The sequence below is a fragment of the Bradyrhizobium sp. MI1.4 genome, assembly GCF_055811315.1.
In genome coordinates this window covers 1-56,275 of record NZ_JBVVPP010000009.1, presented here as the reverse complement: position 1 = coordinate 56,275, position 56,275 = coordinate 1, and the positions used below count along the sequence as shown (strand labels likewise).

Below are 56,275 nucleotides of genomic sequence, written 5' to 3'. Positions count from 1 at the left end.
TCACGCCTGCGAGGAAGCCGGCCAGGATTGTCCGGCTTTGGCTGAGCGTCTCGATACGTTCGTCGATCAGGCCGACCTGCTGAGTGAGTATTTTTCGCAGCTCGTTGCACGGCGTGAAAGCTGGATCGTTGTTCCTCACGCATGGGAGCAACCGCTTGATGGTTTCGAGCGTCATTCCCGCGCCGCCGAGCATCTTGATGCGCCGTACGGTTTCCTCTTCGGCCAAGCCATAGTCGCGATAGCCGGAGTTCGTCCGCAGCGGCGTGAGCAGTCCTTCGCCTTCGTAGTAGCGCAGCATTCGGACGCTGACCCCCGTCCGCCGGGAGAGTTCGCCGATTTTCATCTGAAGCCCCTTGACCCTGACAGCACTGTCAGACCTTACAGACTTTGCTCGTCCAAGTGAACGCCACTCGTGAAGGGAGCAACGATGAAAGCCTACCATTTGAATGGCCATGCTGGTGCTGGCCGCCTTGCGTGCGTCGACGTCGGCAAACCCGAACCCTCCGATGGCGAGGTCCGCATTCGGGTCGAAGCGGCAAGTCTGAATTACCGCGACCTCCTGATCCTCGACCGTGCAGGCCAAGGCGAGATCAACGGCCGCGTGCCACTCTCCGACGGTGCGGGTGTCGTTGACGCCATCGGCGCCGGCGTCGCGCAATGGCGACTCGGAGACCGCGTCGCTGCGTCGTTCTTCCGCAATTGGATCTCGGGGCCGTTCAAGTCCAGCTATATTCCGTCATCCCTCGGTGGCAACACGATGGATGGAATGCTGGCTGAGTATGTCGTGCTGCCGGCGACCGCGCTGGTCTCAGTGCCGGCCCATCTGTCCGCGGTGGAGGCAGCGACCCTGCCCTGTGCCGGCGTCACGGCTTTCCATGGCCTCATCGCACGCGGCGGGATGCGCAAAGGCGACACGCTGCTGGTCCAGGGAACAGGCGGCGTCGCGCTGTTCGGGCTTCAATTCGCAGTGGCGCTGGGGGCGCGTGCGATCGTGATATCCTCCTCCGACGAAAAACTCGCCCGCGCCAAGGCGCTGGGCGGCTCGATTCTTATCAACTACCGCGACACGCCCGACTGGGATGTCGCGCTGATGAACGCAACGGATGGCAGAGGTGCCAGTCACATCCTCGAACTCGGCGGTCCCGGCACCTACGACCGATCGCTGCGATCGGTCGCTTCGGGTGGCAAGATCGTCCAGATCGGTGTCTTGACGGGGTTCGGTCCCAAGCCGGACCTCGCGCGCCTTCAGTGGGAGAATGCCGACATCATCGGTGTCACCGTCGGATCGGTCGAACACTTTGCCGCGATGAATCGCTTCCTGACCGAACACGCGATCCACCCGATCGTGGATCGGGTCTACGACTTCGACGACGTTCCCGAAGCGTATGCGCACCTGCGGACCGGCTCACACTTCGGCAAGATCGTGATCAGGCTTTAGAAGCGAGGGGCTCAGTTCGCGTTTCCGTGTTGGATCGATACCGCGGCGCCTTGTATAGTCCGTGGGACCGCAACGATCCCGGAGGACAGGTCAATTGAGTCTCAAAGCCGTTGTCTTCGATGCCTACGGAACGCTTTACGATATCCAGTCGGTCGCCGAGACCACCGAGGATGCGTTTCCGGGCTACGGTGAGATCATCACGCAGATCTGGCGAATCAAGCAGCTCGAATACACCTGGTTGCGCTCGCTGATGCGGCGCTACCAGGACTTTGCAGCCATCACGCGCGACTCGCTTGCCTATACGCTGCGCGTGCTCGGGCTCGCTTACGAGAATGAGGCATTCGAGCGCGTCGTCGAGAAGTACCTTCATCTCGATCTCTATCCGGATGCGACGGCGGCGCTCACGGCTCTGAAACCGCGAAAGCTCGCCATCCTCTCCAACGGCAGTCCGGACATGCTGAATGCGCTCGTGCGCAACTCCGGCCTCGACGCCCTGCTCGACGCCACGATCAGCGTCGACGCGAAGAAGATCTTCAAGCCGAGCCCGGAGGCCTATGAGCTGATCGGCGAGGTGCTCGGCACCGCGCCTGACGAGGTGCTGTTCGTCTCCTCCAATCCCTGGGATGTCGCGGGCGCGAAAGCATTCGGACTGAACGTTGCCTGGATCGAACGGGTGACGCCGGAAGCGATGGCGCTGGCTTGCGTCGAGAACGAACTCGTGGCACCGCTGACGATGTTCAAGGCGATCCGCACCCAGATGGACGAGCTCGGCTTTGCGCCGGATCATCGCGTCCGGGCGCTCTCGGAACTGCCAAGTTGTTCGCCCCCCAACGGTAAGTCTGGAATGAGCCGACCTGAATGAGCCTGGAATCCGTTCGCGCCTTCTTCGCCGAGAAAGCCCCCGACATATCAGTTATCGAATCCCCGATCAGCTCCGCGACAGTGCCGCTGGCCGCCGAGGCTTATGGCGTCGAGCCCGGACGGATTGCCAAGACGCTGTCGTTGCGGATCGGCGAGCGCGTGATCCTGATCGTCGCGGCCGGCACTTCGCGCATGGACAACAAGAAGGTGAAGGCGGCGTTCGGCGGCAAGCCGAAAATGCTGGGACTGGAAGAGGTCGCCGAGATCACCGGCCACGAGGTCGGCGGCGTCTGCCCGTTCGGATTAAAGGCGCCGCTGCCGGTCTATTGCGACGTCTCGCTGAAAGCGTTCGACGTGGTGGTGCCGGCCGCCGGCTCGACCCACAGCGCCGTGCGCATCACGCCGGAGCGGATGGCGGAGCTGACCCGGGCTGAATGGGTCGATGTCTGCGAAGTCAGGCCGTAAGGCAGCTGGGGGATGCCTGATGCATTTGCCGGTCAGGGAGGCTAATGTACGGACCATGCCCGACAAGGTCAAACGGCGGCTGACCACCGTGCTATGCGCTGATGTGCACGGCTATTCTCGTCTCATGGAAGCAGACGAGGCGGGAACGCTGGAGACACTCCGCCGCTATCGCACGGCCATCGCGCGATTGGTGGAGCGCCATGACGGCCGGATCGTGAATACCTGGGGCGATGCCGTCATCGCCGAATTCGCCAGCGTCGTCGAAGCCGTGCAGTGTGCGGTCGAGATTCAGCAGGAAATTTCCAACCAGGATTCGGGCCCACCTCCCCCGATGCGGTTTCGCATCGGCATCAATCTCGGCGATGTGATGGTGGATGGTTCCGACCTCTATGGAGACGGGGTCAATATCGCGGCGCGTCTGCAAGAACTTGCCGAACCCGGTGGTATCGTGATCTCCAGCTCCGCCTATGATCAGGTGCACAACAAATTATCTGTTGGCTTCGACTGCCTCGGCCAGCGTCCAATGAAAAACATTGCTCCCGTGACCAGCTATCGTGTGACCATGAGCGGCCAAACCGCTCAAGCACGGAGCTTTCCGCCTGGCGAACGCCTGACATCTCAGACCGCAAGTGCGGGCTCGCAAACTGACGCCGCGCACCGCGACAGATCCGAGTCATCCAATTGGATGGGCTTCGTTTCAGACGGACTGGCGAAGCTGCCCCGCCCGGTTGCGGCGGCCCTCACCGTGTCGGCCTTTCTGATTCTGATCAATATTTTCACCGGCATGCACAAGATCTGGTTCCATTGGCCGGTGGCAGCTTTGCTCTTCGGCGCCATCATGCGGACGGCGCTCCGGGATCGACCCGAGTCGGGCGGCAAGAGCGAGCGCTGAACGAGGCGGCACAACCGCGCTTCGCGCCCACTGCTGCGCGCGCGCGCCCCGATCATGCTTGGGCAGCACTAATCGTCGCTATCGTCATAAGGCCGCGGCTGCGCCTGCGGAGGTGGTGGCGGCACATTGTTGTATCGCGGCGCCGGCGCGGCGCGATTGCCCGGAACCTGCTGCTGCGGCGGCATCTGGTTGTTGGACTGGAACACCGCGCGACAGCCGCTGGAGAGCTGGGGCGTATTCTGCCGCAAGCAGGCCGTAATGCGGCTCACATCAGGGATCTGATCGCTACACAGCCGCCACACATCCGGCGTGCAGGCCATCTGCTGCTCCATGGTTCCGCGATACTCTTCAGCGGATGCAGCGCCTTGCGCGACGATGCCGCCGATTGCAAGCGCCACACCCAGCGCGATCCGCTCTGTTCGCATGTCCGATTCCTTCGCGAGTCTCTCGAATTCTGTTCAATCAATGAGACGCGGAGAGGTTCTGGACCAACAAAAAATTGTGAAAATGGGCCAGGAACCTATTCGACCTTGCCGATCTTCTTCACCGCAGCAATCAGCCGCGCGCTGTCGACCGCCACGAACTCGGCAAACGCCGGCGCGTCCTGATAGGCAACGAAACTGCCCGACGTTTCGAAGGCCTTGAGCACGTCGGGGCTCGTCATCACCTGCGCCATCGCCTCGCGCAGGCGAGTCGCGATCGGCGCGGGAAGAGCACTCTGTGCAAAGAGTCCGGCCCAGATGTACATCTCGACGTCCTTGTAACCGAGCTCCTGGAAGGTCGGCACATCGGGGAAGCTTGCGACGCGCTTGGCGCCGCAATTGCCGAGCACGCGCAGCTTGCCGTCCTCCACTTGCGGCTTCAGCGTTCCCGGTGCGGCGGCGATCGCCTGCACGGTGCCGCTGAGCAGCGCGGTGAGCGCCGGTCCGGCGCCGCGAAACGGCACATGCAGCAGCTTGATGTCGGCGCTGCTCGCAAACATCTCCATCGCCACGTGCAGCGTGCCGTAAGGCCCCGATGAGCCGTAGGTGATCTGGCCGGGACGCTTCCTGGCATCCTCGACGAAATCCTGCGCGGTCTTCCATGGCGCCGAGGCGGGCACCGCGAGCAGCGTGGGATCGGCCAGCACCCGCGCGATCGGCATGAACTGCGAGAGCTCGTAGGCGACCGGACGGTCGAACAGCCGGTCGGCCTCGGGCAGCACCGCGAGAGAGGACAGCGTCATCAGCAGCGTGTAGCCGTCGGGCTCGGCGCGCGCCGCCGCGGCATTGCCGACGGATCCACCGCCACCGCCGGCGCGGTTGTCGACGATGACCGCCTTGCCGAGGATTCGCTCCAGCGCCTGTGCGACGGGGCGCGCCGCAAGATCCGCCTGGCCGCCGGCCGGAAACGGCACGATCATGGTGACGTTGCGAGAGGGATAGGCTTGCGCGAAAGCCGCGCTCGACAACACAGGCAACAACGGCAATGCGGCAGCCGCGCGCAGGACATCGCGTCGATCCATGGCAGATTTCCCCCTGTTTTCTTATTTCGCTGCCAGCCTAGCGTGACCGTCCGCAAGAACAAGCCGCGCGGCGGGATTAACGAAGCATTATCCATGTTCCGCCCGGTCAGGAACGCCCCCCTGGGCTCACCGTTGCCTCCCAGGGAGTGGAGCGATGAATAGACTTCAGACCATTGACGTGGCGCTGGACGAGATGCTGGTGAATCTCGCCGCCATCGTCTTGCGGCTTTCAAAGCCGGACGTGACGCGAACGCCGGAAGCGCGACGCGCCTTGGCGCAATCCGTGCACCAATACGCGGTCTGCGCGAAGCGTTCGCGCGATCCGCGTGTTCATGATTTGAAGTCGCAACTGGAGGAGACGTTGAAGCCGAGCTTGCGAATTGTGGTGCGTAATGGTGAGAAGGTGTCTTAGTCCAACCCCTCATTGCGAGCGCAGCGAAGCAATCCAGAATACCTCCGCGGGACATTCTGGATTGCTTCGTCGCTTCACTCCTCGCAATGACGGAGGTCGATGAAGCCGCTCGCTCTAAGACGGCTTTGCCTTTCCGCGCACTCGCCGCTTGCACGTCCCCGGCAGCTTCGCCGCGAGAAAATCACCGAGCGCCTCGACGCGCGCGGGGCGCGGGCCGCCAGGTGGCGTCACCAGATGCACGGCGCCTTCGACCTGCTTCCAGTCCTTCAGGATCACTTCGACCTCGCCGGAGGAGATGGCGTCACCGACGATGAATTCCGGAAGGTCGGCGATGCCGAGGCCGGCGATCAGCGCCGGCATCACCGCTTCGCCGTTGTTGACGCGGAGCTGTCCGCCCGGACGTACGCTGGCCTGCTCGCCGGCCGAGTTGGTGTAGTGCCAGACGTTGGGCGTGGAGAGATAGGCGTAGCTGAAGCATTTGTGCTCGGCCAGATGCATCGGATGCGTCGGCCGCCCGTGTTGCTCGAGATATGACGGCGCGGCCACCGTGAAACGCGGCATGGTGAAGAGCCGGCGGGCGATCAGCGAGGAATCCGGCAGCCGCGCGATCCGCACCGCCATGTCAAAGCCCTCGCCAATCAAATCGATGGTCGCATCGCTCAAGTGCAGATCGACCGAGACCTCCGGATACGCCTCGAAGAACTCCGGCAGCAGCGGCGCCACCGCCTTGATCCCGAATGTCATGGGCACGGCGAGCCGCACGAGGCCGCGCGGTGCGACCGATTGCGCCAGCGCCTCGTTCTCCGCCGCCTCGCCGTCGGACAGCAGGCGCGTCGCACGCTCGGCGAGCTTATGCCCGGCATCGGTCAGCGCGAGCCGGCGTGAGGTGCGGTTGAACAGCCGGGCGCCGAGCCGCTCTTCGAGGCGCGTGACCGCCTTGGACACCGTCGCCTTGGACATCGCGAGCTCACCAGCGGCCCCCGCAAACGACCGTAATTCCACGACTTTTGCGAAAATCGCGAGCGCCTCGAAATCGGGGAGTTTGGCCATGAAAGCGGATCCAATTGGGATGTTTAAGGAAACAATGTGTTTCGACAGTTTCTATTTCTATACCACAAACAGAGGCTTATCCAAGGGTCATCAGAAATTCAGGAATGGAGAAATCCAATGACCAAGAAGCTCTCAGGCAAGGTTGCCCTCGTCACTGGTGGCTCGCGCGGTATCGGCGCGGCCTCTGCTCGCGCCCTCGCCGATGAAGGCGCGGATGTCGCGATCAGCTACGTTGCCTCTCCCGAAAAGGCGGAAGCCGTCGTCACCGAGTTGAAGGCCCGAGGCCTCAATGCCCGCGCCTTCAAGGCGGACCAGGCCTCGGCCAAGGACGTGACGCAGCTCGTCAACGACGTCGCGAAGGAGTTCGGCCATCTCGACATCCTCGTCAACAATGCCGGCGTCGCGAGCGGCGGTGCGATCGATAACGCCAATGCCGACACCGAAGCGCTCGCCCGCCAGGATGCCATCAACGTGCATGGCGTGATCGCTGCGATCCGCGCCGCTTCGCAATTGATGGGCGAAGGCGGCCGCATCGTCACCGTCGGCTCGATGCTCGCCGATCGCGCCTCGTTCCCGGGTCTTGCGGACTACGTCGCCACCAAGGCCGCCGTGGTCGGCTACACCAAGGGCGCAGCGCGCGACCTCGGCCCACGCGGCATCACCGTGAATGTGGTGCAGCCCGGCTCGATCGACACTGACATGAACCCGAAGGACGGCGGCGAGTTCGCCGAGACCCAGCGCAAGCAGCACGCGTTGCAGCGCTTCGGCCGCCCCGAGGAAGTCGCGGCTGGCGTCGTGTTCCTCGCAAGTCCGGAAGCCTCCTTCGTCACCGGCACGGTGCTCAACGTCGACGGCGGTTTTGGCGCCTGATCAAGGCGCCATCCGCCAAAACAAGGAATTACGCAGATGATCGAACTCAGACCCTTCGCAAAGCTCGGCGGCGCCGATCACGGTTGGCTCAACGCCAAGCATCATTTCTCCTTCGCAAGCCACTATGACCCCGACAACATGGGTCACGGCGCCTTGCGGGTGTGGAACGACGACGAGATCGCGCCGAACACCGGCTTTCCCGCCCATCCCCACGCCAACATGGAAATCATCACCTATGTGCGCGAGGGCGCGATCACCCATCAGGACAGCCTCGGCAACGAAGGCCGCACCGAAGCGGGCGACGTGCAGGTGATGAGCGCCGGCAGCGGCATCCGCCACTCCGAGTACAATCTCGAGTCGACCAGTACACGCATCTTCCAGATCTGGATCGAGCCGACGGCGCGCGGCGGGCAGCCGACCTGGGGCTCGAAGCCGTTTCCGAAAGGAGACCGCTCGGGCAAGCTCGTCACCATCGCGAGCGGCTTCGAGCATGACACGGACGCGCTGCCGATCCGCGCCGATGCGCGGGTGCTCGCCACCACGCTGAAGGCCGGTGAGAGCGCCGAGTACGTGCCGCACAAGTCGCGGCACCTTTATTTGGTGCCCGCGGCGGGGTCGGTCGAAATTAACGGCGTGCGCGTCAACGCCCGCGACGGCGCCGCGATCCGCGACGAGGACAGGCTGAAGATCACGGCACTGGAAGATTCCGAGATCGTGCTCGTCGACGCGGCGTAACGGCTCTCTCTGTCATGGCCGGGCTTGTCCCGGCCATCCACGCCCCGCGACGAGCGAACAAGAACGTGGATGCCAGAGACGAGCCCGGGCATGACGACCCAAAAAAAGCACTCACTCAATCCCAACGGAGACCATCATGACCAAAGTTCTCGTCCTGTATTATTCCGCCTATGGCCACATCGAAGCGATGGCCAATGCCGTTGCCGAAGGCGCGCGCGAAGCCGGTGCCACCGTCGACATCAAGCGCGTACCCGAGCTGGTGCCGGCCGAGGTCGCCAAGGCGTCCTATTACAAGCTCGACCAGGCCGCCCCCGTCGCGACGATCGAGGATCTCGCAAACTACGACGCGATCATCGTCGGCACCGGCACCCGCTTCGGCCGCATGGCCTCGCAGATGGCGAACTTCCTCGACCAGGCCGGCGGTCTCTGGGCCAAGGGCGCGCTGCACGGCAAGGTCGGCGGCGCCTTCACGGCGACCGCGACCCAGCATGGCGGCCAGGAGACGACGCTGTTCTCGATCATCACCAACCTGTTGCATTTCGGCATGGTCGTGGTCGGCCTGAACTACGGCTTTGCCGGCCAGATGAAGCTCGACGAGGTCACCGGCGGCGCACCTTACGGCGCCACCACGATCACCGGCGGCGACGGCAGCCGGCAGCCCAGCGCCAACGAGCTCGCCGGCGCACGCTATCAGGGCCGCCAGATCGCGGAGACAGCCAGGAAGCTGCACGGCTGAGCGCGGTTAAGCTTTACGTCCGAACCACTGCATGGCAGGTGCGATCTGGGCGGCATTCTCTTCTGGAGATGCCGCCCCATCTCTGTGGCCAGGATATTTCACCAAAAGCGATACGAATGGCTTTCGAACTCTTGTTGATCGCGCAGATGATCCGCAGGCCCGCTCAGGCGCTGGCGCGGCGCTGGTATTGCCGGAGCCTGTTCAAGGCCTCACGCGGCCGCTTTCACTGTGCCGGCTGCGCGAAGTCATGATGCTCTAGCCACTAGGCCTGCGTGATGTCCGCGTTGGGCTTAATGGGCGCAGTCGCGACAGGCGCCGGCGCTGTCGACAGCCACCAGCCCTCACCGGCGAACCAGCAGGTCTCGTCGGGAGCGCCCTCTCTCCGCAACGACTGCACGCCCTCCCACCCCCTTGCGAACGCCTCGGCCAGTCGCCGGGCGGCATCCGCGTTCTGCAATCCCGCGCAGCCGATGAATTGGGCACGCCCGAGGAATTTGGCGGGCCAGACCGCCCCCTCGTCGGGGCGCGTGATCATCAACATGCCGCCGATCATGCCTTCGGGCGCGAGTGGAAACACCAGCCGCCCACCGCGCAGCAAGGCATCGAGCCATTCGGTGGCCGGCTGCGCCGCACCCGCGCAGACATAGATCACGTCGGCTTTGGGAAGATCGGACGCGATGCCCGATCGATCCCGCACGTCCGTATGGGCGATGTCCTTCAGATTCTCGCGCGCGAGGCCTGCCAGACGTTCGTCGATCTCGTAGGCATGGACGCGGCCGCCGGGGCCGACGAGATGCGCGAGGATTGCGGTGTAATAGCCGCTCCCCGCGCCGATCTGGATCACAGTCTCGCCTTCCTTCACCGCGCAACCGCTGAGCCAATAGGCGTGCGCGCCGGGCATCCCGATATTGAGACCCCGCGCGCTGTCGAGCGCGAGCAGCGTGTTCTGATAGAGGAAAGCGGGATCATCATCGGGTGTGACAACATAGGGGTGGCCGCCAACCGAGATCGACCACGGCCCGGGTCCGGCGAACCTCTCGCGCCCGACGGTGCGAAACGCTTCTTCGATACGGGGGTCCGCGGCCCTCGCCGCGGCGCTGATCAACTGTGCATAGAATGCGCGATATTTTGCCGAACGATCTTCCATGTCGCCTCCGGGAAACAGGCGACGATAACACAACGATTGCGATAATCGAGTGACCCTACAATCCAGGGCGGCGCGTCAGCGCGTCCTCTTGCCCATCGCCTGCGCCGCAAAGGCGGCAAGCCTGGGGTGACGACGCAGGCCCTGCGCGGCGTGGTCGCGCCACGCGAAGGGCATGCCGCGCCAGGACAGCGCGACGCTGACATCCGTCAGCGGCACCGGCTCGGCGCCGAAGCGGCGCTTGTAATCCTGGTTGCCGATGCTGAGGTCGAAACGGCGCACGCCTTCCGCATGCAGCGCCGCCATAGTGCGCTCGGTCACGAGCAGCCCCGGCGAGCAGTTCGACCAGGAATCGCCGGTGTGGCTGATGCGCAGCAGGAAATAGGTCTCACCGAACCTGACGCCGAGCGCGGTGGCGACAATGGCCTCGTCGCAAACCAGCGCCGAGATGACGGCATAACCGTTCGCGACGCCCCGACGCGCGACCTCGCGATAAAACTGCGCATGGGTTTCGTCGTTGAGGACGAAGCGCGAGCCGAGCTTTCGCATGCGCGCCTGCTGCTGGGCATCCATCACGTCCAGCAGCTCGCGCGCACGCGCGACATCGGTGGCGATCTCGAATCGCGCGCCGGCGTGACGGTTGAAGACGCGCCAGCAGCGTGGCATCTGCATGCGCTTGATCGAGGCCTGGTAATCTTCATAGTCGTCGCCGGTCAGCACGAGGTTGCCGTTGAGCGAGCAGGACCCGATCCGGCCGAGCGACACCAGCGGGTTCGGGTTGCCGCCGATCTGGGCCGGCATCTTCTTCAGGCGCAGCAAATCGAAGCGGTCCGGCAATGCGCGCAATGCGTCGATCAGCGCCGTGCCGATCGCATCCGCCGCCGCCGCGTCCAACGCGGCATCGAGCGCCAGGATCGGCGCGTTGTTGTCGGAAACGCCGAGATCGGCGAATTCGACGATGCGGATGCCGCGCCTGAGGTGGCTGATCATCGGCACGATTGCGATGTCCCCGCCGGTCGTGGCATCGGAGATCAATGCAATCAGCGGCGAGAGATCGTGGAACGCCTCGTACCAGGCGCCGAGCCAGTAGCCATGCTGGAATGCAGTGCGATGGCCTGCGTTCAGGCGCGATGCGGCCCGCGGCCAATCACGCACGAAATCGACCGCGATTGCCGACGCGCTGGACACAAGACCATCTGGTCGCTCGACGCTGAGGATCGTCATCCGCGGGACATACGATTACTGGGCGTTTCCAGATAGATTATGTTTTGTCGCGGCCACAAGTGAGCTCACAGCTTATCGTTAAGCCGATGCCATTGCGGCGGCACCGGCTGCGACAAGTCGTCCGGTTCCATTTCCGCGACGCATTGGAACCTGGCCAGGAAGTGCAGGCCGGCCACGGCAACAGTGAACATGAACCAGATCGGATTTTGCCGTTCGAGCAAGAAGGTCTCGGTGGCCCCGTAATACAGGCCGAACAGCCATACGGTCAGGAACAGCTTTGCCAACGCACCGCTGCGGTTGTGAGTTCGGGCCGTCTGGAAATTGCCGAGCGGCGCGAGCACGAAGACGAGGATCACCAGCAACAGCCCCGGCAGGCCGATGGTGACCGCGAGGTCGAGATAGCTGTTGTGGCTGTGCGCCGCGCTCGTCGCCCATTCGGCGCCCTGGGCGGTCTGCCGCGCGGTCACGTCGTCCCAGAACGCGGCGTAGCCGTGACCGATGATCGGCTTCTCCGCGACAGCTGCGAGCGCGAACTCCCAGATGGCGGAACGGCCGGTGAAGGTGGGATCGAGCGGAAGCAGCCGCGTCATCGCTCCGAGCGCCGGGCTCATGACGCTACCGACCGTCAGCAGGTTCATCACGATCAGCGGCACGAAGCAGATGATCCGCTTCAGCCAAAGGCCCGGCGTCACGCAGACCAGCGAGGCGAGCGCATAAATCGCAAGGCACAGTACCGACGACGTCTTGCCGCCGGTGAAGATCAGGAAGATTCCAGCCAGCGCGGCGATGGCCGGCCCCATCAAGAACGAACCAATGGCAGACAGGTAAATGCCGACATAAATCAGGATGGTCATCACCGGCGAAGCGATGTTCTTGTGACCAAAGCTGCCGCGCCAGTCGCCGGCCAACTGCGGCTCGGTGACGTCGAGTGCGGTGTGGATCGAGTATTGCGGCGCCACGAAGACGCCGAGATAGCAGAGCGCAAGCAGTACGAGGGCGGCGCCGCCGAGGCACAGGTTGAAGCTGCGCTGCGTCGGCGGCAGCAACGGCAACAGCACCGCGAGCGACATCACGCTGGCTGCGAGCACGAAGCGCTGCATCGAGACTCCGCGATTCTCGGAGAAGACGATGCTGATCAACAGCCAGCCGACCAGGCAGAGATGCAGCGGCGTCACCAGCGTCTTCAGCGCGGGCGCATCCGTTGCGGCGACCAACAGGACTGCGAGCGCGGCCAGCAGGCCCCAGGCGACATAAGTGAGCGCCATTCGTCCGCCGATGACGGTGGTGACATCCTCGCTGCGCAGGTCGGGAAACGGATCGAGCGTCACCAGCACGAGGAGCAGCGCTGCGACTGCGACGAGGCAGCGCGCCGCCCGCACGGCGTCGACCCCTGCAAGCCCATCGCGCAGGACGCCGCCGAACGATCGGGCCTCGACGTCGGTCATGTCAGTGGCGCTGCGATCCATGGCTCAAGGCTGGTGGTGAAGCCCGGGGGAAGCTCGAAGTCTTAGCCGATCCCTGTTAAGCATCCGTCAACCAGTCCAGCGGGGCGCTGCGGCACCGCTTGCTGCCGCACGATGCTCCGCGCGATCTCGTAATATTGAAGCGCGCGCTGTTCCAGCGTCAGGTTGTCCAGCACGAAACCGCGGGGATCGAACGTATCGGCGGCGCACCCGGCCCAGAAATCATCCCAGCCCGCCTCAAACCCGGCGATGTCGACGAACTTGGCGCCGCAACGATCGTCCCAGTACGGCACCGACGACACCGGCGCGAACTGGACCCGATGCGGATAGTAGTCGGGGTCTCGCCACGGCCCGCCTGGATCCCAGGCCAGCACCGGCACGCCGCAAGACAATGCCTGCTGATAGGCGATGCCCTGGCTCTCGTTCTGGCAGAGGAAGATCATCGCACGCGATTGCGCGAGCGCGGCCCGATAGTCTTCTTCCTTGTAGCTGCCGTAACGCAGCTCGGCGAACGAGCGGCCTTCCCTCGTGAGCCGGGCGCGGACGGGCTCGATCAGCTCCGCCGCGTAGCGATCGCGGTCCCAGTGCACCTTGTCGTAGATCAGGACGTCGACGCTCTTCTGCGACGTCGCCAGCGGTGCCCAGAGATCCGTGTCGATGCCGATCGGCCAGGCCTCCGTGTCGGGCCAATGCGGCCGATACATGTCGGCGTACCACGGGCCGGGCACCACGACCTTCTTCACCGGCAGGCGCTTGAACAGGTCGGGATCGTCGAGCGGATGATTGTGGGCGGCGACGCCAAGCAGGATCGGATTTTTCCAGGCGAACTTGTCGAGCAAGAAGGTGCGGCCGATGATGCAGGCGAGTTCGCCCGGATGCCGCGCGATGTAGCCATAGTCGTTGACGCGATAGCGGATACCGAGCCGATCGAGCCCCGCACAGAGATTGAGGAACACGCGCAGCTGCCCGCTCATGCGCGGCTCGCCAAGCAGCATGCGACGCGCCATGCGCCGCAGATGCCGGTCGCCGGGAAACCAGCGATCGTCCTTGTCCTCGTAGAACAGGTTGAGGACCATATCGTCGGGATCGTAGTCGAATGTCTTTGCGGGCACTGGTGTCCATCCGCGGCGGCCTGATGCGCATTCTCGCATGGGACCGGCTGTCGCACTCTTCCTAATTTGCCACAGGCTTAATGCCGGCGGCTTAACGCTAATTGACGAAACCAACGCTGCGGCAGCCTTCGTGGCGACGCTTTTTTCCCGATGCGAGTATCATCGAGGGTGGCCAGGGTTGCGACGCGCAGATGCGCCCTGGTTAACAGACCGTTAAAGGCGAGCCGTATCTTGATCACCGCGGAAGACATTCTCGAATTGCCTGCCACATCGCGCGTCGTTCCAGCGGCGCGCGTCCCGCTGCAGGTCGGCTCAACCACGTCGGTGTCCGTCGTCATTCCGGCCAAGAATGTTGCGGCTTATGTCGGCGAAACCCTCGCCAGCGCACTGGCACAAACCGAGGTCACCGAAGTGATCGTCGTGGACGACGGCTCGACCGACGACACCCCCGCCATCGTCCGCGCCATTCGTGACCCTCGACTGCGCCTGATGACCAACGGCGCCGCCGGCGTATCGGCAGCGCGCAATCTCGGCGCGCAGCATGCGAGCGGCCAATGGCTGCTCTTCCTCGATGCCGACGATCGCCTGCGGCCCGGCGCGGTCGCGGCGCTGCTGGCGGCTGCGCGTGGCGCGCCGCGAGCGGTTCTGGTCTACGGCGACTACAATACGATCGACAGCGAGGGACGGCAGATCGGCCGTCGGGATCTGCTCAAGGGCCGCCGCAAACCGTCCGGCGACGTGCTGGCGCGGCTCGCCGCCGGCAACTTCATCGTCAATGGCGGCATTGCGCTCGCACGTGCAGAGGCCTTCCGCGCCATCGGCGGGTTCGACGTCTCGCTCAGATATTGCGAGGACTGGCACTGTTGGTGCCGCCTTGCCGCGATCGGCGAATTCGAATTTGCGCCGAACCTTCTGCTCGACTACCGCCTTCACACGGCCAACACCATGAACGCGGCGGTGCGGACGCCACAGGATTTCTTTCCGGCGATCGCGCGGGTGTTCGACGACGGGCTGATCATGGCGCGATTGCCCGCGGGCATGGCGGCCGGGCTGCGCCAGGCCGCCGAGGTTCATCTCGTCACGTATTCGGCAATGCAAGCGGTCCGCTTCGGTAGATATCGCCAAGCCTTCGCCTATCTCGGGATAGTCGGACGCCGCTCGCTCAAATCGCTGCCGCGTTCTGCGGTCAGGGTCGCCCTCGCCTGCTTTGGTATTTAGCCCGCCGCCTCGGCGTCAGGACACGATCTTCGAGGCCTCATAGGGCTTCGGCTCGATGCCGAACGCGGCGAGCGCCGAGCCGAGCGCGACCATCACGGGATGCATCGCGACGACGGCTTTCGACGATTTCAGCAGAGCGGCCGCGCGCAACAGCGACAGCGGCAACCTCCCGAGCATCTGCGCAAACACCCACACTCGCGCCGCGGCGCCCTGCGCGGCCTTGGACTGCACACGATAATTGATCGCGCCGATGCGCAGGCCTCGCTTCACGATCCAGCCGAAACTGGTGCGGCTTTGCGGCACGGTCTCGGTGATGACTGCTTCCGCCGTCCAGTGGAAGGTCATGCCGGCATCGCGGCAGCGCACGAAGAAATCGCAGTCGCCGCCCCCGAGGAAGTTGAAGCGGGGGTCGAAGGCGGGACGGGCGAAGCTCTCGAACGCCGCACGCGTGATCAGGCAATTGCCGCAGCCGTAGATCAGGGGCACAGCGCCGCTGTAATCATAGGCGGGACAGAAAACGGGGTGGCGGGAAAGCCAAAGCATGCTGTGGTCATCGAAGACCGGCAGCACCGGCCCGCCGACCACATCGGCGCCGGTCGCCTCCGCGGAGCGGACCATCAACTCGAGCCAATCCGGCGAGGCGATCTCGTCGTCGTCGATCATCAGGAACCGGGTCGCGGCGGGAAACAGCGCCAGCGCCGTCTCGAACGCAGCGTTGATCGCCTGGACGTTGCCTTGCCGTTTCTCGACCAGGCAGACACCCTGGAGCCTGCCATCGGCGAGATATTCCTCGGCCACCGGCGCGCTTTCGCGCCGGACCGCATCGTTCTCGACCATGACGACGGCGAAGGAGCGCGGGGTGCGCTGGCCGGCGAGCGAGTCCAGCGTCAGCCGCAGATGCTGCGGACGGCGGAAGCAGGGGATGCAGACGACGATACCAACCGACAGGTCGATAATCCGGGAGCTGGCCGCGATCTCCCGGTTGGGATCGCGCTCGGCATCCGAGATGCGCGTGGCGGACAGGTCTGTCGGGATCAATGTCATGACGTTCTAGATGTCCGAGATAGATTGAAAAAGCCCTGCTTCGATCCCGGGGATCAGCGCCGTCCCGCGACGGCACATCGCCGCGGGACAGGTACGTCCCAAAATGAACGGCCGGCTAGAGCCTCGCGACGGCGCCAGGCCGCCGATTTTCCGCCATGCATGCACTTAACTGCTTTCGGGTGTTTCTGCTGCGAAACCTTGCGCGCGTGATACTGCAATTCGCGGTCCACCGTGCCGACGGCGGCTGGTGCGGACGATACCGTAGTTAACGCACATGCTCATTAACCCGATCGTAAGCACCGCGGCGGGTGAAGCGTCGCGGCATCGGATTTGCTCTACGGGCACACGAGATTTTTCCTGTAAATTTAAGTCGAACAAGCGCGGTCAGAAAAATATGAACAAGCCAGCCACGATCGATTTCGCGACAGCCACGGCGATCCCAAATCCCGCGGCCATCGGACACACTCAAGCGCTGCACGATCTCGTCCCCGGTGAAGCCCGCGACAGCCTGCTCGCCGTCCACGACCTACTGCGCCGCGAACTGCCGCAGGGCCAGCTCGCTATCTATGAAGCCGGAGGGGGCTCGTGCAGTGTCCTGCCACCGGAATTGCTGAGCCGCAGCAAGGTCACCGTCGTCGACATCGACGAGGACCAGGTTCGCAACAACAGCTACGCGGACGAAGCGATCTTCGGCGACGTCCAGACCTACCGCTTCGGGCGCGAGACCTTCGATCTGGTGATCTGCTACAACGTGATCGAACATCTTCCCAACGTCGACGCCGCACTCCTGAATTTCCGCGATGCGCTCAAGCGCGGCGGGATGATCCTGATCGGCGCGCCCAATCCGCGCTCGTTGTCCGGGGTCGTCACCAAATACTCGCCGCACTGGTTCCACGTCTGGTTCTACCGGCACATTCGAGGCATCAAGGATGCCGGCCTGCCGGGCGAGCCGCCGTTCCCGACCTTCTTCCATCCCCTGGTGTCGCTGCCGAGGCTCGAAGCGTTCGCCGCCGCCAATGGCCTCGAGATGATCTACCGCTGTGAGGTCGAGAGCCCGCGCTATCCCGAGATGCGCCGGCGCAAGCCGCTGTTCGCAGCCCTGGTCGACGCCGGCGCCGCCGTTCTCAACGCCGTGCTCCCGCGCGGGACCGACGTCCGCCGCGGCGATTATCACGTCATCCTGCGGAAAAGCTGACGGCCATGGTGCGCGCGCGGCCGATCGCAAGACCAGCGAAGCCTCGCGGCCACGCCGCACGGGGTAACGAACCGTTAATCTCTGAAGGACCGCGCCATCGCACGCGTCACGACGACGCGTCGAAGAGAGGCACGCGCTTAAACGCTTTGTTTGCCATTTCGGTGAATAGTCCCTCAATGAGTATGGTTAATTTTCCCTGTTGCGTTGAGTGGGCACCTATATCTGAGGTGCGTGGCGTAGAGCGAAGAGTACCCCCTCAGCTCGCGGCACTTGGAATGAAAGCTGGGGATCATGCTTGACTATAACCAGCCGATAGATCGGGCCAGACCGGAGGCCCCGCAGCACCGGCCTCAGGCCGGCTTCAACGTGCTGGAGCTGGTCAATCTGCTCTGGCGGCGGAAGATCGCGATTGCCGTTGCCGCGCTGCTCGGTGCGACGCTTGCCGTCACCGTGGGCAAGAGCCTGACGCCCCGCTACACCGCCACCGCCCAGCTCTATGTCGACCCGCGCGAGCTTCAGCTCGTCGACCGCGAGCTAACGCCCCGCGCGCAGGACGTCTCCGGCATGTCGATGGTGGTCGAGAGCCAGGCGCGCCTGATCACCTCCAACAGCGTGCTGCTCCAGGTGATCCAGCAGGCTGATCTGGACAAGGATCCCGAATTCGGCGGCGGCGCCGACGGCAAAGGCGTGATGTCGTCGCTGCTCGGCCTGATCGGCCTTCAGCCCCACGCGCCCTCCGCCGCGGAGAAAAAGGAAGTGCAGCTCGCCGCCCTCGAGGCGCTGAACCGGCACATCACGATCCGCAAGACCGAGAAGAGCTTCATCGTCGACATCGAAGTCTGGTCGACCGATCCGGCGAAAGCGGCAATGCTCGCCAACACGCTGACCAGCGCCTACCTCGCGGAGTCCCGCAACTCGCAGGCGTCAGCCGCGCGGCGCGCCACCAACGATCTCTCCGGCCGCCTGAAGGAACTGCGCGAGCGGCTGCGCAACGCCGAGACCGTGCTCGCGACCTACAAGGCCCAGAACAATTTCGTCGGCACCCAGGACGCGCTGATCAGCGACCAGCAGCTTTCCGCCAGCAACCAGCGGCTTTCCGCCGCCCGCGCCGCGACGATGGACGCGCAGGCGCGCCTCGACCAGATCGAGGCGAGCCGGCGCACGACGGCAGATGCAGGCGCGAACTCCGAGGCGCTGCAATCGCCAACCATCGCCAACCTGCGCGCGCAATATGCCGACGCGCGCAAGAAATATGCGGAGCAGGCCGGCGAGCTCGGCCCGCGTCATCCAGCGCTGCGCCAGACCGAAAAGCAGGTCGAGGATCTCAAGCGCACCATCAACGAAGAGATCGACCGCTTCGCCCAGTCCGCCAAGAACGATTTGACGCGCGCCCGCGACTTTGAAGCCTCGCTCAGCCGGGCGCTGGAGGCACAGAAGCGGCAGAGCGTCCAGCTCAGCCAGGCCGCCGTGCGCTTGCGCGAGCTCGAGCGCGAAGCCGATGCCAGCCGTGACGTCTATCAATCCTTCCTCAAGCGCTCGCGCGAGACCGAGGAGCAGGAGACGCTGAACACCTCGGCGGCCCGAATCATCGGCGAAGCGACGGTGCCGCAGCGGCGCTCGTTCCCGCCGGCGATGAGCTTGTTCGCCATGATCGGCTTCATCTTCGGCGCAATCGCTGCATCGAGCTGGTTCGTCGCGGCCGAGCTGCTGTTCGCCGGTGCGTTCGCGCCGGCACCGGCGCCGGCCCGGTCCAATCGCATTCCGTTGCCGCGAGCTCCGGAGCCTTCGCGGGCGCCGGAGACTGCCCGGTCCCAGCCGGTCTCGCGAGCCCCGGAAGTCGCGGAGGCACTGCCGGAACTCGCCGCCCCGCCGCTGCAACCTTCGATGGTCGAGAAGCCCCTGATCGAAAAGCCGCTGATCGCGCGCCTCCAGGAGGCCGACGTCATCCACACGCTCGGTGCCATTCTCGCCACCGGCGGCGGCATCGACCTCACCCGGCTCGGCTGGCCAACGCTGCGCCCCGGCTTTCCACTGACGACGCTGCTCAACGCCTGGCGCGACATGCGCGCTACGGCGGCCCGGCGCGCCGGCGGAAAGACAATGCCGGTCATCGCGCTCGTCGGTGCCGGTGAGACCACCGGGCGCAGCGTGACCGCGCTGAATTTCGCGCTCGCGGCCGCGCGCGACGGCGCCCGGGTCCTGATGATCGATGCCGACCATCAGGCGCACCCGCTCTCGAACAAGGTCAGCCGTCCCGTCAAGAGCGAGCCGAGCAAGGTCGGATGGCTTTCGATCGGCAGCAAGGCCGCGCGCGAGATCAAGACACTCAACGGCATCTCGATATTGCCGGCCGCCGAACGCGACGCCGGCAAGGCCACTGACGCCATCCGCAAGGCCATCGAGCAGGCGCGCTCCGCCGGCGGCTATGACCTTGTGATCCTTGACGGCCCCGCGGCGCCACTCACGGCCGGCAGCCGTAAGCTGCTCGATGATGCCGACGCGCTGGTGGCGGTGCTGCCGACCAGCCTCGACATCAACGACGGCCTGGAGGAGATCTTGAGCACACTCGGCCGCGCGGAGCGCAAGCTCGTCGGCGTCGTGCTCGACGAACTCACCCCTATGGCCCAAGCTCGCCAACGAGGCAGACAATATGCTTGAGCGCCGCATCAATCTCGATGGCCGGGCCGCAACCGCCGACGTGCCGCGGATCACCATCGGCGGCCTTCGCATGGCCGCACTCGATCTGGAAGCGACCGCAAATTTCATGATCGAGGCGACCGATCCGCGCCATCGCATCGGCCGTCCGCTGCACCTGACCTCGGCCAATGGCGAGGTGCTGGCGCGGTGCTCGACCGAACCCGAGACCGAGCGCCTGTTCCGCAGCGCTGACCTGATCAACGCCGATGGCCAGCCGCTGGTGGCGGCGTCCAGGCTACAATCCTGGTTTCCGTTGCCCGAGCGGGTCGCCACGACGGACCTGTTTCACGTCGTCGCGCGCAAGGCTGAAGCGGTCGGCCGCACCTTCTACATGTTCGGCGCCAGCGAGGACGAGAACGCCCTTGCGGTCGAGAACGTCCGAAAGATGTATCCAAACCTCAAGATCGTTGGCTACAGCCACGGTTATCTCCGTGGCGACGCGCTGCGCGCGAAGGTCGACGAGATCAACGCGCTAGCGCCGGATTATCTCTGGGTTGCGCTGGGCGTGCCAAACGAGCAGGCGTTCGTCGAGGAATTCACCCCGCATCTCACCAATGTCGGCGTCATCAAGACATCCGGCGGCCTGTTCAACTTCTTGTCGGGAAGCCGCGCCCGCGCGCCGCGATGGATGCAGAAGATCGGGCTGGAATGGGCCTGGCGCACCTTGCTCGAGCCCCGCCGCCTGTTCTGGCGCTATTTAACCACCAACCCACGCGCAATCTATCTGCTGTTCAGCCGCAATCGGCCCTTTAATAATCGCTGAGTAGACGACGACATGATCGCCGCCGGTTGCCAGCCCCGCCTGCGCTATTTCAACGCCAGCGGCGCCGGTATTGCGCCTTGCGGGCCGGGCTCATAAGCCGCTAAAGAGACTGTCACAGTCGGTGTCGGCAACTTTCCCGGCCGCCGCGTGTTTTGTATGGCCGCCGACACAAGCGGCACAGTCGGCTCAGCCAATAGTGCGAGCCAGCTTTTCACAGCGAAGGCCACGATCGAGTCCGCGCATCGGCCTGCTTTCAGGCGCGACCCAAGGGAGCACGGAACGAATGCATCAGGCCGCAAGCCTGCAATTCGAGCGCATGATGGGCGAGCTCGTCCTCTGGCATGCCGTGCCGGAGCACGAACGATCGCCGGCGCCGGCCTGGTGGTGGGGTCCGGCGATGGCCGTGCTCGACACGCACGAGCCGATGCCACACGCGTGGTGTTCTGAACTCGGTCTGAGCCACGACTCGAGCTTTGCCGAAGGCGCGCACGCCCTGCTCGCCCTGTTCGCCAAGCAAACCTCGCCGACCTGGCCGGATGATTTTCCGCGCAAGGCGGAAATCAAGGAAGACGACGCCCGCGAGCTGCACCCGCAGCCGTCAGACGACAGCGCTTTTCAACCGTAGCGCCGCGGCCGCGGTGGCGGCATGGTCCGGCTCCGGCTGGAGCGGCGGCGCGTAGGGCAGCTCCATGGGCTGCAGCAGCTCGGCCATCTGCCGCGCCGGCAGCGGCTTGGAGATCAGGAAGCCCTGCATCTCGTCGCAGCCATGGGCGCGCAGGAATGCCTCCTGTTCGGCATTCTCGACGCCTTCCGCCACCACGGTCATGCCGAGCGCCTTGCCCATGCTGATGATCGCCTGCGCGATCGCCTGGTCTTCCAGATCCTGTGGCAAATCGCGCACGAAGGAGCGGTCGATCTTGATGGTGTCGATCGGAAAATGCTTCATCAGCGACATCGACGAATAGCCGGTGCCGAAGTCGTCGATGGCAAGGCGGATGCCGCGGCTCTGGATCGCGTCGAGCACCTTGAGCGCACGCCCGACGTTGCGCATCATCATGCTCTCAGTGACCTCCAACTGGAGCAGCACGGGCGACATGCCGCTGGCGGCCAGCGCCTCGTCGACGTCCTGCAACAGATGCTCGTCGACAAACTGCCGCGGTGACAGGTTGACCGCCATCGACACCGGCAACAGGCCGCGGCGCTGCCAGGCCATGGCCTGCGCGCAGGCCTCCTTTACCACCCAGCGGCCGATCGGCACGATCAATCCGGTCTCCTCCGCGAGCGGAATGAACTGCGCCGGCGAGATGCTGCCCAGATCGGGGTGCGTCCAGCGCAGCAGGGCTTCCACGCCCGTGATCTGGCCGGTCTCCATGTCCAGCTTGGGCTGGTAGTTCAAAGTGAACTGATTCCGCTCCAGCGCCCGGCGCAGCGCACTCTCCAACGACAGCCGCTCGATCGACTGCGTCTTCACTTCCTTGGAGAAGAAGCGATAGCCGTTCTTGCCGTCTTCCTTGGCGAGATACATCGCCATGTCGGCGTTCTTGGTCAGCGTCTGCACGTCGGAGCCGTTGGTCGGATACATCGCGATACCGATCGAGGCCGTGGTGTGGCACTCGTGCCCCGCTAGCTCCATGGGCTCCGCAAGCGCCGTCAACAGCCCGGTCGCGATGCGCTGGACGTCATCGATCTCGCCGCATTGATCGAGGATCACCACGAACTCGTCGCCGCCGAGCCGCGCCACGACGTCGGTTGCGCGCAGCGCACCACGCAGCCGGTTGGCCACTTCGAGCAGGAGCAGATCGCCGGCCTCGTGGCCCAGCGAATCATTGATGACCTTGAAACGATCGAGGTCGATGAACAGCACCGCAAAGCGCTGATCGTGGCGCTGCGCCTCGTCGATCGCCTCATGCAGCAACCCGTTGAAGGTCTCGCGGTTCGGCAGGTCGGTCAGGCTGTCGTGCGAAGCGAGGTATTCGATTCGCTCGTCGGCCTGGTTTTTCTCGTCGGCCCGGTCGAAATTCTCCATCGCGAAGGAGACGTTGTCGGCGAGGCGCTGCAACAGCTCGACGAACTCGGCCGTGAAGGTGCCGGGCTCGGTCGACATGTAGATCATGACGCCGACGGCCCGATCGTGTGCGACGAGGGGAAAAGCCGCGCCCGACCGCGCGCCGTCGTTGCGGACAATGGAATGAAAGGCGCGAACGCGATCGTCATTGAGATAGTCGTTGCTGATGCAGGGCTGGCGGGTGCGGAACGCCGTGCCGCTCATTCCGCGCCCCTCGGGGCGCTCGGGGTCGATTGATAGGCGGACATTGCGCGTGGTGTCAGACGACGGTCCGGCGCTCGACACGATCTCCAGCTGATCGCTATCGACCCTCGCCAGCGCAATGGTGGTCGAGGTGAACTTGGCGCCGTTCGATGCGGCGAGACAGACGAGGTCGAACAGTTCGGCGCGCGACTTCGCCCGCATGATCGCCTCGTTGGTCGCGCTCAGCGCCGCGAACATGCGAGCCAAACGCTCCGTCCGCGCCTCGTTGCGGGCCTTTTCCTCGGCGCGATCGAAATTATCGAGTGCAAATGACACGTTCTCGGCGAGGCGCCCGAGCAACTCGACCATATCGGGTGTGAACGTATTCTCTTCCGGCGCGAGGAAAAGCAGAATGCCGATCGGCTCCTGGCCGGCGCGCAGCAGCGGGAAGCTGGCAGCCGCTCGCGTTCCATCTTCGATCGCCTTAGAGTGCCAATGCGCCGCTCGGAGGTCGTGGAGATAGTCGTTGATGACGCTGGGCCCGCGGGTCCGCAGCGACATCCCTATGATTCCGCGACCCTCAGGATGGTCGGCGGAAACAAAGCAGGTGCGTCCCACCATCCGCTCCTGGAGGCGCCCCTTCACGGCAACCACGCGAACGAGTTCACGCTGGTCGTCCATAATGCCGATTGTCGCCGAGGCGAATACGCCGCCGAGCACGGCTGCCTGGCACGCCCCTTCGAACAGCTCCTCGCGCGTCTTGGCGCGCATGATTGCCTCGTTCGTCGCGCTCAGCGCCTCGAACATGCCGCTCAACCTGTCACGCTGCCTGTCGGCCTTCGCCTTCTCGTCGGCACGGTCGAAGTTCTCCAACGCGAAGGCGACATTGGCCTGGAGCTTGCGCAATAGCTCGACGAATTCGTCCGTGAAAGTGCCGCACTCGGGCGAATTGAACAGGAATACGCCTTCGACGCTGTCGCCGTTGAATAGCGGCATCGCGGTTGAGGACCTAATGCCATTGCGACGCGCGCTGGCGTGCCAAGGCTTGAGGCGGGCGTCTGCCAGGACGTCGTTGCTGATACAGGGCCGCCGCGTCCGGAACGCGGTGCCGGTCAGCCCTCGTCCTTCCGGCTCCTTGTCGCTGACCGACAGCCTGAAGGATCGCACTTCCTCGGCGTTCGGTCCGAAGGACGCAACAACACGAAGCAGTCCCGCATCGCGGTCAAGCAATGCAATGGAGGTCGAGGCGAACTTGGCGCCGTGCACCGTGGCTTCGCAAACCAGATCCAACAGTTCGCTGCGCGACCTTGCCCGCAGAATGGCTTCGTTCGTCGCGCTTAGCGCTGCGTACATACGCGCCAGCCGATCCTCCTCCAAGGCGATCTGGGCCTTCTCCTTGTCGCGGTCGAAGTTCTCGAGCGCAAAGCACACGTTTTCGGTCATGCGCAGCAACAATGCGACGATGCCTTCGTCTTTCGCCCAGGCTTTGCTCACGAAGAAAAACAGCACGCCGATGCTGGTGCCACGCTTGATCAAGGGAGCAGCCACGCAGGCGACGGCGCCGGCATTGACGTTGGCCTGCTCCCAGGTGGTCCCCTTGGTGCGATTGACGAGGTCGTCCTCGACGATCGCTTGCTGGGTCCGGAACACCTCGCCGGAGATGCCCTTGCCGTAGGGACTCTCCGGATCAATCGAGTAGCGCGACTGTCTGATCAGATCCAGATTATGTCCGGTCGCTGCCACCGGCGTCAGCCATTCGGAATCCGGCTCGTGCAGCAGAACGAAAGTGGCAAGCGATTTGCCGCTATAAACAGCGGCGTCGCAGACCCGCTGGTACAAGTCCAGCTCAGTGCTGGCTTGCAGAATTGCTTCGTTCGTCGCACTGAGCGCGCCGAACATGCGGTTGAGCCGCCGCACTGCCCGCTCGCCATCCAGGCGGGCTCCCTCGGTCGCGAAGCTCTCCAGCGCGTGAGAGATATTGGCCGACATCCGCTCGAACAACGAGACCATCGCCTCGTCGAGCGAGCCGGCGCCCGACCGCGTAACATACAACACCCCAATACTGCGTCCCATGCAGACCAGGGGTAGCGCCGCGGCCGCGCCGACACTCGCCGCCACCGCGCCGTTGCGCCATGCCAGCGAACGCGGATCGTTCAGGAAATCGTTGCTGATGCAGAGCTTCTGGCTGCGGAACGCCTCGCCGCCCACGCCCAAGCCTTCCGGCGTGCCAGCCTGCGTGGTGATCTCGATCGCGCTCAGCCGCGCCACGTCATCGCCGCGACCAGCGGCAAAGCGAAGCTTATGGCCATCCGGCTCCACAAGGAACACGGCCACGGCCATGAAGTCTCCACTCGCAAACCCGGCGTCGCAGACCTTCTGGTACAGCTCATCCGGCGATTTCGCGTAGAGGATCGCTTCGTTGATGGCGCTCAACGCCGCAAAGGTGCGCGCGAGTGTCGTCGGCACGATCTCAGCTCCCGGGCATTTCTGCCTTTTTTTCCCGGATGACGTTATGACCGGCGATCGCCTAAGTGGTCGTTATTGCGCGCTGCAAACCGTCGATCAAAGTGAACGAGCTGCGAACGACCTGCGCCAATCTGTCGAAAATGCCACCGCGCGGGACGAATCTTCGCCCGACGGCCCTGCTCGCTGCGAATTTGCAGCCCTGTATTGGTTTACAGGAGATTGATATCGCAGCCGCGCTTTGAGACCATGGCTCCCAACAAGCAGCCTGTTAAGGGCACCATGCCGGGGAAGCGCCATGCCGATCGTCCATGCCGACCGCCTCACGCGCATCAGCGCAGCGCTGCTTCGGGTTGCCGGGGCTTCCGAGGAAGAGGCCGACGCGGTCGCAAACGGCTGCGTCAACGCCAATCTCGCCGGCCACGATTCCCACGGCGTGATCGCCATTCCCACCTATGTTGACCGGATCAAGGCCGGCCACATCGTGCCCGGCGCCAGATGGACCATCGTCCGGGAATCGCCGACGACGACCGTGATCGACGGCCAGTGGGGTTTTGGCTTCCACGTCAACGCCAAGGCGATGGCGCTGACGATCGAGAAAGCGAAGACGGCGAATGTCGCCGCCTGCACCGTGTTCCGGCAAAGCCATGTCGGCCGCCTCGCCGCCTATCCGCTGATGGCAATGCGCGAAGGCATGATCGGGATCGCAACGGCGGATTCCGGCCGTTCGCCGAAGCATGTGGCGCCATTCGGCGGCAAGGAGGCACGGCTCGGCACCAATCCGATCTCGATCGCGGTGCCGTCCGACCTCGATGCGCCGTTCTACCTGGACATGGCGACCTCTGCGGTCGCGGCCGGCAAGATCCAGCTCGCGGTCGCCCGCGGCGAGGAAATCCCGCCGGGGTGGATCATCGATGCCGAGGGACGGCACACTACCGATCCAACCCAGTATCGCAAGGGCGGCGCGCTGCTGCCGCTCGGCGGCACCGAGGGCTACAAGGGCAGCGGCCTCGCCGCAATGGTCGAGGTCCTGTGCGGCCTGCTCACCGGCCTCGGTTTCGGCGTCGAGCCCACGGGCCGGCACAATGACGGCTGCTTCATGGCCGTGTTCAACGTCGCCGCGTTTCGCCCGCTGCAGGATTTCAAGCGCGAGGTCGCCGAGTTCGCACACTATCTCAAATCGACCCCGCCCTCCGAGGGCAGCAAGGGCGTGTTCTATCCCGGTGAGATCGAGGGCTTGCGTGAGCAGCAGCGCCTGCGCGACGGCATCGAGATCGAGGATGCGACCTGGGAAAAACTGCGCGCGCTGGCGCGCGAGTACAGGCTCGACACGGTCCTCGACCTGGCCTGACGGATTTCGGCCTGACGCAATTCGGAGAACAGCAGCATGACGCGGCAGATGGTACTGGTCGGCTTCCTTCAGGCCCAGAACTGCACGAATTTGCCGAGCTCGTGGCGACATCCGGACTCGCGCGACGATTCGATGTCGGCGGACTATTATCAGGAGATCGCCAAAATCCTCGAAGCCGGCAAGTTCCACATGGCCTTCTTCGACGACCGGCTGGCGATGCCGGACCGCTACGGCAACGATCACGCCCACACCGTCGAATACGGCATCCGCTGCGTGAAGATGGATCCCCTGATCGTGCTGACGACGATGGGCATGGTGACGGAGAAGCTCGGGTTGGGTGCGACCGGCTCGACGACTTATTTCGAGCCCTTCGACATCGCCCGCCGCTTCGCAACGCTCGACCTGATGTCGGGCGGACGCGCCGGATGGAACGTCGTGACCTCGCTCAATGACGGCGAGGCCTTCAACATGGGCCGGGATTCTCATCCCGAGCACGACGCCCGCTATGACCGCGCCGACGAATTCATGGAGATCGTTCTCGGCCATTGGGACACCTGGGAAGACGGCGCGCTCATCATGGACAAGACGAGCGGCCGCTTTGCCGATCCGGCCAAGGTGAAGCGGCTCGATCACAAGGGCCCATTCTACAAGTCCCGCGGTCCCTTCACGGTGCCCCGCTCCGACCAGGGCCATCCCGTGATCATCCAGGCCGGCGCGTCCGGCCGCGGCCAGCGCTTTGCAGGACGATGGGGTGAGGTGATCTTCACCGCCGCGCGCAACCTCGCCGCCGCCAAGGAAGGCTATGCGGCGGTGCGTAACGAGGCCGCGAAAGCCGGTCGGGATCCGGAGGCGATGTTCCTCTGCAACCTGACGACACCAGTCTGCGCCGCGACCAAAGCTGAGGCCGAAGACAAGATGGCGTTGATCAACAAGCTGCCGCTGCAGATCGATGCGCTGTCGCTGCTGGCCGAAGCGCTCAACTACGACTTCGCCTCCAAGGATCTCGACGAGCCGCTGACGACTGAGGAGTTGAAGAGCATGCAGGGCATTCTGGGCATCCGCGACGGCGTGCTCAAGAACTCCGGCAAAAGCAATCCGAGCGCGCGCGACTTCGTCACCTTCTCCGGCCGCGGTCAGGTCCAGGATGCGATGGTCGGCGGTCCCAAGGAGATCGCGGACAAGCTCGAAGAAATGTTCGTCGAGCGCGGCTGCGACGGTTTTGTCATCGCCGCGACCTATGTGCCCGGCTCCTATGCCGATTTCGTGCAACATATCGTCCCGGAATTGCAGCGGCGCGGATTGTTCCAGAAGGAGTATCGCGGCAAGACGCTGCGGGAAAATCTCGGGCTCAAGCGCCCGGCAGCCGGCGACTGGAAAGTGCAGCCGCGCGATGCCGCGGAATAACAACGGAGACACGGCATGCGCTGGCTGAAATTCACCGCTGCGAACAAGACGTCCTGGGGGATCGTCGAGGGTGACCAGGTCATCGCGATCGAGGGCGATCCCTTCGGAGAATGGCAACGCACCTCGCGCACGTATCAGCTCTCGCAGGTCAAGATCGAACTGCCGCTGATTCCGCGCACCTTCTACTGCGTCGGCTTGAATTACCTCAAGCATCTGAAGGAAGCCGCCGACAAGCGCGGCGAAGTGCCTGCTGTCCCCGACCGCCCCGAGATCGGCTATCGCGCGCAAAACGCGCTGATTGCGCATGACGAGGACGTCGCGATCCCGTCCTTTGCGACGGACAAGATCCACTACGAAGGCGAACTCGTTGTCGTCATCGGCAAGAAGGTGAAGCATCTCACCAATCAGAATGCGATGGATTGCGTCTTCGGCTACACCATCGGCAACGACGTCAGCGAACGAAGCTGGCAGAAGGCCGACCGCAGCCTGTGGCGGTCGAAGAACGCCGACACGTTCAAGCCGATGGGCCCGTGGATCGAGACCGAGGCCGACCTCGACAAGATGGAAACGATCGTCCGGGTCAACGGCAAGGAGACCAACCGCTTCCACACCAACGACATGATCTTTGGCGTGGTGCCGTTCCTAGTCGAGCTGACCAAGTATTTTACGCTATGGCCGGGCGATGTGATCTGGATGGGCACGGATGGTGCCTCGCCTGATATCAAGCACGGCGACGTCGTGGAGATCGACATCACCGGTGTCGGCACGCTGCGGAACAGGTTCGTGCGGGAAGAGCGGTGATCAACTCGTGGCGCCTGAGTGGCCCTTCACATGGTCGATAAACGCCCGCAGTTTCGGCATGATTTGCCGGTGGCCGGGATAGTAGAGGAAGACCCCCGGTGTCATCGGCGCGAATTGCTCCAGCACGCGGGCGAGTTTTCCCGTCGCTATGGCGCCTGTGGCCAATGGTGCGGGCACTTGCGCAAGACCCACACCTTCGATTGCTGCCCCCAGCATCGTGGGGAAATCGTAGGCGATGAAAGGTCCTGATACCGCAATCTCGATCGAACGGCCGCCGTCGTCGAGCGACCATGATGCGAGCGCGCCGCTCGACCGCCGCAATCGCAAACAAGCGTGCGTACGCAGGTCGTCCGGATGCTCGGGCCGACCGGCACGCGCGAGGTAAGTGGGGCTGCCGACGACGATGAGCGGGAGCGGCTTGGTCAGCCGCACGGCGATCATGTCTGGGGCGATGAACTGCCCCATCCTGATGCCGGCATCAAAGCCTCCGGCCGCTAGATCGATCATCTCTTCGCTCGCGGCAAGCTCCACCTCGATCTCTGGATAGGTCTGGCAGAACGAGGCGATCAGCGGCTCGAGCAGGATCGGCACGACCGAGCGCGGTACGGTGAGGCGCAGGAGCCCGGCCGGTCGCCGTCCGAGCTCACGCGCCGCCCCGCTTGCCGCGATGAGTTCTTCGAACGCCGGTCTTGCGCGCGCGAAAAATCTTTCGCCGGCTTCGGTCAGACCGACGCTGCGGGTCGTACGGATGAAGAGCGCGGCGCCGACGCGCGCCTCGAGCGCGCGAACCGCCTGACTGATAGCCGAAGGCGTTACCCCGAGTTCAGCGGCCGCCCGGCGGAAACTGCGGTGCTGGGCAACGCTGAGGAACGCCTCCACGCCGTCGAGCGCTCCCTGCCTGACTGTGAAGTTCTGCTTCATAGCCCATCAACATTATCGCGAATAGTCGCCCGCGGAAAGCGGCCATACATCCGGATTGCAAATGAGCCGCACCGGAGACCGAAACCGATGAAGGCAATCCGCAACGCCGCCCTGGCACGCCCTCACACTGACAGGTATTACCGCCATGACCGATCCATCCCTTGCGCAAGCACAAGCGCCGTCACCCGCGACCACCGGGGTCATGGTCATCCTGACCGTGAAAGCGGGCATCACGCGCGAGCAAATCATGGCCGTCATGCCCGATGAAATCAGGCAGACCGTGCAGCTCTATCTCAACGGAAAGGTCCGCGAATGGTATTCGCGTTCCGACGGGCGCGGCGCCGTGTTCGTGCTGGATGCCAAGAATGATGCCGAAGCGCATGCGATCATGGATGGCTTGCCGCTCGCCAGGCAGGACCTCATCGAGCATGAATACATCGCGGTCGGCCCGCTCATGCCGCTTCGCCTGCTCATGGCCAAGCCCTAAGCGTCCATCGATGCCGAGCTTCGACCTCGACTATCCTGACATTCATAAGGACATCCGACGTGCCATCGAGCTTCAACCTTCCGTTCGTCCTCAGCGTCGCCGGCGCCTTCCTGACAAGCGCGGTGGTGGCCATCACCTACGTTTGGCCGGCGGTCGGCGCCATGCCGCGTCACGACGCCTTGCGGCTTCTCGCGGCTTTCCATGCGTTCAGGTTCCTAGGGATGAACTTCATGGTTGCCGGGTTCGTGTCCTCGGAATTGAGCCCGGACTTCGCCAGCGAAGTTGGATGGGGAGATCTCGTCGCCGCCACTCTCGCACTCATTTCAATGGCGGCGCTGTCCTGGCGATGGTCGATCGCCATCCCGATCGTCTGGACATTCAACGTCTGGGGTACGCTGGATCTCCTGAATGCGTACTACATGGGCGTGAGGATCCAGAATCCCGGCCTGTTCGGCGCCGGCATCTATATCCCCGCCCTTTATGTACCTCTGCTGCTGGTCAGCCACGTCCTCGTCTTCACGATCCTGCTGAGGCCCGGATCGGACAAGCAGGCAGCATGATACTGCGCCCGGGCCGCAATCCGACATGCCAGCCGAGATGGCTTGCGTCGATGCGCGGGATAGCCTCTGAGGAAGGAATGCCGATGAACAGCGATGCCGTTTCCGCCGCCGAAATTGCTCCGCGTCCCGTGCGGCTCAGCCTAATGTCGGCCGTCCTGTTCACGATACTCTGGACCTGGTTGATCTACGCGGTGCCGGCACTTCCGGAGAGCGGCATTCCGGCCCTGGGCGTTCGGCTGATGACGCATGGGCTCATCGCACTTGGTCTGTGGCTCGGCCTTGGAAACACTGACCTGACACCAGGACAGCGCCAGGCAACCTGGCTCGTCCTCATGGTGCCTTTGACGCTGTGGGCCACAGTCGCCTGGACCGCGGCCATCAACGGTGCATTTCGCGCGGGCGCCTCCGCCTTGCCGTTGCTTCCAGCCGCGATCCTGTTGCCGGTCATCCTCGGCGCTCCGGTGCTGCTGCTGTCAAAGCGAGTGGGACAATTGCTCGATGCAACGCCGCCGACGTGGTTGATCGCGCTTCAGCTCTATCGCATCTTTGGCAGCCAATGGCTCGCCTACTGGATGCGTGGGGTGCTGCCGGGCTTGTTTGCATTGCCGGCAGGAACCGGCGATGTGCTGACCGGCCTTTTCGCCGTGCCGGCAGCGCTCGCGCTCGCGACCGGAACGGCTGAGGGGCGAAAGGCAGCCATCCTCTGGAACCTGTTCGGCCTCGCCGATTTCGCCGTCGCGATCGGCTTGGGGATGATGATGTCGCCCGGCGCATTGCAGCTGATCATTTCGAACGGCCCGAGCATGGCCTTAGACACCTTTCCGAATGTGCTGACGCCCGCCTTCGTCGTGCCAAGCTCGATCCTGCTGCACGCGCTGTCGCTGCGCCAACTGTTTCGGCGCAGGCAGGAAGAGGCGGCGTAAGCGCTGCCTCTCAAAACGGCAGCGCGACGCCCGTCTTGATCTCCTTCAGCACCACGTTGCTTCTGACATAGCGGATGCCGGGAATGCGGAACATGAAGTCGTCGAGGAATCTGTTGTACGCCGCCATATCCTGCACGACGACACGCAAATGGTAATCGGCATCGCCCGTGGTCGCAAAGCACTCCAGCACCTCACGCCGCGTGGTCACCCGCGCGACGAACTCGTCGACGAATTTTGCGTCGTGCCGTTCCAGCGAGACGTGGAGGATCGCGGACATCGCAAAGCCGGCCTGCTCGCGCGCGACCAGGGCCGCATAGCCCCGGATGGCACCGCTCTCCTCCAGCGCGCGCACCCGGCGCCAGCATGCCGAAGTCGACATGCCGACTGCGTCGGCGAGCTGCTGGTTGGTGGCGCGGCCGTCCTTCTGAAGATAGGCGAGAATCCGCGCGTCCTGGTCTTCGATCATGGAAACCACCAAAATGGATTAATCTACCTTCCCGTAGATCGTTTTGGATAACTCTACCATAATAGGTACGCTATTCGGAAAGAAAGGTAAGACCTACCAGTTGCCCAGGCTTACTCTTCTCCCATCCGGCAAGGATGCCGTGGGGAGGTCCGCATGGACGCCATTTCGTCTCTCGATCCTTACGAGCTTTCCGACCGCTACGATCGCGAACGGGGCCGCGTCTTCCTCACCGGCACGCAGGCCATCGTCCGCATCGCGCTCGACCAGGTGCGGCGCGACCGTGCCGCGGGGCTGAACACGGCGGGCTTCATCTCAGGCTATCGCGGCTCGCCACTCGGCGGGATCGACCTCGAGCTGTGGCGCATCCACGAGCGACTGAAGCGGGACCGCATCGAATTCCTCCCCGCAGTGAACGAAGATCTTGCCGCGACCGCCGTGCTCGGCTCACAACAGGTCGAGACGCAAGCCGACCGCGAGGTCGATGGCGTGTTCGGTCTCTGGTACGGCAAGGGCCCCGGCGTCGATCGCTCCGGCGATGCGCTGAAACACGGCAACGCCTACGGCTCCTCACCGCATGGCGGCGTTCTGGTGGTCGCCGGCGACGACCATGGCTGCGTCTCGTCCTCGATGCCGCACCAGTCCGACGTCGCCTTCATGAGCTGGTTCATGCCGACGCTCCACCCCGCAAGCGTCAGCGAATATCTCGAATTCGGTGAATATGGCTACGCGCTGAGCCGCTTCACCGGCATGTGGGTCGGCTTCAAGGCGATCTCTGAGATCGTGGAATCCGGCGCGTCCGTCGCGCTGCGCCCACCGCGGGCCTTCCACCCGCCAGACTTCACGCCGCCACCCGGCGGCCTGCACTATCGCTGGCCCGATCTGCCCGGCCCGCAGATCGAGGAGCGGCTGGAGGCGAAGAAGCACGCGGTCTACGCCTTCGCAAAGGCTAATCCGATCGATCGTCACATCTACGACATCCCGGACGCCACCTACGGCATCGTCACCACGGGCAAGGCCCATCTCGATCTGATGGAAGCGCTGCGGCTGATGGGTCTCGACGAAGCGGACTGCCGCAGCATCGGCATCGACATCTACAAGGTCGGCATGGTCTGGCCGCTGGCGCTGCATGACGCGATGGCGTTCGTGAGGGGCAAGCGCGAGATCCTTGTCGTCGAGGAGAAGCGCGGCATCATCGAAAGCCAGTTCAAGGAATATTTTTACGATTATCCGGGCGAAAAACCCGAGCGCATGGTCGGTAAGCATGACGAGCAAGGGGCGCGGCTGATCTCCTGGATCGGCGAATTGTCACCGCGTGCGCTCGCTGGGGTGCTCGCACGCCGTCTCGATCCGATGTTCCCAGGCCTCAATCTCGCCGCACGCGCAGCCGGCTTGATGCCTGAGGCCTCGCGCACGATCAACGTCAGCGGTGCGACGCGTACGCCCTATTTCTGCTCGGGCTGCCCGCACAATACATCGACGAAAGTGCCCGAGGGTTCGAAGGCGCTGGCCGGCATCGGCTGTCATTTCATGGCCAGCTGGATGGACCGCGAGACATCGTCCCTGATCCAGATGGGAGGCGAAGGCGTGAATTGGGCCGCCTCGTCACGCTTCACCGGCAACAAGCACGTGTTCCAGAATCTGGGCGAAGGCACCTATTATCATTCGGGTTCGATGGCGATCCGGCAGGCGATCGCCGCCAAGGCCAACATCACCTACAAGATCCTGTTCAACGATGCCGTGGCGATGACCGGCGGCCAACCCGTCGACGGCCCAATCAGCGTCCACGCTATCGCGCACAGCGTCCGCGCCGAGGGCGTTGCGCGCATCGCGCTGGTGTCGGACGATCCGGCGCAATTTCCGCCAGGCGATCTTCCGGTCGGCGTGTCCCTCCATCCGCGCGAGAAGATGGACAGCGTGCAGCGCGAGCTGCGCGATATTCCCGGCGTCTCGGTGCTGATCTATCAGCAGACCTGCGCGACAGAGAAACGGCGTCGCCGCAAGCGTGGACAGATGATCGATCCCAAACGCTTCGCCTATATCAACGATCTCGTCTGCGAAGGCTGCGGCGACTGCTCGGTCGAATCCAACTGCCTCAGCGTCGAGCCCAAGGAGACGCCGTTCGGCCGGAAGCGCCGGATCAACCTCTCATCCTGCAACAAGGACTTTTCCTGCCTCAACGGGTTCTGCCCGAGCTTCGTCACCGTCGAGGGCGCGAGGCGCCGGAAGAAGGGCGCGAGCCGGATCGACGCGGTCGGCCACGCGGCCACGCTTCCCCTGCCCGGGCCCGCAACGCTCGACCGTCCCTATGATCTGCTCGTCACCGGCGTCGGCGGCACCGGCGTGATCACGGTCGGCGCGCTGATCGGCATGGCGGCCCACCTCGAAGGAAACGGTGTCTCGGTGCTGGATTTTACCGGCTTTGCGCAGAAATTCGGGCCGGTGCTGAGCTACATCCGGTTGGCCGCATCCCCCGACGCATTGCACCAGGTCCGTATCGACCAGGGCGCGGCCGATGCGCTGATCGGCTGCGACCTCGTCGTCAGCTCCTCGCCGAAGGCGTCCGGCACCTATCGAAAAGGTACGCGCGCCGCGGTCAACACCGCGGAGATGCCGACCGGCGACGTCGTCCGCTTCCGTGACGCCGATCTCGCCTCACCCGCCCGCCTGCGTGCGATCGGCCAGGTGATCGGCGACGGCAATCTCGACACCATCAACGCCAATGCGCTGGCCGAGCGCCTGCTCGGCGATGCCGTCTATGCCAATATCGTCATGCTGGGCTTTGCCTGGCAGCGCGGGCTGCTGCCGGTCTCGCTGTCGGCGCTGTTGCGCGCGATCGAGCTCAACGGCGTCGGGGTCGAAAGCAACAAGCAGGCTTTCGCCTGGGGCCGGATTGCAGCCGCCGATCCCGACTTCTTGCCGAAGGTGGACGAAGCGCCGAAGGCCGAGACGCTCGACCAGCTGATCGACCGCCGCGCCGACTTCCTCACGGCTTATCAGAACGATGCCTACGCAGCGCGCTATCGAGAGCGCGTTGCAAGTGTTCGCCATGCCGAAGCCAGCCTGAATAGCGAGGCATTGACCCAGGCGGTCGCGCACGCCCTGTTCAAGCTGATGGCGTACAAGGATGAGTACGAGGTGGCGCGCCTGCACATGCAGAGCGGCTTCCTCGACGAGTTGAAAGGCGAATTCGACGGCGACTTCAGCATCCAATATCACCTCGCCCCGCCGTTCCTGCCGTCGAAGCGCGACGCCCGCGGACGTCCGCGCAAGCGCGCCTTCGGACAGTGGATCCAGATGCCGCTCGCCATGCTGGCGCGATTGAAGGGATTGCGCGGGACGCCGTTCGACCCGTTCGGCTACACGGCGGAACGGCGCGCCGAGCGGGAACTGATCACCTGGTACGACGGCACCATCAAACGGCTGCTCGGCGGGCTCGAGGCGGCGCATCTGCCAAGTCTGGTCGCCATTGCAAAAGCGCCGATGGATATCCGGGGCTACGGGCCGGTTAAGGACGCCGCGATCGGGAAGGTGAAGGCCGAGGTCGAGCGGCTGTTCGCCGAGCTCGACGCCCCATCACCTGCAAAGATGCGCGCCTACGGTTGACGGGGCGCCGACGAGGCTTCAGCCTCTGGAGCCGAGGCGCGCCCTGATGGCGCTCCTGCAACGAGGTGACGCCTCATGGATTTCGACCAGTTGACCCTGACCCAGGCTGTGGCCGACCTCCGCGCCGGAAAAATCACGAGCACCGCGCTCACGACGGAAGCTCTCGCCCGCGCCACGGCCAATGCCGATCTGAATGCCTTCGTCACCCTGGACGAGGCCGGCGCCCTGAAGGCTGCGGCCGCATTCGACGCGAACGACAACAAGGACAAGCCGCTCGGCGGCGTTCCCATCGTGATCAAGGACAATATCGAGGTCGCGGGGCTCCCGTGCAGCGCGGGAACGCCAGCGCTGAAACATTACGTTCCGAGGGGCGACGCGCCGGTGGTCGCAAAGCTGCGTGCGGCGGGCGCGGTCATCATCGGCAAGACCAGCATGCACGAGCTCGCCTTCGGCATCTCCGGCTACAACACCGCATTCAAGACCGGCGCGGAGTTCGGCGTGCGCAACGCCTATGACCGCGCCCTGATCGCGGGCGGCTCCTCCTCCGGGACCGGTACCGCGATTGGCGCGCGCATCGTGGCAGGCGGGCTCGGCACCGATACCGGCGGATCGGTCCGGGTGCCGGCTGCGCTGAACGGCTGCGCCTCGCTGCGTCCGACGATCGGCCGCTATCCGCAAGACGGCATCGCACCGCTCTCGCACACCCGCGACACCGCGGGTCCCATGGCCGCGACCATAGCGGATGTCGCACTGCTCGACCGCGTCATTACGGGCGGCGATACTATCGCGCCGGCCGATCTGAACCAGGTACGGATCGGCATCGTGAAAGCCACACTGACCAATCTCGACGCCGACACGGACGCCGCATTCCAGGCGGCCGTCTCGAAAATGAAGGCGCAGGGCGTCACCGTCATCGAAATCGAGATGCCTCTGCTCGCCGAACTCAACGGCCAGGTAAGCTTTCCCGTCGTGCTGTATGAGGCCTATGACGACATGGTCGCCTATCTTAGACACACCGGTACCGGCCTCAGCATCGTGGCGCTGGCAGCGGAGATATCCAGCGCAGACGTGAAGGGCACCTATGATGGGCTGGTGATCCCGCGCAAACTGCCCGCCCCCGATGGCACGCTGGTTGACGCCAAGCCGATCTACGACGCCGCGATCAACACAGCGCGCCCCGCGCTTCAGGCGCTCTACAGCAGGACTTTCGCCGACAACCGGCTCGATGCCATCGCCTTCCCGACCACGCTGCGCGTGGCCATTGCCTCCAATCCCGATTCCAGCAGCCTGGAGAATTTCGCCCTGTTCATCCAGAACACCGATCCCGGCAGCAATGCCGGCATTCCCGGCATCCAGATTCCAATCGCGCTCGGCACCCGGAGCAAACTGCCGATCGGGCTTGAATTGGACGGCCCCGCGGGCAGCGATCGCCGCCTGCTTGCGATCGGCATGGCACTCGACGCCGTGTTCGGGCGATTGCCGCCGCCGCGCCACTCATGAATACGGATTGATCAGCTTCTGCTGCTCGGCGCTGTGATGCACGAGCATGTCGATGAAGGTCCTGACCTTCGCCGACAGATGATGCCGGTGCGGATAGACGGCGTTCATCGACATCTCGACCGGCCGGTACTCGGGCAGCAGGCGAACGAGCCGACCGGCTTCGAGATCGTCCCGAACGAGAAAGCCGGCCATCAGGCAGACGGCAGCGCCTTCCAGCGCCACCTTCCGCAAGGCCTCACCGCTGTTGGTGACGAAGCTGCCGGAGATGCGTACCGATGCCGGCGCGCCCTTGCGATCGAAAAAGCGCCAATCGTCGCCGAACGGATAGTTCAAATGGCGCCCGCAATTGTGCGTGGTGAGCTCATCGAGCTTCTGCACGCGACCGTGCTTGTCGAGATAGTCGTGCGAGCAGCACAGCACGTGACGCCAGGTGGCAAGGCTGCGGACGATCAGGCTCGAATCCGGCGGCGCGGTCATGCGCAGGGCAACATCGTAGCCTTCTTCGATGAGGTCGATGTCGGCTTCGCCCATGCGCAGATCGATCTTGAGCTCTGGATACGCCGACAGGAGCTTCGCCACCACGGGCGCGACGAACGGCACCATGTGCGTGGCGACGTGGATCCGTAGCGTGCCGCGGGGCACCGACTGCAATTCGCTCGCGATATCGTCGGCCTGTTCGATATCGGCGAGGATCTGGATGCAGCGGTCGTAGTAGGCCTTGCCGATCTCGGTGAGATTGACCTTACGCGTGGTGCGCTGAAGCAGCCTCACCCCGAGCCGGTCTTCCAGCGCCTGGACGTGATTGCTCACCATGGTGGTCGACATGTTGAGCTTGCGGGCTGCTGCAGAGAAGCCGCCGGTCTCGACCACCCGGCTAAAGACTTCGAGGCTCGTCAATCGGTCCATGCCGACTGATTATCCGCTCTTGGTCGATAATCGCAAGGAATTCTGTCCGATTATCCGTCGGATCGGCTCGCGCGCGGATGGCGGATGGGTTGGCCGCAATCCCTCGACAGAGGCGGCAATCGCTCTGGGGCAGTCGCACCTTCGGCTCGGTAGACCATACGCGAAGGCGGGATTCCCGGACTATCCACTCTCAGCGGATAATCCTTCCGGTATTTCGTCGATTATCGATCGAGCGAAGAAGACCGATAGTCCCAACGACCCGATAGGAGACTGCCATGTCCGAGATGCCCCGCACCGAAAACTTCCAGCAAGCGACTGAGATACTGCAAGCTTCTCAGCCGGCGCCGGTGCGTGGTCCGACCCGGAATATGGTTCGGCGGGCGGCGTTGGCGCTCGCGTTCCTCGCGGGCACAGCAGCGATTGTCCATTACGGACACGACTACTGGGTCAATGGCCGTTATCTCGAGACAACCGACGACGCCTATGTGAAGGCCGACTCCACGATCGTCGCGCCAAAAGTCTCGGGCTACATCGCCAAGGTGCTGGTCAGTGACAACGAAAAGGTCAAAGCGGGCCAGCTGCTGGCGAAGATCGACGACCGCGACTTCAAGGCGGCGCTCGACCAGGCCCGCGCCGATGTCGCCGCGGCGGAAGCGTCGGTGCGCAACCTCGACGCCCAGCTCGAACTCCAGCAGCCGATCATCGAGCAGAGCACGGCCGATGTTGCTGCTGCGGACGCGAATCTGAAATTTGCGCAGGAGGAGCGCGCCCGCTACGACGATTTGATGAAATCGGGCTCAGGCACGATTCAGCGCGCACAACAGACGGACGCCGCGTTGCGCGCCAGCAACGCGCAACTGCAACATGCCAGGTCGGGGCTCGTGGCCGCGCAACGCAAGATCGACGTGCTCACCACCCAGCGCGCGCAGGCCATGGCCCAACTCGAGCACGCGCGCGCGGTCGCGGAGCAGGCGACCCTGAATCTCTCCTACACCGAGATTGCCGCGCCGGTCGACGGCACGGTCGGCGCCCGCTCACTGCGCGTGGGACAGTTCGTGCAAGCCGGCACGCAATTGATGGCGGTGGTGCCGCTCGATGCAGTCTATGTCGTGGCGAATTTCAAGGAGACGCAGCTCACTCATGTCCGCGCCGGCCAGCCGGTCGAGCTGCACGTCGACAGTTTCCGTAACCAGACCCTGCGCGGCCATGTCGACAGCCTGTCGCCGGCCAGCGGACTTGAGTTCGCGCTGCTGCCGCCCGACAACGCCACCGGCAATTTCACCAAGATCGTGCAACGGGTGCCGGTGAAGATCGTGCTCGACGACCACAGCCTGACCGGGCTGCTGCGCCCCGGCATGTCCGCGGCGCCGACTATCGACACCAAACAGGCCGTCATGGCCGAGCGCGAGACGGCCAAGCGCCTCGCCGACAATGCGACGCGACCCAACGGAGGCTAAAGGCCGGCTCCGGCAGCAATATCAAGTCCTGCCGGATGATCCTTCCCACGCTTCCCGATGATCGAAGCCATCCGCCTGATGCATCCTGTCTCCGTACCCGAGACGAGGCCCTTCATGAGCACGCTCCAACCCGCCCTGAACGCCACTTCCGCCACCAGCATTCCTGCTCCGGCCGCGGCCGCCACGCCGGTGGTTTCGACCAAAACCTGGATTGCCGTGATCGGCGCGACACTCGGCGCCTTCATGGCGGTGCTGAACATCCAGATCGTCAATGCTTCGCTCGCCGACATCCAGGGCGCGATCGGCGCCGGCATCGACGATGGCGGCTGGATCTCGACCTCTTATCTGATCGCGGAGATCGTGGTGATCCCGCTGTCGGGCTGGCTGGCGCAGGTGTTCTCGATCCGCATCTATCTGCTCACCAACGCGGTCCTGTTCCTGGTTCTGTCGGCCGCCTGTGCGTTGGCGCAAGACCTGCCGCAGATGATCGTGCTGCGGGCGGTGCAAGGGTTTACCGGCGGCGTGCTGATTCCGATGGCGTTCACGCTCATCATCACATTGCTGCCGCGCGGAAAGCAGCCGGTCGGCCTTGCGCTGTTCGCGCTGTCGGCGACGTTCGCGCCCGCGATCGGCCCGACCATCGGCGGCTATCTCACCGAAAATTTTGGCTGGCAGTACATCTTCTACGTCAATGTCATCCCGGGCGGGATCATGGTCGGCATGCTCTGGTACGCCCTCGATGCAAAGCCGATGAAGCTGGCACTACTGCGCGACGGCGACTGGGCCGGCATCATCGCCATGGCGATCGGACTGTCGGCGCTGCAGACCGTGCTCGAGGAAGGCAATAAGGACGACTGGTTCGGCTCGCCCTTCATCGTCAAGCTGTCCGTCATCGCGGCCGTGGCGCTGACCGCCTTCCTGATCATCGAGCTGACCGTGACGAAGCCCCTCCTCAACCTGCGCCTGCTGGTCCGCCGCAATTTCGGCTTCGGCATGCTTGCGAATTTCCTGCTGGGAATCGCGCTCTACGGTTCTGTGTTCATCCTGCCGCAATATCTGGCCCGCATCCAAGGCTATAATGCCGAGCAGATCGGCATGGTGCTGGCCTGGACCGGCCTGCCGCAGCTCTTGCTGATCCCGCTGGTGCCGCGTTTGATGCAGAAGCTCGATGCGCGGCTCATCATCGGCGCCGGCTTCGTCCTGTTCGCGGCCTCCAACTTCATGAACATCTACATGACCGGCAACTATGCCGCCGATCAATTGCTCTGGCCCAATGTGGTTCGTGCGATCGGCCAGGCGCTGGTGATGGCGCCGCTGTCTGCGGTGGCGACCTCAGGCATCGAACCGGAGAACGCGGGCTCGGCCTCCGGCCTGTTCAACATGATGCGCAACCTCGGCGGCGCCGTCGGCATCGCGCTGTTGCAGACGCTGCTGACCAAGCGCGAGCAGTATCACTCCAACGTGCTGATGCAGTCAGTCTCGCTGTTCGAGCAGGCGACGCGGACGCGGCTGGAACAGCTCACCCAATACTTCGTCAATCACGGCATTCTCGACCGGGCGGACGCGTTGCATCGCGCCTATGTTGCGATCGGCCATATCGTGCAGAAGCAGGCCTATATCCTCGCCTTCAGCGACACCTTCTATCTGCTCGGCGTGGCACTGATCGTCGCGCTGATCGCCACCCTCTTCCTGAAGAAGGCCGGCCACGCCTCGGCCGGCGGCGCCCACTGACATCGACCCAGCAAGCAAGGAGAACGACCATGAAACCCCGCATGAATTTCTACCAGGCCGCACCCGACACGATGAAGGCGCTGATGGCACTGGAAGAGCAGATCCAGTCGACGGGCCTCGAGAAATCGCTGATCGAGCTCGTCAAGATCCGCGCGTCGCAGATCAACGGCTGCGCCTTCTGCATCAACATGCACACCGAGGACGCCCGCAAGCGCGGCGAGACCGAGCAGCGCATCTATCTGCTCAACGCCTGGCGCGAATCGCCGCTCTACACCGACCGCGAGCGCGCCGCGCTGGCCTGGACGGAATCAGTGACGCTGATCGCCGAGACGCACGTGCCTGATGACGTCTACGAGCAGGTCCGCGCGCAATTCTCCGATGCGGAGACGGTGAACCTGACCATGCTGATCGGCGCCATCAATGCCTGGAACAGGCTAGCGATCGCGTTCCGTGCGGTTCATCCGGTGAAGGTGAAGGCGTCGGTGGCGTGAGGTGCTGACGCATGAGGCCAAACTGCCTCAATACATTCGCCTGTCACGCCCCGGCTTAACCGGGGCATCCAGTACGCCGCGGCTTCTCGAGTCCAGCACTCCGTCACGGACTACTGGATCGCCCGGTCAAGCCGGGCGATGACGGCGGTGGGTAGCTTAAACCGCCGTCGCCTTCGCGAACTCCACGTAGATCTCGCGCAGCCGCATGGCCATCGGGCCGGGCTTGCCGTCGCCGACCTTCTTGCCGTCGATCGCAACCACCGGCTGGACGAACAGCGACGCCGAGGTGGCGAAGGCTTCCTTGGCGGCGAGCGCCTCGGCGACCGTGAAGGAACGCTCTTCGACGCGGAGCTGACGCTCTTCCGCCAGCGCCACCACCGCCTTGCGGGTGCAGCCCGGCAGGATCGCGTTGGAGTTCTTGCGGGTCACGATGACGTCGTCCTGGGTCAGGATGAACGCTGAAGACGAACCGCCTTCGGTGACGTAACCGTCTTCCAGCATCCAGGCTTCGCCCGCACCGGCTTCGGCCGCGGCCTGCTTTGCCAGCACTTGCGCCAGCAATGCTACGCTCTTGATGTCACGCCGCTCCCAGCGGATGTCGGGCACGGTGATCACATTGATGCCGGTCTTGGCCGAGGCGGCGTTGATGATGTCCTTCTCCGACGTGAACATCACCAGGCTCGACTTGACGTCGCCCTTGGGGAAGGCGAAGTCGCGGCCCTTGTCGGCGCCGCGGGTGACCTGGAGATAGACGAGGCCGTTCTCGACCTTGTTGCGTGCAATCAGCTCCTGCTGGATCTCGGTGATGCGCTCGACCGTCTCCGGGAGCCTCAGCTTGATCTCGCCGACCGAGCGCTCCAGCCGCGCCAGATGCGAGGCATTGTCGACCAACTTGCCGTCGAGCACGGCCGAGACCTCATAGATGCCGTCGGCGAACAGGAAGCCGCGATCGAGGACCGAAATTTTGGCGTCCGAAAGCGGGACGAATGAGCCGTTGACATAGGCGATCGGATCCAAGGCAGGTCTCCTGGCGGGAATAGGGATTACCCGCTGGTATAAGGGATTTGTCGGTGCCACGAAACCCTCAACCCGTCATTCCCGACCAGCGCCAGGAGGCACGTCGCGGAATGACAGTGGGATCAATGCGACAGAATCTTCGACAAGAACTTCTGCGCGCGGTCGCTGCGGGGCTTGCCGAAGAAATCGTCCTTCGGGGCGTCCTCGACGATCTCGCCGCGGTCCATGAAGATCACGCGGTTGGCGACCTTGCGGGCAAAGCCCATCTCGTGCGTCACGACCATCATGGTCATGCCCTCATGGGCGAGGTCTACCATGACGTCGAGCACCTCGCTCACCATTTCGGGGTCGAGCGCCGAGGTCGGCTCGTCGAACAGCATGACGATGGGATCCATCGCGAGCGCGCGGGCGATCGCCACGCGCTGCTGCTGGCCGCCGGACAGGTTCGCGGGAAATTTTTGCGCCTGTTCCTTCAGGCCGACCCGCTCCAGCAGCTGCATGCCTTTCGCCACCGCCTTGTCGCGCGACCGGTCGAGCACCTTCTGCTGCGCGAGGCAGAGATTGTCGATGATCTTCAGATGCGGGAACAGCTCGAAGTGCTGGAACACCATGCCGACCCGCGCGCGCAGCTTGGGCAGATTGGTCCTGGGGTCGTTGACCTTGGTGCCATCGACGCTGATGTCGCCTTTCTGGAACGGCTCCAGCGCGTTGACGCATTTGATCAGCGTCGACTTGCCTGATCCCGACGGACCGCAGACCACGACCACCTCGCCCTTGGCGACGCTGGTGGTGCAGTCGGTCAGCACCTGGAAGGCCGGGCTGTACCATTTGTCGACGTGGCTGATCTCGATCATGGCAAACTCTATCGAATGATGGCGATGCGCGCCTGCAGGCGGCGAACGCCGAAGGACGCGATACAGGAGATGGTGAAGTAGACGATCGCTGCGAATAGATACATTTCGACCAGACGGCCGTCGCGCTGCGCGACCTTGCTTGCCGCACCGAGGAAATCGGTGATCGACAGCACATAGACCAGTGAGGTGTCCTGGAACAGCACGATGGTCTGCGTGATCAGGACCGGCAGCATGTTGCGGAAGGCCTGCGGCAGCACGACGTAGCGCATGGTCTGGGCGTAGGTCAGGCCGAGCGCGTTGGCTGCGGCCGGCTGGCCGCGCGAGATCGACTGGATGCCGGCACGCATGATCTCGGAGAAGTACGCGGCCTCGAACATGATGAAGGTGATGAGCGAGGACGCGAACGCGCCGACACTGATCGGACGCGACGCGCCAGTTACCCATTGCCCGATATAGGGCACCAGGAAGTAGAACCAGAAGATCACCAGCACCAGCGGCAGCGAGCGCATGAAGTCGACATAGACGCCCGCGATGCGGCCCAGCACCTTGTAGCCGGACAGCCGCATCAGCGCGATCGCTGTGCCGAAGACGAGGCCGCCGAGTGCAGCAAGCCCGGTCAGCATCAGCGTGAACGTCATGCCCTCATAGAATAGATAGGGCAGCGTGCGGATGATGACCCCGAAATCAAAATTGCTGAACATGGCGCTACTTCCCCGTGATGTAGCCGGGGATCGCGACCCAGCGCTCGAGGAAGCGCATCGCGGTCACGACGACGGCGTTGACGAGGAGATAGAGGATGGTCGCAGCGGTGAAGGCCTCGAACACCTGGAACGAGAATTCCTGCATCGAGCGCGCCTGGCCGGTCAGTTCGAGCAAACCAATGGTGATGGCCACAGCCGTGTTCTTGATGGTGTTGAGGAACTCGGACGTCAGCGGCGGCAGGATGATGCGAAAAGCCATCGGCAGCAGGATGTAGCGATAAGCCTGCAGGGTCGTCAGGCCGAGTGCGGTCGCCGCCATCTTCTGCCCGCGCGGCAGCGATCCGATGCCGGCCTGCAACTGCACGGCGACGCGCGCCGACATGAAGAACCCGATGCCAATCGCGGCCGTCCAGAACGGCGCGTTCGGCAGTTGTTTCAGCCACAATCCCGCGGACCTTGGCAACACTTCCGGCAGCACGAAAAACCACAGGAAGAGCTGCACCAGCAGCGGCATGTTGCGGAAGAATTCAACATAGGCAAAGCCGAACCAGTACGCTCCCTTCGACGGCAGTGTGCGCATCACGCCGACGATCGATCCGGTGATCAGCGCGATGATCCAGGCGAGCGCACCCGTCTTGAGGGTCAGCACCAGGCCCGACAACAGCATGTCGAGATAGGTGCCGGTCCCCATCGGGTTCGGCTGGAAAAAGATTCCCCAGTTCCAGTTGTAGTTCACGTGTCCCCCGCGCGAACGCGCCAGTCATCGATGTCCTGGCGCCTATGCAAATGTCCGGCCATCCTGGAGTCAAGATGGCCGGACACGATCCCGATCGAAAGATCGAGGTTATAGCTTACTTATAATCGTCCGGGTTTGGCGAGTCCGTCGGCTTGGCAAACTCGTTCTTCAGCTCGGCCGAGATCGGCGTGTTGAGATTGAGGCCCTTCGGCGGGATCTTCTGCGTGAACCACTTGTCGTAGATCTTCTGGCCCTCGCCGGAGGTGTAGAGCGCAGCGGTCGCCGCGTCGACGACCTTCTTGAAGGCCGCGTCGTCCTTGCGCAGCATGATGCCGTAGGGCTCAGGCTTGGAGAACGCGTCCTTGGAGATGACGTAGTCATCGGGCGACTTCGAGCCGGCAACGAGGCTCGCGAGCAGGATATCATCCATCACGAAGGCGACCGCACGGTCGGTCTCGACCATCAGGAAGGCCTCGGCGTGGTCCTTGGCCGGAATGATGTTTGCGCCGAGGCTTTTTGCAACATTGGCCTCGGTGAGCTGTTTGATGTTGGTGGTGCCGGCAGTGGAAACCACCGATTTTCCCTTGAGGTCGTCAATCGCCTTCAGGCCACTCGACTTCTTGAAGACGTAGCGGCTGGCCGTCAAATAATGGGTGTTGGTGAAGGCAACCTGCTTCTGGCGCTCGGCATTGTTGGTGGTCGAGCCGCATTCGAGATCGATGGTGCCGTTCGCCATCAGCGGGATCCGGGTCGCCGAGGTCACCGGATTGAGCTTGACCTCGAGCTTGTCGAGCTTGAGCTCCTTCTTCACGGCGTCGACGATCTTGTAGCAGATGTCCATCGCGTAGCCGATGGGCTTCTGGTTGTCGTCGAGATAAGAGAACGGGATCGAGGAGTCGCGGAAGCCGAGCGTAATGGCGCCGGTGTCCTTGATGTTCTTGAGCGTGCCGGTCAGCTCCTCGGCCCCGGCCTGGCCGACGGCGAAGGTCGCGGCGAGCGCGAGGCCGATGCTACGGAAATGTTTCACGTTTTGGTCCCCTTTCAGGATGATGCCGGCGGGATGCAAGCACAAATTGGGTTGGAATAGAATGTGACTTTTGGCTGGATCGCGGCTCCGGTTAACGGCTCAGGCCGGCGGGCGGGCGCGTTAGCGGGCTTGTTAGCGGGCTTGGCAATTCCCCGAGATCCCAGAACAGGCCGGCCATCACCGTCAAGGCCTCTTCGGTCAATGGCAGCAGGATGTGCTCATTGGGCGCATGCTGGGAGCAGCCGGGATAGGAGTGCGGCACCCAGATCGTCGGCAGGCCCAATATCTCGGAAAACACGTCATTGGGCAGCGAGCCGCCGAAATTCGGCAGCACCGCCGGCACTTTGCCGGTGGTCTCCTTCACCGAATTCGCCGCCCATGCGATCCAGGGGCTGTCGAAATCGGTGCGCGATGCCGCGAAGCTCTGTGCGGCCCGCACTTCGACCATCGGAAAACCCCTTTCGACCAGATGCGCACGGACGGCTTCGATCAGGCCGTCGACCTTGGTGCCGACCACGAAGCGCAGTTGCAGCACGGCATTGGCGTGGCCGGGAATGGCGTTGGCCGGCTTCTCGATGTTTCCCGACGACATCGCCAGCACTTCGAGCGTGTTCCAGGCATAGAGCCGCTCGGCCGCCGAAAGACCCTCCTCGCCCCAGTTCTCGGCCAACGCCGGCTCGTCCTCGGTCGGCACCACCTGCACGTCCGCAAGATAGCTTCGGATCTGGTTGGTGAGGCGCGGCGGCTTCAGCGCGTCCAGCTGAAGGCGACCGTGGCCGTCGACCAGCGTCGAGATCGCGTTGACCAGAATGGTCGCGGGGTTGGCGAGCACACCGCCCCAATTGCCGGAGTGATGACCGCCGTCGCGAACGTTCACATCGAGATGAATGCGGATGCCGCCACGGCAGCCGAGGAATAGGGTCGGACGGTCGGCGGACAGGCGCGGCCCGTCGGAGGCCACGAACAGATCGGCCTTGAGTGCATCGCGATTGAGATCGCAGACCTTGCCGAGATCCGGCGAGCCGATCTCCTCGCCCATCTCGAGGATGAACTTGGCGTTGAAGCCGAGCTTGCCGCCGCGGGCCTCGCGCACCGCGCGGAGTGCCGCCATGTTGATGCTGTGCTGGCCCTTGTTGTCGGCGGTGCCGCGACCGTAGAGACGCGTGCCCGAAACCGTGGTGCGCCAGGGATCGCGGCCGTCGCGCCACTCGCCTTCCATCCCGTCGACGACGTCGCCATGGCCGTAGATCAGCACGGTCGGCGCCGCCTCACTTTCGTGATGTTCGGCGAACAGGAACGGCGCCTTGCCGCTGGGAGATTCGATCATCCGGCTTTCGAAATCGAGCGCGGCAAAAGCGGGCACCATCTCCTGTTCCAGATAGGCGCGCAGCTCGACGCTCCGGTTCGGATTCTGGCTCTCGGTCTGGTAGGCGACGCGGCGGTCGAGTTCGGCGAGGAACGCGCCCGATTGAAAATCGTCACGGGCGCGGGCGATGGCATCGGCTCTGGTCATTATTTTCTTTTTTAGGTTGCGAGGCGAAGGAGCATACCCGATACGGGCAGGCCTCCGAAAGTGGCGGGGACTTCGATAGTCTTGGGATTTCGTTCTTGCTCTCTTGAGATTGGCTTGCCAAGCGCGGCAGCGCCGCTGATTTTGGCCTTGCCAACGTCGCGCTATATGCAAGAACTTCGCCAAGTTCGGGCGCAGCTCTATCATTCGAAGAGCGCCCGGTACAGGGCGCCGGGGGACCATCATGGCCAAGCAGATCAGGCTCAATGCATTTGCGATGAATTGCGTCGCGCACCAATCACCGGGCTTGTGGACCCATCCGCGCGACCGCACTGCCGAATATAACCGCCTGCCCTATTGGATCGATCTTGCCAGAACGCTGGAGCGCGGCCGTTTCGACGGACTGTTCCTGGCCGACGTGCTCGGCGTCTATGACGTCTACGGCAACAGTCCTGACGCAGCCTTGCGCAACGCAGCCCAGTCGCCCTCGAACGATCCGCTGCTGCTGCTGTCGGCAATGGCCGCCGTGACGCAGAATCTCGGCTTCGGCGTCACCAGCAATCTCTCCTTCGAGCCGCCCTATCCGTTCGCGCGGCGGATGTCGACGCTCGATCATCTCACCGAGGGGCGTATCGGCTGGAACGTCGTCACCGGCTATCTCGACAGCGCCGCGCGCGGCGCCGGCAAGGACAAGCAGATCGGGCACGACGACCGCTACGAGATCGCGGACGAATATATGGAGGTCGTCTACAAGCTCTGGGAAGGGAGTTGGGAGGACGACGCCGTGCTGCGCGACCGCACGCGCGGCATCTTCACCGATCCCACAAAGGTCCGTCGCGTCAACCACGAGGGCGCGAACTACCGCATCAACAACACCATCCACCTGAGCGAACCGTCGCCGCAGCGGACGCCCGTGCTGTATCAGGCCGGCACCTCGCCGCGCGGACGGCAGTTCGCGGCACGGCACGCCGAATGCGTGTTCATGTCGGGGCCGTCAGCCAAGGTGATCGCGCCGCGCGTATCGGCGATCCGTCAGGAGGCCGCCGCGTTCGGCCGCAATCCGGCGGAAATCCTGATGTTCTCGATGATGACGATCATCCTCGGGCGGACGGAAGCCGAAGCGAACGAAAAATATGCCGACTATCGCCGCCACATCAGCCCGGAAGGCGCGCTGGCGCTGATGTCGGGATGGACCGGAATCGACTTCTCCGGCTACGAGCTCGATCAGCAGGTGCGCCATGTTCAGAACGATGCCGGCCGCAGCGCACTCGATAACGTCACCCGCGCCGATCCCGATCGCGTCTGGACCGTGCGCGACGTCATCGAGCATGTCGGCGTCGGCGGCGCAGGTCCCGTCGTGGTCGGCACGCCGGAAATGGTCGCGGACAAGATCGAGGCGTGGTTCGAGGCGACCGATGTCGACGGCCTCAACGTCGCCTTCGCGATCTCGCCCGGCGATTTCGAGGACATCGCCGACATGCTGGTGCCGGAGCTGACGCGACGCGGGCGGTACAAGGCGGAGTACGCGCAGGGCACGCTACGCGAGAAGCTGTTCGGCGAGGGGCGGGCGCGGCTAGGTGCGCCGCATCCGGCGGCAGGGTTCAGAGTGGGGAGAAAGGGGTAGCGCCGCTAGGTACGCTGTCATGCCCCGGCTTGACCGGGGCATCCAGTACGCCGCAACGTCTCGACTCAATCACCGCCGCCTCTGGAATACTGGATCACCCGCCTTCGCGGGTGATCACGACTGATAATGTGGCGGCACCAATGCCGCAGGTGACGCTGCCCTACAGCTTCCCGTCCACCATCACCTCGATCAGTTTCGTCCCCGGCCGGCCAAACGCCGACGCCAGCGTCGCCTTCAACTCTCGGGGATCGCTGACTTTGATTGCCTCACATCCCAGCGCCTTAGCCACGCCCGCGAAATCCACCGGCGGATCGACAAAATCCATGCCGACGTAATTGTCGTCGCCGTGGAAGGCGAGCAGGCGCTGCTTGATGATGCGGTAGCCGCCATTGTTGGCAATGACCACATTGAGCGGCAGCTTGTGATGCGCCGCTGTCCACAGCGACTGGATCGAATACATCGCGCTGCCGTCGCCGGAGAAGCAGACCACCGGGCGATCGGGATTGGCGATGCTGGCGCCGACGGAGGCCGGCAGGCCCCAGCCGATGCCGCCGGAGGCAAGGCCGTGATAGCCGAAGCGATCGCGGTGCGCACGCAAGGCCGTGATCTGGCGGCTCGAGGTGAGGCCTTCGTCCACGAGGATGGCATTAGCGGGCATGGCCTCGACCATTTGCAGCACCAGCCAGTCCGGATCGATGGGGCTGCGGTCCGCGGCCTTGCCGATCTGCTCGACCAGCGCGGTGCGCCGCGCGGTCCAGTTCCTCGGCGCGAGTTCGGTCAGCCGTTGCTTCGCGCGGCTCGCCAGGGCAGCGCCGCCCATCTCCTTCAACACCGGGATCAGCGCGCGCAGCGTTTCCTTCAAATCCGCCTTCAGCGCGATCTCAGCCCCGTAGTTCTTGGCGATCTCCCAATCGCCGAGGCCGATCTGCACGATGCCAAGGCCCTCCGGCAGCGCGTCGACCTCGCTGTAGACCGACATCCGCAAGGGATCGCCGCCGAGCGCGATCAAGAGGTCGAAGGGCGCAAGCGTGTCGCGCGCGACTTTCTGGACACGTGCCAGCGTGCCGACGAAGCTCGGGCTCTCCGAGAGGAAGTGCGAGCCATAGGGCGTCGAGGATTGGTAGGCAGCCGCGCCGAGTAGTTCTGCGAGTTCGGCGGCCTCCATCAGCGCATCGCTCTTGACCACTTCGTCCATGGTGACGATCACGGGACGCTCGGCCCTGAGCAGTCGGGCGGCGAACGCCTTCAGTGCCTCATCCGATGGCCTTGTGCGAGCGTCAATGCGGGTGGAGCGACCGAGATCGATCCCTGCCTCGCTGTTGAGGATATCGCCGGGCAATGAAATGAACACCGGCCCGGTCGGCGGGGTGGTTGCGACTTTTGCGGCGCGGCGCACGATGCGCGGCAGATCCTCGAGCCGCGTCACCTCGACCGCCCATTTCACCAGCGGCTCGGCCATGCGCACCAGCGGCCCATACAGCACCGGCTCCATCAGTCCGTGGCCCTGCTCCTGCTGGCCCGCGGTCAGGATCATCGGCGTGCCCGTGAACTGGGCGTTGTAGAGCGAGCCCATCGCGTTGCCGAGGCCGGGCGCGACATGGACGTTGCAGGCGACCAGCTTTCCGGAGGCGCGGCTATAGCCATCCGCGATCGCCACCACCAGGCTCTCCTGCATCGCCATCACATAGGCGAGGTCAGGGTGATCCTTCAGCGCATGCATGATCGGCAGCTCGGTGGTGCCGGGATTGCCGAACAGATGCGTGATGCCCTCGTCCTTGAGCAACGCGAGAAAGGCGGAGCGGCCGGTGATCTTGTTCTTCATGTTTCCTCCAGAGGCGGACGTTGCCGCAAGGCAAAAAGCATGATGGCCGAAATCGCGGGAGGCGCGCAAGGAAGCGCGGTCATGGCTGCGTTGCGTGGGACAGCGCTACATCTCCTCGCGCCCCAACTCGAACGGATCCTCGCCGCTCGCCCGCTTCTTTTTTTTCGAGCGCTGCCAGACCACACCGGGAAAGCCTTTCAGCGGCACCAGCGGCTCGCCGGTATAGGTCCATTCCTGCAGCTCTTCGATCGCGACGTGATAGAGCGGCTGGCGGCCGGTGCGTTCCCTAAACAGCGCACGGGGGATGTTGACCATATGCGGCCCGCGCGGGCGCTCATATGCGATCGGCGTGCCGCAATGCGCGCAGAAGCTGCGCGCGGTCTTCGTTGCCTTGTCCTCGTAGCGCGTCAGCGCCGTCTTACCTGCGGTGATGCGAAACCGCTTCTTCCAGCTTCCGACATAGGTTGCATAGGCGGCGCCGTGGGCGCGACGGCTGGCGGCGGAGTGATCGTGCCAGGCCCAGCGTGCGGGAACGTCGATCTCGAAGGTAACCCTGCCGCAGAGGCACTGGCCGGTGGCTATACCTGCGGCGGCTGCGGCTTTGGCCATTGTCTCTCCTCTCGTCATTGCGAGCGCAGCGAAGCAATTCAGAGTCTTTCCGCCGAGGCAGTCTGGATTGCTTCGCTGCGCTCGCAATGGCGGAGTCGTGGTGTCAGTCGGGGCAACACAATAACTCTGTAGCCCGGATGAGCGAAGCGACATCCGGGGAGACCAGAGCTTGAGTGAACCCCGGATATCGCTTTGCTCATCCGGGCTACAGCAGTGTCAGACCGGCGTCAGTTCGTCGTACGCGGGATAATCCGTATAACCCTTCTCCTCGCCACCGTAAAACGTCGCACGGTTATACGGCGTGAGAGGGTAATCGTGCTGCAGGCGGAGCGGCAGATCGGGGTTGGAGATGAAGATGCGGCCGAAGGCGATGATGTCAGCATGCCCCTCCGCAATGGCGGCGTTCGCGGTCTCGCCGGTAAATCCGCCGGCGGTCATCAGCACGCCGCTGTAGAGCGGGCGGAACAGCAGCATCGCCGACGGCACGTTCTGCCAGTTGACTTCGGCGCGCCCCGAGCCGCTGGAGCGCGGTTCGATGAAATGCAGATAGGCAAGACCGAGCTTGTCGAGCGCGTTGACCACGTGCGTGTAGAGCGGCATCGGATCGGGCTCGCCGGAATCATTGGCGATGCCGTGGGGCGACAGCCGCACGCCGACGCGGCCCGCGCCCCAGACGTCGATCGCGGCCTCGGTCACTTCGAGCAGAAGCCGCGCGCGGTTCTCGATCGAACCGCCATATTGATCGGTGCGCTGGTTGCTGCGTGATTGCAGGAATTGCTCGAGCAGATAGCCGTTGGCGCCGTGGATCTCGACCCCGTCGAAGCCGGCGGCCAGCGCGTTCTTCGCACCCTGCCTGAAGGCTTCGACGATGCCCTTGACTTCATCCGTGTCCAGCGCGCGCGGCGTCTCATAGTTGGAGATCTTGCCGTCGGCAGTCATCGCCTTCATGCCTTCGGCCTTGATCGGGATCGCGGAGGCCGAGACCGGCAGCTCCCCGCCGTGGAAGGAGGAATGCGAGACGCGGCCGACGTGCCAGAGCTGGAGAAAGATGATGCCGCCCTTGGCGTGCACGGCGTCGACCACCTTGCGCCAGCCCGCGATCTGCGTCTCCGAATAGATGCCGGGCGTCGCTGGATTACCGCGGCCGTGCGAGAGCACGGGCGAGGCCTCGGCGATGAGCAGGCCGCCTTGGGTGGCGCGCTGGCCGTAATATTCGGCGTTGAGCGGCCGCGGCGAAAAGCTCTCGCGCTCGGCCCTCATGCGCGTCAACGGCGCCATCGCGACGCGATGCGCGAGCGTGTACGGACCGACCTGCAACGGTTGAAACAACGCCTCGAATTTCATGCTGGCCTCGAATGGCGAAGGAAGGATGCGCATCATTTAGCGAGGGGCGGCTACCGAGAGAAGGCGCCGCCCCTGCAAAAGCAGATATTCCCTCCCGCGGAACGCGGGAAAGACCAGTGTTACGCCGTCTTGATCCACACCGCCTTCACGTTGAGATATTCCTCGACGTGCTGCTTGCCGGATTCGCGGCCGTAGCCGCTCATCTTGTAGCCGCCGAAGGGCACGGCCGGGTCCATCGCCTGGTAGCAGTTCACCCACACCGAACCGGCACGGAGCCTCTTCGCGACCGCATGCGCCTTGCTGACGTCCCGCGTCCACAGGCCCGAGCCGAGACCGAACGTGGTGGCGTTGGCGCGCTTGACCAGCTCGTCCATGTCCTTGAACGCGATCGCCGAAATGACGGGACCAAAGATCTCCTCCTGCGCGATGCGCATATTGTCCTGGACGCCCGCGAACACTGTCGGCGAGACGAAGAAGCCTTTTGCAAGCGCGCCTTCGGTGACGCGGCCACCGCCGGCAAGCGCCCGCGCGCCTTCCTTTTGGCCGATGTCGAGATAGCTGGTGACGCGCTCGAGCTGTTGCTCGGACACCAGCGGTCCGATCTGGGTGTTGGGATCGAGGCCGTTGCCGACCTGCAGTTTCTTGCCGAACTCGGCCACGCGGCCGACGAACTCCTCATAGATCGACTGCTCGACGAAAAGCCGGGTGCCGGCGCTGCAGATCTGTCCCGAATTGGCGAACACCGCCATCGCAGCGCCCGGCACGGCCGCATCGAGATCGGCATCCGCGAACACGATGTCCGGCGACTTGCCGCCGAGCTCGAGCGAGACGCGCTTGAGGTTGCCGGCCGAGGCGCGGATGATCGACTGGCCCGTGACATGCGAGCCGGTGAAGGCAACCTTGTCGACGTCGTGGTGTGCGGCAAGCGCCGCGCCCGCAGTCTCGCCATAGCCAGGCACGACGTTGATGACGCCGGGCGGAACGCCCGCTTCCATCGCGAGCTCGGCGATGCGCAGCGAGGTCAGCGGCGCTTCTTCGGCCGGTTTGAGCACGACGGTGCAGCCGGTCGCGATCGCCGGACCGATCTTCCAGATCGTCGCAGTCAAGGGACCGTTCCAGGGAATGATGGCGCCGACGACGCCGATCGGCTCCTTCAGCGTGTAGGAGAAGATTTCGCCGGGCAGCGAGTTCTCGATGGTCTCGCCATGGATCGCGGTGGACTGGCCGGCATAATAGCGCAGCATGCCGACGGCGCGCAGGCGATAGGCACGGGTACGGCTGAGCGGCGCGCCCATGTCGAGCGTGTCGAGCTGCGACAATTCGTCGAAATTCTTCTCGACGAGGTCGGCAAGCTTCAGGAGCAGATTCTGCCGCTCGAACGGCTTGACCTTGCTCCAGGGCCCTTCGAAGGCGCGGCGAGCGGCAGCAACTGCGCGATCGATATCTTCCTTGTCGCCCTCGGCCACTGTTGCGAGCAGTTCGCCGGTCGCGGGGTTGTGGGTCTCGAAGCGCTTGCCTGAGGCAGCATCGACCCACTTCCCGTCGATCAGCATCTGCTTGTAGGATCCGTTGGCGAATGGATGGCGCGTGATCGGAATAGCCTGCGACACAGCCATGGCTGAACTCCCTGTCAATGATTGATTGGTTCGATCTGGGTGGGATCGTTGGTCGATAGACTACTGCGATGCCGGACAGGCGTAAAGTAGAGGCGTAGAGTCGGCGCGGAACGAACACCTCCCATGCCGACTTGTGCGGGGTCGCGCGAGTGCCATGTTATAGCACGACCGAGCCCCTCCCCGGAGACCGATCCATGCCACATCCCGCGATCATCAAAGACAATGTTGCCGTGATCACCGGTGGCGCGTCCGGCATCGGATTCGCCGCCGCCGCAGCCTTCGCGCGAAACGGCGTGAAGGTGTGTATCGCCGATGTGGATCAGGCGCGGCTGGCGGACGCCGCGACAAGACTCTCATCCCTCACGTCCGCCGCACATGTGATGACCTTCGCGATTGACGTCAGCAAGGCCGAGAGCGTGATGGAACTGGAGCGCGCCGTCCACGAGCGCTTCGGCGGCACCGACATCCTCATGAACAATGCGGGCATCCAGCCCGGCAGCACGCTGTTCGGCGAACCCGACAACTGGCAGCGCATCATCGGCGTCAACATGTGGGGCATCATCAACGGCTCGCGCATCTTCGCGCCCAACATGATCGCGCGCGGCAGGGCGGGGCTCATCATCAACACCGGGTCGAAGCAGGGCATCACCACCCCGCCCGGCGATCCCGCCTACAACGTCTCCAAGGCAGGCGTGAAAGCTTTTACGGAAGCGCTCCAGCACGACCTGCGCAACACTGCGGGTTGCCGCATCACCGCGCATCTGCTGATTCCCGGCTTCGTCTTTACGGGCCTTACCGCGAAGGGCCGCACAGAGAAGCCGGCCGGCGCCTGGACGGCCGAGCAGACCGTGAATTTCATGTTGGCGCGGCTGGAGGCCGGGGATTTCTACATTCTGTGCCCGGACAACGACGTCCCGCGCGCGCTCGATGAAAAGCGCATGCTGTGGGCCGCCGGCGACATCGTGGAGAACCGCCCGCCGTTGTCACGCTGGCACCCGGACCATGCGGATGCATTCGCGAAATTCGTGAAGGGGGATTAGGCGTTTTTCCTTCTCCCCTTGTGGGAGAAGGTGGCGCGAAGCGCCGGATGAGGGGTTGCATCCGCAAATTCAGGAGCAGTGTCTCTCGCAGAGAGAAACCCCTCGCCCGTGGGGGCGCGCGGGGGGGGGCCCCCCCCCCCCCCCCCCCCCCAGGGCGTAGAAAACGACAGCGGCACGTTGTGATTGCCGCAAATAATTAAGCGGTACATGATTAGGGTCGGGGGCTATTGACGCGGCCCA

Annotated in this window: 51 protein-coding genes (1 of these 51 cut by a window edge); 28 read left to right on the top strand and 23 right to left on the bottom strand. The window is 64.1% G+C overall.

The window, feature by feature from the left end:
* On the bottom strand, nt 1-343 hold the 5' portion of the coding sequence (locus tag AC0L23_RS12955) for a MerR family transcriptional regulator (RefSeq protein WP_085361262.1). Its footprint begins 5 nt before the window's first position; the window shows 343 of its 348 coding nt (coding positions 1-343); the start codon lies at nt 341-343; its stop codon lies off the left edge, out of view.
* Between the two features lie 84 nt (nt 344-427).
* On the opposite strand from AC0L23_RS12955, the gene AC0L23_RS12950 reads away from it, so the two are divergent.
* From AC0L23_RS12950 to AC0L23_RS12935, 4 genes are all read left to right on the top strand, one after another.
* Nucleotides 428-1,438 (top strand): zinc-dependent alcohol dehydrogenase family protein, encoded by a 1,011-nt coding sequence (locus AC0L23_RS12950; protein WP_085361261.1) that lies wholly within the window; start codon nt 428-430, stop codon nt 1,436-1,438.
* 94 nt (nt 1,439-1,532) lie between these two features.
* The gene (locus tag AC0L23_RS12945; RefSeq protein ID WP_085361260.1) at nt 1,533-2,300 is read left to right on the top strand and encodes a haloacid dehalogenase type II; all 768 of its coding nucleotides are present in this window, start codon (nt 1,533-1,535) and stop codon (nt 2,298-2,300) included.
* Nucleotides 2,297-2,764 carry a YbaK/EbsC family protein gene (locus tag AC0L23_RS12940; protein ID WP_018453414.1) on the top strand — a complete coding sequence of 156 codons (468 nt, stop codon included), beginning with the start codon at nt 2,297-2,299 and terminating at the stop codon, nt 2,762-2,764. Before AC0L23_RS12945 ends, AC0L23_RS12940 begins: the two co-directional genes overlap by 4 nt.
* A gap of 55 nt (nt 2,765-2,819) precedes the next feature.
* Nucleotides 2,820-3,656, top strand: a complete 837-nt coding sequence (locus AC0L23_RS12935) for an adenylate/guanylate cyclase domain-containing protein (protein WP_085361259.1) — start codon at nt 2,820-2,822, stop codon at nt 3,654-3,656.
* A 68-nt stretch (nt 3,657-3,724) separates the two neighbouring features.
* On the opposite strand, the gene AC0L23_RS12930 is transcribed toward AC0L23_RS12935, so the two are convergent.
* Both AC0L23_RS12930 and AC0L23_RS12925 read right to left on the bottom strand, forming a co-directional pair.
* Entirely contained in the window at nt 3,725-4,081 is a 357-nt protein-coding gene (locus AC0L23_RS12930) for a hypothetical protein (protein ID WP_085361258.1), read from the bottom strand.
* A 95-nt stretch (nt 4,082-4,176) separates the two neighbouring features.
* Nucleotides 4,177-5,160, bottom strand: coding sequence for a tripartite tricarboxylate transporter substrate binding protein (locus AC0L23_RS12925; RefSeq protein WP_085361257.1), 984 nt, complete (start codon nt 5,158-5,160; stop codon nt 4,177-4,179).
* Between the two features lie 154 nt (nt 5,161-5,314).
* Here AC0L23_RS12925 and AC0L23_RS12920 point away from each other — a divergent pair, with 154 nt between their 5' ends.
* A complete protein-coding gene (locus AC0L23_RS12920) occupies nt 5,315-5,572 on the top strand; it encodes a hypothetical protein (protein ID WP_026232525.1) in 258 nt (85 codons plus the stop codon).
* A gap of 114 nt (nt 5,573-5,686) precedes the next feature.
* Here AC0L23_RS12920 and AC0L23_RS12915 read toward each other — a convergent pair whose 3' ends face one another.
* A complete protein-coding gene (locus tag AC0L23_RS12915; protein ID WP_085350126.1) occupies nt 5,687-6,622 on the bottom strand; it encodes a LysR family transcriptional regulator in 936 nt (311 codons plus the stop codon).
* Between the two features lie 117 nt (nt 6,623-6,739).
* On the opposite strand from AC0L23_RS12915, the gene AC0L23_RS12910 reads away from it, so the two are divergent.
* The 4 genes from AC0L23_RS12910 (at nt 6,740) to AC0L23_RS12895 (ending at nt 9,222) form a co-directional block, all read left to right on the top strand.
* Nucleotides 6,740-7,492 (top strand): SDR family NAD(P)-dependent oxidoreductase, encoded by a 753-nt coding sequence (locus tag AC0L23_RS12910; RefSeq protein WP_085361256.1) that lies wholly within the window; start codon nt 6,740-6,742, stop codon nt 7,490-7,492.
* A 36-nt stretch (nt 7,493-7,528) separates the two neighbouring features.
* A complete protein-coding gene (locus AC0L23_RS12905) occupies nt 7,529-8,227 on the top strand; it encodes a pirin family protein (protein ID WP_085361255.1) in 699 nt (232 codons plus the stop codon).
* A 136-nt stretch (nt 8,228-8,363) separates the two neighbouring features.
* A complete protein-coding gene (gene wrbA, locus AC0L23_RS12900) occupies nt 8,364-8,963 on the top strand; it encodes an NAD(P)H:quinone oxidoreductase (protein ID WP_027520460.1) in 600 nt (199 codons plus the stop codon).
* 31 nt (nt 8,964-8,994) lie between these two features.
* Nucleotides 8,995-9,222: a hypothetical protein gene (locus AC0L23_RS12895; protein WP_157642889.1), complete on the top strand. Its 228-nt coding sequence runs from the start codon at nt 8,995-8,997 to the stop codon at nt 9,220-9,222.
* Between the two features lie 3 nt (nt 9,223-9,225).
* Here the strand turns inward: AC0L23_RS12895 and AC0L23_RS12890 are convergent, their stop codons facing one another.
* The 4 genes from AC0L23_RS12890 to AC0L23_RS12875 form a co-directional block, all read right to left on the bottom strand.
* Entirely contained in the window at nt 9,226-10,110 is an 885-nt protein-coding gene (locus AC0L23_RS12890) for a protein-L-isoaspartate O-methyltransferase family protein (RefSeq protein ID WP_085361254.1), read from the bottom strand.
* A gap of 75 nt (nt 10,111-10,185) precedes the next feature.
* Nucleotides 10,186-11,331, bottom strand: a complete 1,146-nt coding sequence (locus AC0L23_RS12885) for a GNAT family N-acetyltransferase (protein WP_085385441.1) — start codon at nt 11,329-11,331, stop codon at nt 10,186-10,188.
* A 65-nt stretch (nt 11,332-11,396) separates the two neighbouring features.
* The gene (locus AC0L23_RS12880; RefSeq protein ID WP_085361253.1) at nt 11,397-12,797 is read right to left on the bottom strand and encodes an O-antigen ligase family protein; all 1,401 of its coding nucleotides are present in this window, start codon (nt 12,795-12,797) and stop codon (nt 11,397-11,399) included.
* A gap of 41 nt (nt 12,798-12,838) precedes the next feature.
* On the bottom strand, nt 12,839-13,906 hold the full coding sequence (locus AC0L23_RS12875; RefSeq protein ID WP_085385442.1) for a glycosyltransferase: 1,068 nt from the start codon (nt 13,904-13,906) through the stop codon (nt 12,839-12,841).
* A 231-nt stretch (nt 13,907-14,137) separates the two neighbouring features.
* Between AC0L23_RS12875 and AC0L23_RS12870 the strand changes: the two genes are divergently transcribed.
* Nucleotides 14,138-15,124, top strand: coding sequence for a glycosyltransferase (locus AC0L23_RS12870; protein ID WP_085361251.1), 987 nt, complete (start codon nt 14,138-14,140; stop codon nt 15,122-15,124).
* 15 nt (nt 15,125-15,139) lie between these two features.
* Here the strand turns inward: AC0L23_RS12870 and AC0L23_RS12865 are convergent, their stop codons facing one another.
* Nucleotides 15,140-16,168 carry a glycosyltransferase family 2 protein gene (locus tag AC0L23_RS12865; protein ID WP_085361250.1) on the bottom strand — a complete coding sequence of 343 codons (1,029 nt, stop codon included), beginning with the start codon at nt 16,166-16,168 and terminating at the stop codon, nt 15,140-15,142.
* A 394-nt stretch (nt 16,169-16,562) separates the two neighbouring features.
* On the opposite strand from AC0L23_RS12865, the gene AC0L23_RS12860 reads away from it, so the two are divergent.
* The 4 genes from AC0L23_RS12860 (at nt 16,563) to AC0L23_RS12845 (ending at nt 21,448) form a co-directional block, all read left to right on the top strand.
* Nucleotides 16,563-17,363 carry a class I SAM-dependent methyltransferase gene (locus AC0L23_RS12860; RefSeq protein WP_473357005.1) on the top strand — a complete coding sequence of 267 codons (801 nt, stop codon included), beginning with the start codon at nt 16,563-16,565 and terminating at the stop codon, nt 17,361-17,363.
* A gap of 291 nt (nt 17,364-17,654) precedes the next feature.
* Complete coding sequence (locus AC0L23_RS12855; RefSeq protein WP_085385443.1) at nt 17,655-20,021, top strand: exopolysaccharide transport family protein; 2,367 nt, start codon at nt 17,655-17,657, stop codon at nt 20,019-20,021.
* Nucleotides 20,014-20,823: a WecB/TagA/CpsF family glycosyltransferase gene (locus AC0L23_RS12850; protein WP_085361247.1), complete on the top strand. Its 810-nt coding sequence runs from the start codon at nt 20,014-20,016 to the stop codon at nt 20,821-20,823. The genes AC0L23_RS12855 and AC0L23_RS12850 overlap by 8 nt, the downstream gene beginning before the upstream one ends.
* A 283-nt stretch (nt 20,824-21,106) precedes the next feature.
* On the top strand, nt 21,107-21,448 hold the full coding sequence (locus AC0L23_RS12845) for a hypothetical protein (RefSeq protein ID WP_085361246.1): 342 nt from the start codon (nt 21,107-21,109) through the stop codon (nt 21,446-21,448).
* Here AC0L23_RS12845 and AC0L23_RS12840 read toward each other — a convergent pair.
* Complete coding sequence (locus tag AC0L23_RS12840) at nt 21,422-25,537, bottom strand: sensor domain-containing phosphodiesterase (RefSeq protein ID WP_085385444.1); 4,116 nt, start codon at nt 25,535-25,537, stop codon at nt 21,422-21,424. The two genes, AC0L23_RS12845 and AC0L23_RS12840, sit on opposite strands and share 27 nt — an antisense overlap.
* 46 nt (nt 25,538-25,583) lie before the next feature.
* Between AC0L23_RS12840 and AC0L23_RS12835 the strand changes: the two genes are divergently transcribed.
* The 4 genes from AC0L23_RS12835 (at nt 25,584) to AC0L23_RS12820 (ending at nt 29,090) form a co-directional block, all read left to right on the top strand.
* The gene (locus tag AC0L23_RS12835) at nt 25,584-25,760 is read left to right on the top strand and encodes a hypothetical protein (RefSeq protein ID WP_158091731.1); all 177 of its coding nucleotides are present in this window, start codon (nt 25,584-25,586) and stop codon (nt 25,758-25,760) included.
* Nucleotides 25,761-25,832: 72 nt separating this feature from the next.
* Nucleotides 25,833-26,885 carry an Ldh family oxidoreductase gene (locus AC0L23_RS12830; RefSeq protein ID WP_085361244.1) on the top strand — a complete coding sequence of 351 codons (1,053 nt, stop codon included), beginning with the start codon at nt 25,833-25,835 and terminating at the stop codon, nt 26,883-26,885.
* A 36-nt stretch (nt 26,886-26,921) separates the two neighbouring features.
* A complete protein-coding gene (locus AC0L23_RS12825; RefSeq protein WP_085361243.1) occupies nt 26,922-28,289 on the top strand; it encodes an LLM class flavin-dependent oxidoreductase in 1,368 nt (455 codons plus the stop codon).
* A 15-nt stretch (nt 28,290-28,304) separates the two neighbouring features.
* A complete protein-coding gene (locus AC0L23_RS12820; RefSeq protein WP_085350137.1) occupies nt 28,305-29,090 on the top strand; it encodes a fumarylacetoacetate hydrolase family protein in 786 nt (261 codons plus the stop codon).
* Here AC0L23_RS12820 and AC0L23_RS12815 read toward each other — a convergent pair whose 3' ends face one another.
* The gene (locus AC0L23_RS12815) at nt 29,091-30,011 is read right to left on the bottom strand and encodes a LysR family transcriptional regulator (protein WP_085361242.1); all 921 of its coding nucleotides are present in this window, start codon (nt 30,009-30,011) and stop codon (nt 29,091-29,093) included.
* Between the two features lie 145 nt (nt 30,012-30,156).
* Here AC0L23_RS12815 and AC0L23_RS12810 point away from each other — a divergent pair, with 145 nt between their 5' ends.
* The 3 genes from AC0L23_RS12810 to AC0L23_RS12800 all read left to right on the top strand — a co-directional run bounded on the left by AC0L23_RS12810 (nt 30,157) and on the right by AC0L23_RS12800 (nt 31,981).
* Entirely contained in the window at nt 30,157-30,498 is a 342-nt protein-coding gene (locus AC0L23_RS12810) for a hypothetical protein (RefSeq protein WP_244561299.1), read from the top strand.
* Nucleotides 30,499-30,557: 59 nt separating this feature from the next.
* Entirely contained in the window at nt 30,558-31,058 is a 501-nt protein-coding gene (locus AC0L23_RS12805; RefSeq protein WP_085350140.1) for a hypothetical protein, read from the top strand.
* Between the two features lie 83 nt (nt 31,059-31,141).
* A complete protein-coding gene (locus AC0L23_RS12800; RefSeq protein ID WP_085350176.1) occupies nt 31,142-31,981 on the top strand; it encodes an MFS transporter in 840 nt (279 codons plus the stop codon).
* 10 nt (nt 31,982-31,991) lie between these two features.
* Here AC0L23_RS12800 and AC0L23_RS12795 read toward each other — a convergent pair whose 3' ends face one another.
* Nucleotides 31,992-32,447 (bottom strand): Lrp/AsnC family transcriptional regulator, encoded by a 456-nt coding sequence (locus tag AC0L23_RS12795; protein WP_018453391.1) that lies wholly within the window; start codon nt 32,445-32,447, stop codon nt 31,992-31,994.
* Between the two features lie 153 nt (nt 32,448-32,600).
* On the opposite strand from AC0L23_RS12795, the gene AC0L23_RS12790 reads away from it, so the two are divergent.
* Together AC0L23_RS12790 and iaaH are read left to right on the top strand one after the other, a co-directional pair.
* A complete protein-coding gene (locus AC0L23_RS12790; protein ID WP_085350141.1) occupies nt 32,601-36,050 on the top strand; it encodes an indolepyruvate ferredoxin oxidoreductase family protein in 3,450 nt (1,149 codons plus the stop codon).
* 75 nt (nt 36,051-36,125) lie between these two features.
* Nucleotides 36,126-37,550 carry an indoleacetamide hydrolase gene (gene iaaH, locus AC0L23_RS12785; RefSeq protein WP_085361239.1) on the top strand — a complete coding sequence of 475 codons (1,425 nt, stop codon included), beginning with the start codon at nt 36,126-36,128 and terminating at the stop codon, nt 37,548-37,550.
* Here the strand turns inward: iaaH and AC0L23_RS12780 are convergent.
* The gene (locus AC0L23_RS12780; protein ID WP_085350144.1) at nt 37,545-38,456 is read right to left on the bottom strand and encodes a LysR family transcriptional regulator; all 912 of its coding nucleotides are present in this window, start codon (nt 38,454-38,456) and stop codon (nt 37,545-37,547) included. The two genes, iaaH and AC0L23_RS12780, sit on opposite strands and share 6 nt — an antisense overlap.
* 275 nt (nt 38,457-38,731) lie before the next feature.
* On the opposite strand from AC0L23_RS12780, the gene AC0L23_RS12775 reads away from it, so the two are divergent.
* The 3 genes from AC0L23_RS12775 (at nt 38,732) to AC0L23_RS12765 (ending at nt 42,135) form a co-directional block, all read left to right on the top strand.
* Nucleotides 38,732-39,913: an HlyD family secretion protein gene (locus AC0L23_RS12775; protein ID WP_085350146.1), complete on the top strand. Its 1,182-nt coding sequence runs from the start codon at nt 38,732-38,734 to the stop codon at nt 39,911-39,913.
* A gap of 114 nt (nt 39,914-40,027) precedes the next feature.
* Complete coding sequence (locus tag AC0L23_RS12770; RefSeq protein ID WP_085361291.1) at nt 40,028-41,644, top strand: MDR family MFS transporter; 1,617 nt, start codon at nt 40,028-40,030, stop codon at nt 41,642-41,644.
* A gap of 29 nt (nt 41,645-41,673) precedes the next feature.
* Nucleotides 41,674-42,135 carry a carboxymuconolactone decarboxylase family protein gene (locus AC0L23_RS12765; protein WP_085350148.1) on the top strand — a complete coding sequence of 154 codons (462 nt, stop codon included), beginning with the start codon at nt 41,674-41,676 and terminating at the stop codon, nt 42,133-42,135.
* Nucleotides 42,136-42,291: 156 nt separating this feature from the next.
* On the opposite strand, the gene AC0L23_RS12760 is transcribed toward AC0L23_RS12765, so the two are convergent.
* From AC0L23_RS12760 to AC0L23_RS12735, 6 genes are all read right to left on the bottom strand, one after another.
* Nucleotides 42,292-43,152, bottom strand: coding sequence for a D-amino-acid transaminase (locus AC0L23_RS12760; protein ID WP_085350150.1), 861 nt, complete (start codon nt 43,150-43,152; stop codon nt 42,292-42,294).
* 122 nt (nt 43,153-43,274) lie between these two features.
* Nucleotides 43,275-44,006: an amino acid ABC transporter ATP-binding protein gene (locus AC0L23_RS12755; RefSeq protein WP_018453383.1), complete on the bottom strand. Its 732-nt coding sequence runs from the start codon at nt 44,004-44,006 to the stop codon at nt 43,275-43,277.
* 8 nt (nt 44,007-44,014) lie between these two features.
* The gene (locus AC0L23_RS12750) at nt 44,015-44,707 is read right to left on the bottom strand and encodes an amino acid ABC transporter permease (protein WP_018453382.1); all 693 of its coding nucleotides are present in this window, start codon (nt 44,705-44,707) and stop codon (nt 44,015-44,017) included.
* A gap of 4 nt (nt 44,708-44,711) precedes the next feature.
* Nucleotides 44,712-45,443 carry an amino acid ABC transporter permease gene (locus tag AC0L23_RS12745; protein ID WP_026232522.1) on the bottom strand — a complete coding sequence of 244 codons (732 nt, stop codon included), beginning with the start codon at nt 45,441-45,443 and terminating at the stop codon, nt 44,712-44,714.
* A gap of 115 nt (nt 45,444-45,558) precedes the next feature.
* Entirely contained in the window at nt 45,559-46,470 is a 912-nt protein-coding gene (locus tag AC0L23_RS12740) for an amino acid ABC transporter substrate-binding protein (RefSeq protein ID WP_026232521.1), read from the bottom strand.
* Between the two features lie 91 nt (nt 46,471-46,561).
* A complete protein-coding gene (locus AC0L23_RS12735; RefSeq protein WP_085350151.1) occupies nt 46,562-47,983 on the bottom strand; it encodes a M20 family metallopeptidase in 1,422 nt (473 codons plus the stop codon).
* 241 nt (nt 47,984-48,224) lie between these two features.
* Between AC0L23_RS12735 and AC0L23_RS12730 the strand changes: the two genes are divergently transcribed.
* A complete protein-coding gene (locus AC0L23_RS12730) occupies nt 48,225-49,604 on the top strand; it encodes an LLM class flavin-dependent oxidoreductase (protein ID WP_085361238.1) in 1,380 nt (459 codons plus the stop codon).
* Nucleotides 49,605-49,764: 160 nt separating this feature from the next.
* Here AC0L23_RS12730 and AC0L23_RS12725 read toward each other — a convergent pair whose 3' ends face one another.
* The 4 genes from AC0L23_RS12725 to AC0L23_RS12710 form a co-directional block, all read right to left on the bottom strand.
* Nucleotides 49,765-51,426, bottom strand: coding sequence for a thiamine pyrophosphate-binding protein (locus AC0L23_RS12725; RefSeq protein ID WP_018453377.1), 1,662 nt, complete (start codon nt 51,424-51,426; stop codon nt 49,765-49,767).
* A gap of 105 nt (nt 51,427-51,531) precedes the next feature.
* Nucleotides 51,532-52,035, bottom strand: coding sequence for a GFA family protein (locus AC0L23_RS12720; RefSeq protein WP_085361237.1), 504 nt, complete (start codon nt 52,033-52,035; stop codon nt 51,532-51,534).
* A 216-nt stretch (nt 52,036-52,251) separates the two neighbouring features.
* On the bottom strand, nt 52,252-53,379 hold the full coding sequence (locus AC0L23_RS12715) for an alkene reductase (protein WP_026232520.1): 1,128 nt from the start codon (nt 53,377-53,379) through the stop codon (nt 52,252-52,254).
* A gap of 119 nt (nt 53,380-53,498) precedes the next feature.
* Nucleotides 53,499-54,995, bottom strand: a complete 1,497-nt coding sequence (locus AC0L23_RS12710; RefSeq protein WP_085361236.1) for an aldehyde dehydrogenase family protein — start codon at nt 54,993-54,995, stop codon at nt 53,499-53,501.
* Nucleotides 54,996-55,189: 194 nt separating this feature from the next.
* On the opposite strand from AC0L23_RS12710, the gene AC0L23_RS12705 reads away from it, so the two are divergent.
* Entirely contained in the window at nt 55,190-56,035 is an 846-nt protein-coding gene (locus AC0L23_RS12705; protein WP_085361235.1) for an SDR family NAD(P)-dependent oxidoreductase, read from the top strand.
* Nucleotides 56,036-56,275 lie beyond the last annotated feature (240 nt).

What these genes read in the sequence shown, in the direction of transcription:
- AC0L23_RS12730 (WP_085361238.1), top strand. Translation starts at nt 48,225, where the DNA reads ATGGCCAAGCAGATCAGGCTCAATGCATTTGCGATGAATTGCGTCGCG.
- AC0L23_RS12815 (WP_085361242.1), bottom strand. Translation starts at nt 30,011, where the DNA reads ATGAAGCAGAACTTCACAGTCAGGCAGGGAGCGCTCGACGGCGTGGAG.
- AC0L23_RS12715 (WP_026232520.1), bottom strand. Translation starts at nt 53,379, where the DNA reads ATGAAATTCGAGGCGTTGTTTCAACCGTTGCAGGTCGGTCCGTACACG.
- AC0L23_RS12830 (WP_085361244.1), top strand. Translation starts at nt 25,833, where the DNA reads ATGCCGATCGTCCATGCCGACCGCCTCACGCGCATCAGCGCAGCGCTG.
- AC0L23_RS12725 (WP_018453377.1), bottom strand. Translation starts at nt 51,426, where the DNA reads ATGAAGAACAAGATCACCGGCCGCTCCGCCTTTCTCGCGTTGCTCAAG.
- AC0L23_RS12810 (WP_244561299.1), top strand. Translation starts at nt 30,157, where the DNA reads ATGACCGATCCATCCCTTGCGCAAGCACAAGCGCCGTCACCCGCGACC.
- AC0L23_RS12925 (WP_085361257.1), bottom strand. Translation starts at nt 5,160, where the DNA reads ATGGATCGACGCGATGTCCTGCGCGCGGCTGCCGCATTGCCGTTGTTG.
- AC0L23_RS12705 (WP_085361235.1), top strand. Translation starts at nt 55,190, where the DNA reads ATGCCACATCCCGCGATCATCAAAGACAATGTTGCCGTGATCACCGGT.
- AC0L23_RS12820 (WP_085350137.1), top strand. Translation starts at nt 28,305, where the DNA reads ATGCGCTGGCTGAAATTCACCGCTGCGAACAAGACGTCCTGGGGGATC.
- AC0L23_RS12825 (WP_085361243.1), top strand. Translation starts at nt 26,922, where the DNA reads ATGACGCGGCAGATGGTACTGGTCGGCTTCCTTCAGGCCCAGAACTGC.
- AC0L23_RS12735 (WP_085350151.1), bottom strand. Translation starts at nt 47,983, where the DNA reads ATGACCAGAGCCGATGCCATCGCCCGCGCCCGTGACGATTTTCAATCG.
- AC0L23_RS12935 (WP_085361259.1), top strand. Translation starts at nt 2,820, where the DNA reads ATGCCCGACAAGGTCAAACGGCGGCTGACCACCGTGCTATGCGCTGAT.
- AC0L23_RS12860 (WP_473357005.1), top strand. Translation starts at nt 16,563, where the DNA reads ATGAACAAGCCAGCCACGATCGATTTCGCGACAGCCACGGCGATCCCA.
- AC0L23_RS12855 (WP_085385443.1), top strand. Translation starts at nt 17,655, where the DNA reads ATGCTTGACTATAACCAGCCGATAGATCGGGCCAGACCGGAGGCCCCG.
- AC0L23_RS12775 (WP_085350146.1), top strand. Translation starts at nt 38,732, where the DNA reads ATGTCCGAGATGCCCCGCACCGAAAACTTCCAGCAAGCGACTGAGATA.
- AC0L23_RS12930 (WP_085361258.1), bottom strand. Translation starts at nt 4,081, where the DNA reads ATGCGAACAGAGCGGATCGCGCTGGGTGTGGCGCTTGCAATCGGCGGC.
- AC0L23_RS12850 (WP_085361247.1), top strand. Translation starts at nt 20,014, where the DNA reads ATGCTTGAGCGCCGCATCAATCTCGATGGCCGGGCCGCAACCGCCGAC.
- AC0L23_RS12865 (WP_085361250.1), bottom strand. Translation starts at nt 16,168, where the DNA reads ATGACATTGATCCCGACAGACCTGTCCGCCACGCGCATCTCGGATGCC.
- iaaH (WP_085361239.1), top strand. Translation starts at nt 36,126, where the DNA reads ATGGATTTCGACCAGTTGACCCTGACCCAGGCTGTGGCCGACCTCCGC.
- AC0L23_RS12940 (WP_018453414.1), top strand. Translation starts at nt 2,297, where the DNA reads ATGAGCCTGGAATCCGTTCGCGCCTTCTTCGCCGAGAAAGCCCCCGAC.
- AC0L23_RS12890 (WP_085361254.1), bottom strand. Translation starts at nt 10,110, where the DNA reads ATGGAAGATCGTTCGGCAAAATATCGCGCATTCTATGCACAGTTGATC.
- AC0L23_RS12915 (WP_085350126.1), bottom strand. Translation starts at nt 6,622, where the DNA reads ATGGCCAAACTCCCCGATTTCGAGGCGCTCGCGATTTTCGCAAAAGTC.
- AC0L23_RS12895 (WP_157642889.1), top strand. Translation starts at nt 8,995, where the DNA reads ATGGCAGGTGCGATCTGGGCGGCATTCTCTTCTGGAGATGCCGCCCCA.
- AC0L23_RS12835 (WP_158091731.1), top strand. Translation starts at nt 25,584, where the DNA reads ATGACCGGCGATCGCCTAAGTGGTCGTTATTGCGCGCTGCAAACCGTC.
- AC0L23_RS12750 (WP_018453382.1), bottom strand. Translation starts at nt 44,707, where the DNA reads ATGTTCAGCAATTTTGATTTCGGGGTCATCATCCGCACGCTGCCCTAT.
- wrbA (WP_027520460.1), top strand. Translation starts at nt 8,364, where the DNA reads ATGACCAAAGTTCTCGTCCTGTATTATTCCGCCTATGGCCACATCGAA.
- AC0L23_RS12710 (WP_085361236.1), bottom strand. Translation starts at nt 54,995, where the DNA reads ATGGCTGTGTCGCAGGCTATTCCGATCACGCGCCATCCATTCGCCAAC.
- AC0L23_RS12885 (WP_085385441.1), bottom strand. Translation starts at nt 11,331, where the DNA reads ATGACGATCCTCAGCGTCGAGCGACCAGATGGTCTTGTGTCCAGCGCG.
- AC0L23_RS12920 (WP_026232525.1), top strand. Translation starts at nt 5,315, where the DNA reads ATGAATAGACTTCAGACCATTGACGTGGCGCTGGACGAGATGCTGGTG.
- AC0L23_RS12770 (WP_085361291.1), top strand. Translation starts at nt 40,028, where the DNA reads ATGAGCACGCTCCAACCCGCCCTGAACGCCACTTCCGCCACCAGCATT.
- AC0L23_RS12905 (WP_085361255.1), top strand. Translation starts at nt 7,529, where the DNA reads ATGATCGAACTCAGACCCTTCGCAAAGCTCGGCGGCGCCGATCACGGT.
- AC0L23_RS12720 (WP_085361237.1), bottom strand. Translation starts at nt 52,035, where the DNA reads ATGGCCAAAGCCGCAGCCGCCGCAGGTATAGCCACCGGCCAGTGCCTC.
- AC0L23_RS12950 (WP_085361261.1), top strand. Translation starts at nt 428, where the DNA reads ATGAAAGCCTACCATTTGAATGGCCATGCTGGTGCTGGCCGCCTTGCG.
- AC0L23_RS12800 (WP_085350176.1), top strand. Translation starts at nt 31,142, where the DNA reads ATGAACAGCGATGCCGTTTCCGCCGCCGAAATTGCTCCGCGTCCCGTG.
- AC0L23_RS12765 (WP_085350148.1), top strand. Translation starts at nt 41,674, where the DNA reads ATGAAACCCCGCATGAATTTCTACCAGGCCGCACCCGACACGATGAAG.
- AC0L23_RS12755 (WP_018453383.1), bottom strand. Translation starts at nt 44,006, where the DNA reads ATGATCGAGATCAGCCACGTCGACAAATGGTACAGCCCGGCCTTCCAG.
- AC0L23_RS12780 (WP_085350144.1), bottom strand. Translation starts at nt 38,456, where the DNA reads ATGGACCGATTGACGAGCCTCGAAGTCTTTAGCCGGGTGGTCGAGACC.
- AC0L23_RS12845 (WP_085361246.1), top strand. Translation starts at nt 21,107, where the DNA reads ATGCATCAGGCCGCAAGCCTGCAATTCGAGCGCATGATGGGCGAGCTC.
- AC0L23_RS12910 (WP_085361256.1), top strand. Translation starts at nt 6,740, where the DNA reads ATGACCAAGAAGCTCTCAGGCAAGGTTGCCCTCGTCACTGGTGGCTCG.
- AC0L23_RS12795 (WP_018453391.1), bottom strand. Translation starts at nt 32,447, where the DNA reads ATGATCGAAGACCAGGACGCGCGGATTCTCGCCTATCTTCAGAAGGAC.
- AC0L23_RS12790 (WP_085350141.1), top strand. Translation starts at nt 32,601, where the DNA reads ATGGACGCCATTTCGTCTCTCGATCCTTACGAGCTTTCCGACCGCTAC.
- AC0L23_RS12880 (WP_085361253.1), bottom strand. Translation starts at nt 12,797, where the DNA reads ATGGATCGCAGCGCCACTGACATGACCGACGTCGAGGCCCGATCGTTC.